The organism is Roseovarius sp. MMSF_3350 (assembly GCF_030733425.1).
Taxonomy (GTDB): domain Bacteria; phylum Pseudomonadota; class Alphaproteobacteria; order Rhodobacterales; family Rhodobacteraceae; genus Roseovarius.
This window is the reverse complement of record NZ_JASHIZ010000021.1, coordinates 1-56830: the sequence shown is the minus strand read 5'-3', so window position 1 is coordinate 56830 and position 56830 is coordinate 1. Positions and strand designations below refer to the sequence as shown.

Below are 56830 nucleotides of genomic sequence, written 5' to 3'. Positions count from 1 at the left end.
GGGGACGACATACCCAAGACGATCTTCTCGATCCTTCTCGGCCTCGTTCTGGCTGCGGTCGGCTTCGACATCATCTCGGGCAGCCCGCGCCTGATCTTCTTCGACATGGTCGACTTCCAGCGTGGCATCGGCTTCCTCGTGCTGGCAATCGGCATCTACGGGGTGGGCGAGATGCTCTGGACGCTGGAATCCACCAGCGGCAAGGTCCAGATGCACAACGTCAAGATCTCGATGTCGCGGATGAAGGAGAACTTCAAGCAAATCCGGCTTTACATCAACTCGACCTGGGTGGGTTCGTTCCTGGGCTTCTTCGTGGGCACGCTGCCCGCGGCGGGGGCCACCCCGGCGGCGCTGATGTCCTACGGTCTCAGCAAGACGTTCTCGAAGGACCCCGACAGCTTCGGCAAGGGCAACGTGGCCGGTGTGGCCGCGCCCGAGTCGGCCAACAACGCGGCCTCCACGGGCTCGATGCTGCCGATGATCACGCTGGGCATTCCCGGCTCGCCCACCACGGCGATCCTGCTCGGCGGCATGATCATCTGGGGCCTGCGCCCCGGGCCGCTTCTGTTCACCGAGAGCCCGGATTTCGTCTGGGGCCTGATCGGCTCCATGTACGTGGCCAACGCGGTGACGGTGATCCTGAACATCGCGCTGATCCCGATCTTCATCCGGGTTCTGGCGATGCCGTTCACCCTGCTGACGCCGATCATCTTCACGCTCTGCGTGCTGGGGGTCTTCGCCACGACCGACCGGATGTTCGACACCTGGATCATGCTGATCATCGGTGTGGTGGGCTATCTGCTCCGCAAGCTGAACTACCCGGTGGCACCGGCGGTTCTGGCCATCGTGCTCGGGCCCTTGGCCGAACGCTCGCTGCGCCAGTCGCTGATCTCGGCCCAGGGTGACGCGACCACGTTCATCACCCGGCCGATCTCGCTGGTCTGCATCTGTCTTGCACTGGCGCTGGTCCTGTTCCCGGTGGTGCAGCGCATCATGCGCAAGCGCAAGAAGGCCGCGGAAAGCCAGGCCTGACCACACAGGCCGCGGATCTCTCCGCCGCGCCACAAGCCTGCCTCCTGATCTCCCGGGGGGCAGGCTTTCTCTTTTGCACGTTCAGCTTTCGTAGCGTGTCGACCCGCGGCGATTTGCATTGATGGGCAGGTTGATGAACAACGGTTGATGCGCACGCTGCGAACAGGCCTGCCGCGGGCAAAGCTGACAGTTGATGCCGATCGGATGATAAACGGTATGATCGTCGATCTTGAAGCTCGCGGCATAGCGGATGCGATGCGCGTGCCGCGCCTCGCAGCCAAGCGTCAGGGTCAGCCGCCGATCCTGCGTGTCGGCGCTGAAAACCGGACGGTGCACCGTCCTGCTGATGGAAAAGAACCGCTGCCCGTCGGGCATCTCCACGAATTGCGGAAAGATGACGCCGGGAACCGAGAACGCCGCATGCACGTTCCACACCGGACAGGCGCCTCCGTACTCGGCAAGGTCGAATGACGAGGCGTTGAACCGCTTGGTGACATTCCCAGCCCTGTCGAGCCGCAACAGGAAGAACGGGATCCCGTGCGCCTTGTCGCGCTGCATCGTCGTCAGGCGGTGACAGGCCTGCTCGAACGTCACGCCGAACGCCAGCGCAATGCGGTCGATGTCGTACCCGGTGCGTTCCGCCGTTGCCAGGAACTCTTCGTAGGGCATCAGGAACGCGGCGGCGAAATAGTTTCCCAGTTCGACCTCCAGCCTGGGCCGGACCCGTTCGGAATCGGCCTGCGCGTCCTTCGCCATTTTCGAGATCATCCTTCCCTCGGTGAGAAAGGCCAGGATATGCGCCATCTGAAAGGCGCGGTTCTCGTTGTTGAGCGCCTGCGACAGCAAGAGCGTGCGGCTGTCCTGGTCGTAGATGCGAAGCGAGTCGCCAAGTTCCTCGATGGGGCGTACCTCCACCGAAACGCCGTGGACGTCACGAAGCCCGGCGCGAAGGTCCACGAAAAGAGACTCCGATGCCACGGGAATGACGCGCCGGGCATTCTCTGCCGCGACCTCGAGAACGGCGAAGTAGTTGTTGTGCTTTCTGAAAAAGTCGTGGATCGCGGTTTCGGGAGAGGCGTGCAGCACCTGTTCGTCGCGCCCATCGGCCTCGCCCCGCATGATGACCCTGAGCGCGGCCCGGTGGGCGCGATGCAGTTGCAGGAAATGATCGACGAACGCCGGCGCCCGCTCGATCGCGCTTCGCAATTCCTGCACGTCCGGCGGGTCCCCCTCCAGCGTCGTGTCGCTGAACGCGTTGCGAAGGTCCGCCAGCACATGCGCGCCGTCGTCCTGGGTCAGTTCCTTGACATCGACATCGAACGCCTCGGAAATCGCCAGCAACATCTTGACCGACAGGCTTCTCTGGTTGTTTTCCAACAGGTTGACGTATGCGGCGCTCACGCCAAGCCGCTGTGCGACGTCGGCCTGCGTCAGTTCGCGGCTGATCCTGAGCTGACGCAGTTTGGGCCCGATAAAGGTCTTTGACATCCCGGCTCTTTACAAAGTTACAAGATATAAACTTGTTAACATTATCAATAACACATTTACACGAATTTTGTAGAAGAATCTCTCTGCGCAATTATGTTGCGTGATGAAAATGCAAGGAGAGATCAACATGGCTCGCAAGGTTCTTATTCTGGGTGCATCCTACGGCTCGCTGCTGGGGACCAAGCTCTTGATGGCGGGGCAGGACGTGACGTTGGTGTGCCGCCAGGCCACGGCCGACATCATCAACGAAAAGGGCACCGAGGTCCGCATCAAACTGCGGGACGAGGATGAGCACCGCGCGTTCAAATCCGGCGACCTTCCCGGCCAGCTCGACGCCAAGGCGCCCGCGAACGTGAAACCCGAAGAATACGACCTCATCGCGCTGGCCATGTCCGAGCCGCAATACGGCAACGCCGAGATCACCGACCTGATGAAGCGGATCGCCGCAGCCGGGCGGCCTTGCATGTCGATCATGAACATGCCCCCCCTGCCGTATCTCAAGCGGATCGAACGCCTGGATGCCGACGCCCTGCGCCCGGCATTCAATAGCATCGAGCCGTGGGAAGATTTCAAGCCGGGCCTCGTTTCGCTGTGCAGCCCCGACCCGCAGGCCTTCCGCCCGCCCGAAGAGGGGCCGAACGTGCTGCATGTGGGCCTGCCCACCAATTTCAAGGCCGCGCCGTTCGAGGATCCGGCCCACACCGCCATCGTGCGCGAGCTCGAGGAAAAGATCGAAGCGGTGCGCGTGGACGGCAAGGATGTGCCCGTCAAGCTGCGCCTCTTCGACTCGCTCTTCGTGCCGTTCGCGAAATGGGCCATGCTGCTGACCGGCAACTACCGTTGCGTTCAGCAAGACGGTATTCGTCCCATCAAGGAAGCCGTGCACGGCGATCTTCTGGAATCGCAGGCGATCTACAAGAAGGTGTGCGACCTCGTCACGGACCTCGGCGCCGACGAAGAGGATCAGGTCCCCTTCGAGAAATACGCCAACGCGGCAAACGGCCTTCTCAAGCCGTCTTCTGCGGCGCGCGCCATCGACGGCGGCGCCGAGGAGATCGAACGCGTGGACTTGCTGGTCAAGCTGATCGCCGACCAGATGGGCACGCCGATGGCCGAGGCGGACGAGACGTCCGACATCATCAACAAGCGCCTGGAGGAAAACCGCCGCAAGGCGGCGGCCTGAGCGGGACGCGCTCGCGCGGGTGGCCCGGCCCACGACATTCCTTCACCAGGACTGCCGTGGCGCCGGATCATCCGGCCACGATTGCGACGTATCGCTTTGACACCCACCCGGCGCCGCACTGCCCGTCATAAGCCGCGCGCTTAGCCTGCGGTGAGGATATCTGGCAATCGGTTTGGCCGTCCGTCGCTTGGACATCGGTCAGTCACTTCTCCGGTCTGGCCGCACCTCCACAGCTCATGATCCGGCCCCGGAGGGGCCGCAAGCATTCTGACCTCCGGTCGATAAATTCCTGTCCGCTCCACACGAAAACGGGCAGCGAAAGGCATGCTGCCAAGCCGGTCCTTGCGGCGCGCTGTCTATTACGGTTGCGTTCCGACCATCCCATCCCCCATCCTGCACCAAAGCAATGCGGTGTTCGGCCCGTCCGTCCCCGCGCCGCAACCAGTTAAAAGGAGTGTCCATTTGGCGTTCGCCCTGTCCGATATCCTGGCCGCAAGACAGACCATCGCCGATGTCGCCGACGGTACCCCTTTCGTGCCGTCCCCGTTCATGACGCAGAAGACAGGCTCGGAATTCCTGCTCAAGCTCGAGAACATGCAGCCCATCGGCGCATTCAAACTGCGCGGAGCGGTCAACGCGGTGATGAATCTGGCGGAGGATGTAAAGGGCGTGACGTGCTGTTCCACCGGCAACCACGGGCGCGGGGTGGCCTATGCCGCCGCGCATCGCGGGCTGCGCGCGGTAATTTGCATGTCGAACCTCGTGCCCCAGGCCAAGGTCGACGGCATCCGGGCCCTGGGTGCCGAGGTCAGAACCTGCGGCCGCAGCCAGGACGATGCCTTGGCCGAAAGCCTGCGGCTGGTCGACTCCGAGGGGCTGGTCGAAATCTCCCCCTTCGACGACCGGCACGTCATCGCTGGGCAGGGAACCATCGGCCTCGAAATGCTGCTGGCGCGCCCCGATCTCGGCACGATCCTCGTCCCCCTGTCCGGCGGCGGTCTGGCCGCGGGCGTCGCGGTCGCGGCAAAGTCGATCAACCCCGGGATCCAGGTCATCGGCATCAGCATGGATCGCGGCGCGGCCATGCACGCCTCGATTGCCAAGGGGCATCCCGTGGAGGTGGAGGAGGTCGCCAGCCTCGCAGACAGTCTCGGCGGCGGGATCGGAATGAACAACAAGCTGTCCTTCGCGCTTTGCCGCGACCACCTGGACGATACGGTGCTGGTGACCGAAGAGGAGATCTATCACGCCATGCAGGTGCTCTTCTACGAGGACCGCATAGTGGCCGAGGGCGCCTGCGTCGTCGGCATCGCCGCGCTGCTGGCGGGCAAGCTGTCCGGCCTCCCGGGCCCCGTGGGCACTATCATCACGGGCCGCAACCTCGATATGGGGATGTTCCACCGGATCATGGCGGGCGAGGACATCCAACTGGGTGATACGCTGGTAAAGGGAAAAACCTATGTCCCATGAGATACAGATCGTGACCGAAGCCGACCTGCGCCAGGCGGTCCGGCTGGACGTGGAGATGGTGGACGTCATCGAACGCGCCTTTGCCGCGCTTGCGGGGGGCGACGTCGTCATGCCGCCCATCCTGTCGATGGACCTTCCCCAGGCCAATGCCGAGGTCGATGTGAAAACCGCCTATATTCCCGGCTTCGAGGGCTTCGCCATCAAGGTCAGTCCCGGGTTCTTCGATAATCCCGCCCTGGGCCTTTCCAGCCTCAACGGCCTGATGATCCTGTTCTCGGCCAAGACCGGCCTGGTCGAAGCCGTCTACCTGGACAACGGGTACCTGACCGACATCCGCACGGCGGCCGCGGGCGCCGTGGCCGCGCGGCACCTCGCCCCGGACACGGTCGAGACCGCGGGCGTCATCGGAACCGGCGTGCAGGCGCGGCTTCAGATGCAGGCGGCCCATCTGGTACGTCCCTTCAAACGCGTGCTCGTGCACGGGCGCAGCCCCGACAAGGCCGCCGCCTGCGCCGAAGACCTTGCCGCCACGCTGGGGATCGAGGCGGATGCCGTGGACGATCCCGCCGCCCTCGTGGCCGACAGCCAGCTTGTCGTCACCACCACGCCCGCGAGAGAGCCCGTGCTGATGGCCGACTGGCTGCATCCGGGGTTGCACATCACCGCCATGGGCTCCGACCAGGAAGGCAAGAACGAGATCGACCCGGCCGCTCTGGCCCGCGCGGACCTTTACGTCTGCGACCGCGTCAGCCAGTGCGAAACCAGCGGCGAGCTGGAAGCGGCCCGCGCGGCGGGCGTGCTCGCGGGGGTGACCCCGCCCGAGCTGGGAGAGATCGTCACCGGCTCCGCCACGGGCCGCCGGTCTGACCGGGATATCACCATCTGCGATCTGACCGGCACCGGCGCGCAGGACACAGCCATCGCCAGTCACGTCCGCGCCGCGCTGCCCGCTGCCGGCTCGCGTATCCGGACATGACCACCCGATGACCCGCCTCGACGCGCGCGACATCGAGATCCTGAAGGTCCTGGCCGAAGACGGCCGGATCACCAAGGCCGCCCTGGCCGAGCGCGTCGGCCTGTCGGCCTCGCCCTGCTGGGAGCGGCTGAAACGCCTGGAAAAGGCGGGGTTCATCACCGGCTATCACGCCGAAATCGCTTTGCGTGAGCTGGGCCCGCACGTCACGGTGTTCGTCGCCGTCGAACTGACAGACCACACCGCCGCGACCTTCCGCATTTTCGAGGACGCGGTCCAGCACCACCCCGAGATTGTCGCCTGCTGGGGGATCGGCGGCGGCTACGACTATCTGATTCAGGTCGTGACCCCCGACATCAACGCGTATCAGCGGCTGGTCGATCAGATGCTGAACGACAGGATCGGTATGGCACGCTATTTCAGCTATGTTGTCACCAAGCCGGTCAAGGGGCCGACCGCGCCACCGATCGAGGTAATTGTCGGACTGCAGTAGATTCTTCTGCAAGCGCGCTGGATGCGCAGAAAATTCCTCTGCCGCGGCGGCCGCATTCAGGCTCGGTCATTGCCCGGACACTGTAGAACTCCTGTAACTTACAGGAGGACACCATGCCCGACTCGTCTCTGCGACTGATCGAAGACCTGCGCCTCGTGCGCAACTTTTCCTACGTGGGCGGCAAATGGGTCGCCGCCGCCGATGGCAGCACCCTTTCCGTGACCGACCCCGCCGATGGTGCCGTGGTCGGCGAGGTTGCCAGCCTTTCCGCCGAAGAAAGCGGTGATGCCGTCACCGTCGCCCAAGAGGCCTTTCCCAAGTGGTCGTCCAAGCTGCCACAGGACCGCTCCGCGATCCTGCGCCGCTGGTTCGACCTGATCATCGAGAACCGCGAGGATCTGGCCAAGCTGATGGTCGCCGAACAGGGCAAACCCCTGTCCGAGGCGCGGGGCGAGATCGACTATGCCGCGTCCTTCGTCGAATTCTATGCCGAGGAGGCCAAGCGCCCCAACATCGAGGGCGTCACCAGCCACTTGAACACCGCCGAGGTCGAGCTGTGGCTCGAACCCGTGGGCGTCGTGGCGCTGATCACGCCGTGGAACTTCCCCTCGGCCATGCTGACCCGCAAGGCCGCCGCGGCGCTTGCCGCCGGCTGCACCATCGTCGCGCATCCCAGCCATGAGACGCCGTTCTCGGCACTGGCGCTGGCCGAACTGGCCGAACGCGCGGGCGTCGAGCCGGGCGTGTTCAACGTGGTCACGGGCCGCGCCTCGACCGTGGTGCCGCCATGGACCGACGACTCGCGGGTGCGGGCGCTGTCCTTCACCGGCTCGACCGAGGTGGGGCGGTTGCTCTACCGCGCGTCGGCGGAAACCGTGAAAAAGCTGGTAATGGAACTGGGCGGTCATGCGCCGGTGATCGTGTTCGACGATTGCGACCTCGACCATGCCGTGGCCGAGACCATCAAGGCCAAGTTCGCCACTTCCGGGCAGGATTGCCTGGGCGCGAACCGCATCTATGTCCAGCGCGGCATCTACGACGAATTCTGCAAGCGTTTCACTAACGCGACCCGGGAACTGACGATCGGCGTCGGGATGGATGACTGCGACCTTGGCCCGCTGATGAACGAAGCCGCCGTGGCCAAGCAGGAGGCGCATGTCGCCGATGCGCTGGAGAAAGGCGCGAAACTGGCTTGCGGCGGCAAACGCAATCCGCTCGGACGCCTGTTCTATGACGCGACCGTGCTGACCGATGTGCCCGACGAGGCCGAGATCATGCGTGAGGAAACCTTTGGCCCCGTCGCGCCGATCACCCCCTTCGACACCGAGGAAGAAGCCATCCGCCGCGCCAACGACACCGAATACGGCCTCGTGGCGTATGTCCACGCGCATGACCCGCGCCGCATCTACCGGCTCAGCCGCGCGCTGCAGTTCGGCATGGTCGCGGTCAACCGCACCAAGGTTACCGGCGCGCCGATCCCGTTCGGCGGGGTCAAGCAATCCGGCCTTGGCCGCGAGGGCGCCCGAAAGGGCATGGAAGAGTTCATGGAAATCAAATACGTCTGCCGCGATTGGGGCTAAGGAGACTACGAATGCTGAAGAACGATCAACTTGACCAGTGGGACCGCGAGAACTTTTTCCATCCCTCGACCCACCTGGCAGAATTCGCCCGGGGTGAGGCGCCGCAGCGCATCGTGACCGGCGGCTCCGGCTGTCATATCGAGGACCGCGACGGCAACCGCCTGCTCGACGCCTTTGCCGGGCTTTACTGCGTGAACGTGGGCTACGGCCGGCCCGAGATTGCAGACGCCATCGCCGCTCAGGCACGCGAACTGGCCTATTACCACGCCTATGTCGGCCACGGCACCGAGGCCGCGATCACGCTCGCCAAGATGGTGCTGGACCGCGCGCCCGACCACATGTCGAAGGTCTATTTCGGCCTGTCGGGCTCGGACGCCAACGAGACCAACATCAAGCTGGTCTGGTACTACAACAACATCCGCGGGCTTCCGCAGAAGAAGAAGATCATCTCGCGCTGGCGCGGGTATCATGGCTCGGGCCTGATGACCGGTTCGCTGACCGGCCTGCACCTCTTCCACCAGAAGTTCGACCTGCCGCTGGCGCAGGTGCTGCACACCGAGGCGCCGTATTACTATCGCCGCGCCGATGTGAACCAGACCGAGGAAGAGTTCGTCGCCCATTGCGTGGCCGAGCTGGAAGCGCTGATCGAACGCGAGGGCGCGGACACCATCGGCGCCTTCATCGGTGAACCCGCGCTGGGCACCGGGGGCCTCGTGCCGCCGCCCGCAGGCTATTGGGCCGCGATCCAGGAAGTGCTTGCCAAGCACGACATCCTGCTGATTGCCGACGAGGTCGTCACCGGCTTTGGCCGCCTGGGCAGCATGATGGGCTCCGACCACTACGGCATCAAGCCGGACATCATCACCATCGCCAAGGGTCTGACCTCGGCCTATGCGCCCCTGTCCGGCTCCATCGTGTCCGACAAGGTCTGGAAAGTGCTGGAACAGGGCACGGATGAGAACGGCCCCATCGGCCACGGCTGGACCTACTCGGCGCATCCCATCGGGGCCGCTGCCGGTGTCGCCAACCTGCAGTTGATCGACGACCTGAACCTGGTGCAAAACGCCGGCGAGGTGGGGGCCTACTTCAAGAAGGCGCTGACCGAGGCCGTGGGCGACCATGCCCATGTCGGCGAAGTGCGCGGCGAGGGGCTGCTCTGCGCCGTGGAATTCGTCAAGGACCGCGACGACCGCGTGTTCTTCGACGCCTCGGAAAAGGTCGGCGCACGGCTGGCCGGCGAATTGGTCAAGGAAGGCGTGATTTCCCGCGCCATGCCGCAGGGCGATATCCTTGGCTTTGCGCCGCCCTTCTGCATGACACGGCAAGAGGCCGACGAAGTGGCCACCAAGCTGGGCAAGGTCGTCAAGACCGTTCTGGGCTAAGCCCACCCCGATGCAGACACAAAGGCCGCGCCATCCCGGCGCGGCCTTTTCGTGTCCACCGCTGCTTTGCTACTCCGCCGGCGCGAACCCGGTGATCAGCTGTCTCAGCCCCAGCGCCGCCCCGGCGAAGATCGCCAGAAACGCCACCGGCGCGGAGAAGGCCAGCACCGAAAAGGCCGACACGCCCTGTCCGATACTGCACCCCACCGCCAGGATCGCACCCGGGCCCATCAGGGCGGCCCCGAAGATCTGGCGCTTCAACTCTCGCGGGTCCTCGCAGGCTTCCCACCGGAAATGCCCTTTGAAGCAGGACCCGGCGAAGGCGCCCACAACCACGCCCAGCACCGAGCCCACGCTGAACGACAGGCTGTTGCCCGAGGCGGTCATCGCGTAATAGATCGTGTCGCCGATGGGCGCGGCAAAGGAATGCGTCTCGACCGGTTCGGCCTCGAACCCCGTCATGGCCACCCAGTAGGTGCCGACCCAGCCAAGGACGATGGCCATGCCCACAACGGCGGCCCAGAACACCATGCCGGGCGAGCGCAGCATCCGGCCGCTGGCGAGGGAAAACATCAGTATGGCCCCGCCCAGAAGCAGGCCGGTCAGCGCGGGGCCAATGCCCAAATGCACCTGTGCCAACTGGCTGAACCCCTGCGGCGAACGCGCGCCGTCCTCGACGGTGAAAAGCCAGACGCGGAAATGGGCCAGCGGGCCGGACATCACCAGGTAGGCCGACAGCCCCATCACGATCACAATGACGAAGGACCGCAGGTCGCCCCCGCCCAGCCGCGCCAGCGCGCCGTAGCCGCAATTGCCCGACAGCGCCATGCCATAGCCGAACATCAGCCCGCCGACGATGGTGCCCAAAGGGTTCCAGACCCTATCGAGATAGGCGGCGGCGGTCCCGTCCATCAAGCCACCGGCCATGGCGAAATGCGTGCCGATGATGGCCACGCCGATGGCGATGCCCCACATGCGGATCCGGCGGTCGTCCGAGGAATAGAGCACGTCCTCGATCGCGCCCAGCGTACAGAAACGCCCCAGCCGCGCGGCCAGCCCCAAGGCCAGGCCGCCCAATAGCCCGATCAGCGCCGCGCTATTCGCTTCGCCCAGAAATTCCAGCATCCTGGTTCCCGTTTAACGACCGGGCGCTCTCCTCAGCCCCGGTCAGTCCTCCCTGCAAAACAGGTCATAGACGACTTCCATGATCTGCCTGGGTCTGTCGTCTGTCAAACTGTAGTAGATGGCCTTGCCCTCCCGCCGCGGTGTGACCAGCCCTTCCAGCCTCAGCCGCGTCAGCTGTTGCGATACCGCTGCCTGACGGGCCGACAGCAGGTCCTCCAGCTCGGTCACCGATTTTTCGCCCGAGGCAAGATGGCACAGGATCATCAGCCGCCCTTCATGGCTGATCGCCTTCAGGAAGTTCGACGCCCGCTGGGCATTCTTCATCATCTTTTCCATGTCCTCGGCGCACATGTTGGCGTCGAGCACCGGCAGCCGCCGCGTTTCAGGCTCGGATGCGTCGGGGGAATCTTGAGGATCGAGGGTCATGGGTATCGTCAGCCTGTTTTGTCGAGGTCGATGCGCGCCTCTTCCAGCATCTCGCCAAGCAGCCCCCAGAAAAAGTCCTCTCCGGGGTATCCTTCGATCCGGCCCAGTTCGGTTCCGTTCCGGACAAGGATGAAGGTCGGGGTGAAGCGCACGCGCCGGGCGAAATCCACGTCCGGCGTTTCGCTGTATAGATCGTAACGGCGCAGAGGCGCGGCCTGTCCTTCGGGGGTTTTCGGATAGGCCGCCGCAACCTCCTCGTTCCATCGGGCACACCAGTAACACCCATCCTCCTCGGCCATGAACAGATAGGTCTCTGCCAGCAGGGGGCCGGGCAGCCAGGTCAGAATAACGAGCACGAACGCTCTGAGTGCAGCCACGTGAAACTCCGATTGACGGCTTGCTAAAACCCATCATAATCTAATATTTGAATATTTCAAGGAAATGCGACGGGTGAAGGCATGTTTGACGTAACGATTTACGGGGCGTTGATCGCGGGACTATTGTCGTTCCTGTCGCCTTGCATCCTGCCTATGGTGCCTTTCTACCTCAGCTACCTCGCCGGCGTCGGCATGAACCAGATCACGGCAGAGGCCGCGATTTCCCGCGGCGTCCGGGTGCGCGCCTTTCTCGCGGCGTGTTTCTTCGCTCTTGGGGTAATCACGGTCTTTGTCGGGCTGGGCGCGTCGGCCACGGCCTTTGGCCAGCTGGTGCAGGAGTATTTCGACATCCTGCGCTGGGTTGCGGCGGCGATCATCATCGCGATGGGCCTGCATTTCCTTGGCGTGATCCGCATCGGCATTCTCTATCGCCAGTTCCGGGCGGATGCCGGCGATACCAGCAATGTCGGGCTCGCCGGTGCCTTCGTGATCGGCCTTGCCTTCGCCTTCGGCTGGACGCCCTGCGTCGGGCCGGTGCTGGCGGCGATCCTGTTCACGGCGGCGGGGCAGGACTCCGCGGCGCAGGGCGCTTTGCTGCTCTTCGTCTACGGTCTCGGCATGACGTTGCCGTTCATCGCGGCGGCGCTTTTCATCGGGCCGTTCATGCGGTTCATGGCGCGGTTCCGCCGTCACCTCGGCCTGGTCGAAAAGATCATGGGCGCGCTGCTGATCCTGTTCGGCGTCCTGATCGCGACCAACTCGGTGAACATCATCGCCCAGTGGATGCTTGAAAATGTCCCCTGGTTCAGCACAATCGGATAAATCAAAGGACACAGTCAGATGACCAGAATTTTCGCTATTCTTCTCACCGCACTTGTGGCGCTGCCGGTTTTCGCCGCCGAACTTGGCGATGATGGCCTGCACAAGGCCCCGTGGATGCGCGACACGTTCAAGGACCTTGGCGACGATCTCGAAGAGGCGACCGCCGAGGGCAAGCGCCTGCTCGTCCTGATCGAACAGCGCGGCTGCATCTACTGCACCAAGATGCACGAGGAAGTGTTCGTTGTCCCCGAGATCGAGCAGTTCATCGAGGACAACTATTTTGTCGTGCAGATCAACATGTTCGGCGATGTGGAAGTCACCGATTTCGACGGCGAGGCGATGGCGGAGAAAAAGGCCGTGCGCCGCTGGAACGCCATGTTCACGCCGACGATGATGTTCTTTCCCGAAGAATCCGAGGGCGAATTGCCTGCCGACAAACTGGCGGTTGTCACCATGCCCGGCGCGTTCGAGAAGGGGACCACCTTGAACCTGCTGCGCTGGGTCGTGGAAAAAGGCTATGAAACCGACGAGCCGTTCCAGAAATACCTTGCGCGGAAACTCGCGGAGTGACCGCAGGAATTGCTGCATACGCAAAGAAAACCAACTGGGTTTTTCTGCAAAGGCGAACAGATTTAAAAATTCGCTTTCTTGAATTTGTTGTTGCGTGAATCGTTTTTGTGTGTGCAAGTTTACCTTAACTGTCATACGGGAGGGCACATGACACGTCTAACTGCTTTTGCATCCGCAACCGCGCTATTTGCGACCGTTGCGGCTGCGGAAACCATCGCACCCCAGGATGTTGACTACGTCGATGGGGCGGTTGAAACGTCGCTGACCGGCCAGCCCGGCGACCCGCAAGCGGGCGCCGAACTGATGAACAAGGGAGCGGGCAACTGCATCGCATGCCACGCGGTCTCGGACCTGTCGCACCTGCAGTTCCACGGCGAGATCGGCCCGCCGCTCGATGGCGTCGCCGACCGCTGGAGCGAGGCGGAGATCCGCGGTATCGTGGCAAATGCCAAGATCATGTTCGAAGGCACGATGATGCCGGGCTTCTACAAGGTCGACGGCTTCACTCGCCTAGGCAACGCCTACACGGGCGAGCCGCATGAAGGTGAGGTCGAGCCGCTGCTGACCGGCCAGCAGATCGAGGACGTCGTCGCCTACCTGATGACGCTCAAGGACGAATAACTCAGATATCTGGAGGACAAGATGGAACTGAATCGCCGAAAGATGCTGGTGCTCGGCACCGCAGGCGCAGCCGTGACGGCCTTCGGCGCGCTGCCGGCCTTCGCGTCGGCCACCGAAGATGCGATCGCGAAATTCACCGGCGGTGCCGATGTGGGCGAGGGCGGTGTCGAACTGACCGCGCCGGAAATCGCCGAGAACGGCAACACCGTCCCGATCGAGGTCAGCGCCCCCGGCGCCGTGGCAATCGCGATCTTCGCTGATGGCAACCCGACGCCGCCCGTCGCGACATTCAAGTTCGGCCCGCTGGCCGCGTCGCAATTCGCGGCGACACGGATTCGCCTTGCCGGCACCCAGGACGTCATCGCCGTCGCCGAGATGGAAGATGGTTCGTTCAAGCAGGCCTCGGCAAACATCAAGGTCACCATCGGCGGCTGCGGCGGCTGAACAGAGGACAAGGAGAACAGAACATGGCCGAAGGTGTAAAACCCCGCGTCAAGGTCCCCAAGACGGCAAGCGCCGGTGACACGATCACCATCAAGACGCTGATCAGCCACCAGATGGAAAGCGGTCAGCGCAAGGACGATGACGGCAACACCATTCCCCGCTCGATCATCAACCGCTTCGTTGTCGACTTCAACGGCGAGAACGTGATCGACGTGAAAATGGAGCCGGCGATCTCGACCAACCCGTTCTTCGAATTCGAGGCCACCGTGCCGGAAACCGGTGACTTCAAATTCACCTGGTACGACGATGACGGCTCCGTCTACGAAGAGACGCAGACGATCACGGTCGGATAAGGCGCCCGGGCGTCAGGGAGGATAACATGAGAAAAACGACTGTAACGGGTGGGCGTCTGATGCTGGCAGCAGCCGCCAGCGTGTTCGCGCTGGCGGCCCATGCCGGGCCGGACGAGGACGAACTGGTTGTCAATGAAGAGATCGAGATGGTCACCAAGACCGACGCGCCGGCGCATTTGGACGGGCTGGACACGATCTATTCCGGTTGGCGCTTCCGCTCGGACGAAACGCAGGCCGTGCAGACCGACGACTTCGACAACCCGGCAATGCTCTGGGTCGAACAGGCCGCCGAGGTCTGGAAGACCGCGGAAGGGTCCGAGGGCAAGTCCTGTGCCTCGTGCCACAACGACGTCAACAGCATGGCCGGTGTCAGGGCCGTCTACCCAAAGTGGAACGAGGACGCGGGCGAGGTGCGCACGATCGAGATGCAGGTCAACGACTGCCGCGAGAACCGGATGGGTGCAGAGCCCTGGAAATACGCCGGCGGCGACATGACCAACATGTCGGCCCTCCTGGCGTCGGTGTCGCGCGGCATGCCCGTGAACGTCGCCATCGACGGCCCGGCCCAGTCCACCTGGGAAAAGGGCAAGGAGATCTACTATACCAGGTTCGGTCAGCTGGAACTCAGCTGCGCCAACTGTCACGAGGACAACTGGGGCAACATGATCCGCGCCGACCATCTCAGCCAGGGTCAGATCAACGGCTTCCCGACCTACCGTCTTAAGAACACCAAGCTGAACGCCGTGCAGTCCCGCTTCAAGGGCTGCATCCGCGATACCCGGGCGCATACCTTCTCGCCCGGCAGCCCGGAGTTCGTGGCGCTCGAGCTTTACGTCGCCTCGCGCGGCAACGGTCTCAGCGTCGAAGGGCCCTCGGTCCGCAACTAAACTCAATTCAAGGCTCCGTCCGTCGGGCGGAGCCTTTTCACCGCGCACAACATTCAAATATGCGCATATGATTTAAGGGGCGACTCACTCATGATTTCGCGCAGGGATTTCCTTCAGGTCGGCATGGCGGCATCAGCGCTCGTCGGGGCTTCGGGCTTTGGCAACTGGGCCAGACTCGCCGCACAGCAATCGCTGACCCAGGATCAGCTCTTGCAGTTCGACACGTTCGGCAACGTCTCCCTGATCCACGTCACCGACATCCACGCGCAGCTGAAGCCGATCTATTTCCGCGAACCCTCGGTCAATATCGGCGTGGGCGAGAACAAGGGCGAGGTGCCGCACGTCACCGGCGCCGATTTCCGCCGCCTTTACGGGATCGAGGATGGCAGCCCCAGCCACTATGCGCTCAGCAGCGGCGACTTCACGTCGCTGGCCCGTGAATACGGCCGCGTCGGCGGGCTGGATCGCGTGGCGACCGTCATCAACGCCATTCGCGCCGACCGTCCCGACGCCATCCTGCTCGATGGCGGCGACACCTGGCACGGCTCCTACACCTGCTATCACACCCAGGGCCAGGACATGGTCAACGTGATGAACGCGCTCAAACCGGATGCGATGACCTTCCACTGGGAATTCACGCTGGGGTCCGATCGCGTAACCGAGCTCGTCGAATCCCTGCCGTTCGCCGCGCTGGGGCAGAACATCTTCGACGCCGAGTGGGACGAACCCACCGATCTCTTCCCGCCCTACACGATGTTCGAACGCGGCGGCACCAAGATCGCGGTGATCGGGCAGGCCTTCCCCTACATGCCCATCGCCAACCCCGGCTGGATGTTCCCCGAATACGCCTTCGGCATCCGGGACGAGAACATGCAGGAAATCGTCGACCAGGTCCGCAGCGAAGGCGCGGAATGCGTCGTCGTGCTCAGCCATAACGGCTTTGACGTGGACAAGAAGATGGCCACCATTGTCAGCGGCATCGACGTGATCCTGTCGGGTCACACGCACGACGCCCTGCCAGAGCCTGTCGTGTCGGGCGAGACGCTCATCATCGCCTCGGGCAGCAACGGCAAGTTCGTCAGCCGCGTCGACCTCGATATCCGCGACGGCCGGATGATGGGCTACCGCCACAAGCTGATCCCGATCTTCTCGGACGTCATCGAACCCGATGCCGAGATGACCGCGCTGATCGACGAACAGCGCGCACCCTACGAGAACGAGCTGTCGGAGGTGATAGGCCAGACCGAGAGCCTGCTCTACCGTCGCGGCAACTTCAACGGCAGCTGGGACGACCTCATTTGCGACGCACTCCTGTCCGAGCGGGACGCCGAGATCGCGCTTAGCCCCGGCGTCCGCTGGGGCCCGTCCCTGATCCCCGGTCAGGACATCACACGCGAGGATATCTGGAACGTCACCTCCATGACCTACGGCGAGGCGTATCGCACGGAAATGACCGGCGAATTCCTAAAGGTCGTGCTGGAAGACGTGGCCGACAACATCTTCAACCCCGACCCCTATTACCAGCAGGGCGGCGACATGGTCCGTACCGGCGGCCTTGGCTACACCATCGACGTCAGCGCGCCGCAGGGCGAGCGGATCAGCAACATGACCCTGCTCAAGTCGGGCGAGCCGATCGACCCCGCGCATAACTACGTCGTCGCCGGCTGGGCCTCGGTCAACGAAGGCACCGAAGGGCCGCAGATCTGGGACGTGGTCGAAAGCCACATCCGCACACTGGGCACCGTCACGGCGCAGCCCAACGACAGCGTCGAAGTTACCGGCATCTGAGCCGTCAATCAGGGAGCGTTCAGCCATGAATGACCTTCTTAAATCCCCGTCCCGCCGCGCCTTCCTGCGTGGCAGCGCGGCAGCGGTCGCAGGTTCGGTCGCAGGCGCAGCCTCGGCACAACAGCCCGATCCGCTTATCACCGAGGTTCAGGATTGGGCCGCCATCACCGGCGAGGGGGTCGATGAAACCCCCTATGGCCTGCCGATCCGGTTCGAGGATGACGTGGTGCGCCGCAACGTGCCATGGCTGACCGCCGACCCGATCAGCTCGATCAACTTCACGCCGATCCACGCGCTCGACGGCACCATCACGCCGCAGGGCTGCGCGTTTGAGCGGCACCATTCCGGCGCGATCGAACTCGCGAAGGAAGATTACCGGCTGATGATCAACGGTCTGGTGGATACGCCACTGGTCTTCCATTACGCCGATCTCGAGCGTTTCCCGCGCGAAAACCACGTCTATTTCTGCGAATGCGCCGCCAATACCGGCATGGAATGGGCTGGCGCACAGCTCAACGGCGTGCAGTTCACGCACGGCATGATCCACAACATGGAGTATTCCGGCGTCCCCCTGCGTACCCTGCTGGAAGAGGCGGGGCTGGATACGGCCGGCGACCTTTCGGACAAGTGGGTCTATGTCGAAGGCGCCGACGCGTCCTCGAACGGGCGGTCCATCCCGATGGAAAAGGCGCTGGACGACTGCCTTGTCGCCTTCAAGGCCAATGGCGAGGCGCTGCGCAAGGAACACGGCTACCCGGTGCGCCTCGTCGTGCCCGGCTGGGAAGGCAACATGTGGGTCAAGTGGCTGCGCCGGATCGAGGTGATGGACGGCCCCGTCGAAAGCCGCGAGGAGACGTCGAAATACACCGACGTTCTGGCCGACGGCACGGCCCGCAAATGGACCTGGGTGATGGATGCCAAATCGGTCATTACCTCGCCCAGCCCGCAAGCGCCCATCTCCCACGGCCCCGGCCCGCTGGTCATCTCGGGCCTTGCCTGGTCCGGCCACGGCAGAATCACCCGTGTCGATGTCTCCCGCGATGGCGGCATGACCTGGGAAACCGCCCGCCTCGGCACGCAAGGCGACAGCAAGGCGCTGACCCGCTTCTACCTCGACACCACCTGGGACGGCGAGGAAATGCTGCTTCAGGCCCGCGCGATGGACGAGACGGGCTATGTCCAGCCCACCAAGGCGCAGCTGCGCGAGGTGCGCGGCGAGAATTCGGTCTACCACAACAATTGCATCCAGACCTGGCATGTCAAAACCAGCGGGGAGGCCGAAAATGTCGAAGTTTCTTAAAATATTCGCCCCCGCCGCCGGTGGCGCCGCGGGCGTCCTGACGATGGCCTACATGCTGGCCGACCAGTTCGTGGTCGACATCCCCTCGTTCGCCCCCGCGCTCGTGTCACAGGCCAACGCCGCCTCGACCGACGCTGCACAAACCGCTTCCACCGCAACACCCCAAGGCGGCTTCGGCCTGGGCCGCGAGGCCCTCGGCGAAGAGATCGCAGCTTGGGACGTCGACGTGCGCCCCGATGGCCAGGGTCTGCCCGAAGGCCGCGGTGACGTGGCCACCGGCGAACAGGTCTTCGCCGAGGTCTGCGCCGTCTGCCACGGTGACTTCGCCGAGGGCGTCGGCAACTGGCCCGTGCTGGCAGGCGGCTTCGACACGCTCGACAACAAGGACCCGGTCAAGACCGTCGGCTCCTACTGGCCGTACCTGTCGACCGTCTGGGACTACGTGCACCGCTCCATGCCCTTCGGCAACGCGCAGTCTTTGTCTCCGGATGAGGTCTACGCCATCACCGCCTACATTCTCTATTCCAACTACCTCGTCGAAGACGATTTCGAGCTTAGCCACGAAAACCTTGCCGCGTTCGAGATGCCCAACGCCGACGGCTTCATCGTCGATGACAGGCCGGAAACCGAGTACACGATCTGGCGCACCGAGCCCTGCATGCAAGGCTGCAAGGACAGCGTCGAGATCACCATGCGCGCCTCGGTCCTGGACGTGACCCCGGAGGTAGAGGGCGCCGATGAGGAAGCCGCCGCAGACCCTGCTCCCGAAGGGGCCGAGATGGCCGCCGCCGATCCCGCGCCCCCCCAGTCGGCCGCGCCCGGCGCCGTCGAGGACGCCGCCCCCGATCCCGAACTGGTCGCAGCCGGCGAAAAAGTCTTCCGCAAATGCAAGGCCTGCCATATGGTCGGTAAGGGCGCCAGGAACCGCGTCGGCCCCATGCTGAACGGCGTCATGGGCGCGACCATCGGCGGGCACGAGGATTTCGCGTATTCCAGCGTCTTCGAAAAAGCCGCGGCCGAGGGCCGGGTCTGGGACGAAGCCTCCATGGCCGAATTCCTGGCCGCGCCCAAAAGCTATATGAAAGGCACAAAGATGAGTTTCGCCGGTCTCAGGAAGCAAGAGGACATCGACGCCATCATCGCCTACCTGTCAAGCTTCGGGGACTGACCCCATGACGGTCGGTCCGCGCGCACTGCCCTTCGCGCTGGCGGCAGGCGTTCTGCCCTGCGTCGTCACCGCCACACTGGCGGAAGAGGCCGACCCGGAGGCCGGCAAAAAGGTTTTCGAGTCGTGCTCCGACTGCCACGAGGTGGGCAAAGGGGCCGAGCATGGCATCGGTCCGCACCTCAACGGCCTTTTCGGGCGTCGGGCGGCCACGCAAGAGGGCTTTGCCTATTCCGAAAGCTTCAAGCGCGCCGGCGCGGGCGGCCTGGAATGGCACGCCGACACCCTCGACGTCTATCTCGAGAAACCCACCGCGCTCGTCTCGGGCACAAGGATGAGCTTTGACGGGCTCAAGGACCCGCAACAGCGCCTGGACCTGATCGCCTACCTGCGGGGCTTTTCGGACAATCCCCGCGACATCCCCGAGGCGGATCCGACGAGTCAGGGCACGGATCACGACCTCGACCCAGAGATTCTGGCGCTGAAGGGAGACCCCGAGTATGGTGAATATCTCAGCGGCGAATGCGTGGCCTGCCATCAGACAGGTGGCGCAAACGATGGCATTCCGTCTATCGTGCAATGGCCGGAGGAAGATTTCGTGGTCGCAATGCACGCCTACAAGAACAAGCAGCGCAACCATCCGGTGATGCAAATGGTCGCCGGACGCCTGAGCGACGAGGAGATCGCCGCGCTGGCCGCCTATTTTGGCCAACTGACCAAAGAATAAAAAGAAATTTACCCTAGGGAGGACCAAACATGACACTCGACAGACGGACGTTCCTCGGAACGACGGCAGCCATGGCGACAACGCTTGCGGCACCCATGGTTCTGGCGCAGGGCGCGGGCAAGCCGCGTGTCGTCGTGATCGGCGGCGGGGCCGGCGGCGCTACCGCGGCACGCTACATCGCCAAGGACAGCGACGGCGCCATCGACGTGACGCTCGTGGAGCCGACACGCACCTATTTCACCTGCTTCTTCTCCAACCTCTACCTCGGCGGTTTCAAGGAGATCAGCGACATCGGCCACACCTACGGCAACCTCGCCGCGGCCGGTATCAACGTCCTTCACGACTGGGCCGTGGACGTCGACCGGGACGCCAAGACCGTGACGCTCGCCAGCGGGACCACTCTGCCCTATGACAAGCTGATCCTCAGCCCCGGCATCGACTTTGTCGATGGCGCCGTCGAAGGCTGGAGCGTCGAGGCCCAGAACGCCATGCCCCATGCCTACAAGGCCGGCTCTCAGTCCGAACTGCTGCGCGCCCAACTGGAGGCAATGCCCGAGGGCGGCACCTTTGCCATGGTCGCCCCCCCGAACCCTTACCGCTGCCCCCCGGGCCCCTACGAGCGGGTCTCGATGGTCGCGCATTTCATGAAGGAAAATAACCCCACCGCCAAGATCATCGTGGCCGACCCCAAGCCGCAATTCTCGAAGATGGCGCTGTTCCAGGAAGGCTGGAACAAGCATTACCCGGGCGTGATCGACTGGATCGGCGAGGAATTCGGCGGCGGCAACGTCTCGGTCGACCCGGCGAACATGACCGTCACCATCGACGGAGAGGAAACCCAGGTCGATGTCTGCAACGTCATCCCCGCACAAAAGGCGGGCCGTATCGCGGAAATGGCGGGCGTGACCGATGGCAACTGGGCACCGGTGAACCCTGCCGACATGTCCGCCCGGTCCGACGCTGATGTCTACGTGCTGGGCGACGCCGCCGAACAGGGCGACATGCCCAAATCGGGCTTTTCTGCCAACAGCCAGGCCAAGGTCTGCGCCAACGCCGTGCGCGGTGCGCTGACCGGATCCAAGGTGTTCCCGGCGAAATACTCGAACACCTGCTGGTCGCTCATCGCCACCGATGACGGCGTCAAGGTCGGCGCCACCTACGAGCCCACCGAGGAAAAGATCGCCTCGGTCGACAGCTTCATCAGTGAAACCGGCGAGGATTCCGCCCTGCGCAAGGCGACCTACGAAGAATCCGAAGGCTGGTACACCGGCATCACGACCGACATGTTCGGCTAGCCCGCGCAATTGCCCCGGCTTTGATCTCGCTCAAAGACCGGGGCATCGCCCGCGTGCGATTTACACACGACATCTGGAAGGACCCACCATGAAACCCGTGATTCTGACGGCGGCCCTGGCCTTTGCCACAACGGCCCATGCCGAAGCCCCGATCACCACGCCCTTTGAGGGCTCGTTCGACGACGCGGCCTTCGCCGTGGAAACCGCGATCGTGGGGCAGGGGCTCGTGGTCGACTATGTCAGCCACGTGGGCGAAATGCTCAACCGCACGGGCGAGGACGTGGGCAGCGACGTGATGCTGTTCAAGGAGGCGGACATCTTCATCTTCTGCTCGGCCGTCCTGTCTCGCGAGGTGATGGAGGCCGACCCGATGAACATCGCGCACTGCCCCTACGGCATCTTCGTGGCCGAGGATGACGAAGGCGCCGTGACGATAGGCTACCGCGATTACCCCGATGGTCCGATGGAAAAGGTCGAGGCGCTCCTGGCCGAGATCGTGAAAGAGGCGACAGAGAACTGATGAACTACCAGGAATTTTTCCGCTCCGAACTCGATGCGCTACGGGCCGAAGGCAACTATCGCGAATTTGCCGAACTCGAGCGGCGGCGCGGGCAGTTTCCGCAGGCGAATTGTTATAACGGCCCCGAGAATGTGACGGTCTGGTGTTCGAACGATTACCTCGGCATGGGCCAGCACCCGGTCGTGCTCGATGCCATGCACGACGCCCTCGACACCACCGGCGCGGGTGCGGGCGGCACGCGCAACATTTCCGGCACCACCCACGCCCATGTGCAGCTCGAGGCCGAACTGGCCGACCTGCACGGCAAGGAAAGCGCGCTGCTCTTCACCTCTGGCTATGTCTCGAACTGGGCCGCGCTGGGCACGCTGGCCTCGCGAATTCCGGGGCTGGTGGTGCTGTCCGATGCGCTCAACCACGCCTCAATGATCGAAGGCATCCGCCACTCCCGTGCGCAAAAGGTGATCTGGCAACACAACGACCTCGCCGATCTCGAGGCCAAGCTGGCGGCGCTTCCCGCCAACGCCCCCAAACTGATCGCCTTCGAGAGCGTCTATTCCATGGACGGCGACATCGCCCCGATCAGGGAGATCTGCGATCTGGCGGATAAATACGGCGCCATGACCTATCTCGACGAGGTGCACGCGGTCGGCCTTTACGGCCCGCGCGGCGGCGGCATTGCCGAGCGTGAGGGGCTGATGGACCGCCTGACCGTGATCGAAGGCACGCTGGGTAAGGCGTTCGGCGTCATGGGCGGTTACATCGCCGCCTCGACCGAGCTGTGCGACTTCGTCCGCTCCTTTGCCTCTGGCTTCATTTTCACAACCGCCCTGCCGCCCTGCGTCGCCGCCGGTGCCGCGGCCGCCGTGCGCCATCTCAAGCACAGCAGCGAGAAACGCAGCCAGCAACAGGCCCGCGTTTCCGAGGTCCGCGCCCGGCTCGACGCGATAGGCCTGCCGCATATCGAGAACCCCAGCCACATCATTCCGGTGATGGTGGGCGACCCGGTCAAGTGCAAATACATCTCGGACGTGCTGATGCGCGATCACGGCATCTACATCCAGCCGATAAACTATCCCACCGTGCCCAAGGGCACCGAACGGCTGCGCATTACCCCGTCGCCGGTTCACTCCGCCGAGGATGTGGATCGGCTGATCGGCGCCCTCGAAAATCTCTGGGCACAGTGCCAGCTTGCCCGGCTGCCCATCGCGGCGCAGTAAGCGGAAAAATATTCTGCCAACGCAGAAAATAGGAAAATTCGTTTCGCCGGTCCGCTTCCTGACGGTACCGCGTCGCAACGCTGTCCGCGTTGCGGAACGTTGTTTCAAATCTGCCCTGCAACGCGGAACAATACTCTCACCTCGGGGTTTTGACTCGCGCGGAAACGCACCAGATAAGGACGGATTACCTGAATCAGGACGTGACCGATGCTGCTTGACTCCCTGCCATTCGATCTGCCCGCGCAAACCCTGCATCTTCTGCTGGGCGCGCTTCTGGGCCTCGTTTTCGGCGTTGCCGCCCAGATTTCGCGCTTCTGCCTGCGGCGTGCCGTGGCAGGCGATGACGGCATGGACCACTCTGCCCTCTCGGTCTGGCTGGTCGCGCTTGCCGTGGCGATCGGCGGGGCGGCCGTGGCCGGTGGCATTGGCCTCGTCGAGCTTGGCGACCATCGTTACCTCTCCAGCAGCGTGCCGGTCGCCGCGATTGCGCTGGGCGGGCTGGCCTTCGGCATCGGCATGGTGCTGACGCGGGGCTGCATGTCGCGCCTTACGGTTCTGGCCGGTACGGGCAACCTGCGGGCGGTCAGCGTCATCGCGCTCTTTGCCATCGTCGCGCACGCAACGCTCAAGGGTGTTCTGGCCCCTGTCCGCACGTCGCTCGGCGCGGTCCAGTATGATTTCGGCATCGGCAGCCTTGCCGGCATTCCCGGCATGGCGCCGGCGATTGCACTGGCACTTCTCGCTTTCGCCGTGTGGCTTGCGCACCGCTCCGGCGCGCGCGTGCTGCATCTTGCCATGGGCGCGGTGATCGGTCTTGTCGTCGTCGCGGGATGGGCCGGAACCTCCGTCCTTCTGCTCGATGAATTCGATCCGCTGCCGGCACAGTCGATGGCCTTCACCCTGCCCTGGACCGACACGCTCTTTTACGCCATCGCCTCCACCGCCGTGCCCGCGGGGTTCGGCGTCGGTGTGATCGGCGGGGTCATCGTCGGCAGCTTCCTCAGCGCCGCCTCGCGCGGCGAGCTTGCCCTGCAAAGCTTTTCGTCCCCCGTGCAGACGCTGCGCTACAGCGCCGGCGCGGTACTCATGGGCTTCGGCGGCGTGCTGGCCGGGGGCTGCACCATCGGCGCGGGCCTCAGCGGCGGGGCGAACCTCAGCATCGCCGCCCTGCTGGCGCTTGGCTTCATCGTGCTGGGCGCGGTCGCGGCGCGCGCTGTCCTCTTGCCGCGCGGGGCCGCCGTTCCCGCCGAGTAAAGCCGGTCTCGACGCCGCCGGGGTGTCTCATACGTCCATTCCGACGAACCGATACCCGGATTCGGTCGCCTCGGCCCGGCCGACGCCGCCCTCCGGCAGGTGAAACCCTATCAGGGTCATGTCATCGGCAACCAGCCGATCCAGCAGGGCCTTGCGGGTCGCCACCGCCTGCTGCGGGTTCTGGTCCGATCCGCTGGGCCATTCGGGCCGGGCGAAGGCCACGTGATGATTGACGATCGCATCGCCAACGACCATCGCCGCCTCAGACCCGCGGCGCAGCTCGAAACTCATGTGGCCGGGCGTGTGGCCGGGCGTCGAAACGGCGGCGATACCCGGCAGCACCTCCTCGCCATCATCGAAAAGCTCGACCAGATCCTCGATCGCCTCCATCCGGTTCTTCGCGCCCACGGCGAACGCGGCGCGCGCCTTGCCGATCGTGTTCACGGTTTCGGGGTCCCACCAGTAATCCCACTCCGCACGGCCCATCATGTGCACCGCTTGCGGGAAAAGAAGGTCTCCGAAATCATCCAGGACCCCCCAGATGTGATCGGGATGCGCATGGGTGAATACCACGTGCGTGATGTCCTCGGGCGCAAGTCCGGCGGCATCGAGGCTGGCCGGCAACTCGCCCGCGCTTGGCATGAAGTTCGGCCCTGCGCCGGCATCGAACAACACTGTATTGGTACCATCGCGGTAAAGCGTCAGGTTGCATTCGGGGCGCAGTTCGTCGCGGCTCTGGCCGGTGGCCTCGAGGATCGGCAGCAGCTTGTCCTGCGGCATCGGCTCGAAGACGAAGTCGCCCGGCAGCACCAGGTTGCCGTCGCTGACGGTCGTGACTGTCGCATCGCCCAGCGACATCTCCGCAAGGCTCCAGCGCGGCAAGGCTGCGGCAAGCGGTAGGGCCGCAGCGGTCGCCATCAGGCGGCGTCGGGTCAATCGCATGGTATCCCTCCCGAAAATTCTCTTATAGGAATATGTGAGAATGTTTCGAGCCGCGCAAGCGTCGTCCCTTACGCCGCCGGTTTCCATTTGATCGAGCACCCGACCGAGGCGACCTGATCGCGCGGTCCTTCGCCGGTTTCCGCCACCTGCTTCATCGCGTCAAAAAGTTCGCGCGGCGCGTCCTTGGGCGCGGGTTTCATGCGCGATGCGTCCAGCCGCCCGCGATATTGCAGCCCGCCGTCCGCGTCGAAGCCAAAGAAATCCGGCGTGCAGGCGGCGTGATAGGCCCGTGCCACCGACTGATCCTCGTCATGCAGATAGGGAAACGGCAGGCCGGCCTTCTCGGCCAACTTGATCATGTTCTCGAAACTGTCGTCAGGATAGGTCTTGGCGTCGTTGGAGCAGATTGCCGCGACCCCGATGCCAAGGTCCTGCAAGTCCTTCGCGTCGCGCACGATCCTGTCCAGCACCGCCAGAACGTAGGGACAGTGATTGCAGATGAACATGATCAGAGTGCCGCGCGGACCCGCAATCTCGTCCCAGGTGTAGGTCCGTCCGTCGGTGGCCGGCAGCCGGAAATCCGGGGCGGGCCAATTGAAATCACACACCGGTGGTTCGTTTGCAGCCATGATCTTCCTCCGTCGCGATTACCGGGGGACAGTCTTGCCGACCAAGGGCAGCTTGGCAACGGGTGTCTGCCCGCGACAGATCTAGCGAAACGCGAAGGGCGGGTCCGGGTCCAGGACACCCTCGGCATCCCAACGGTCCGCCAGGGTCAGCCCGCGTGCCGCCAGCATGTCCAGGATGCGCTTGTCGATCGTGTCGATCAAACGCCCGAACTCCATCTCGTCGCGTACAAGCTTGGCGACATCCTGCGCGATCAGCGTCCGCTGCTGCGCCAGAAGTTCGCCGATCCAGTGCCGGGAGGTTTCCGCCAGCACCTTGACCGACGCCATCATCAGTTCGCGCAGCTTGTCGGTGTTCAACTCGCCCTTGTCGAGACAATCCAGCGACCCCTGCTTGATCGACTCGATCGCCACGTCGGTGCGCATCCGGTTCGACATCATCACCACCGCGGCGGCAAAGTTCGTCGGGTGGCTCTGCACCATTTTCTGCGCCGTCAGACCATCGCTGTCCGGCAGCATATAGTCGATCAGGACGACATCGAAACTGCCGGCGTCAAGGGCCGCGCCGAATTCGCCGATCGTTGCGGCGCTGACCGCGCTCACGGGCATTCCGGTGGCGTCCAGCGTGCGCGCCAGCCTCTTTTGATCGAACGGATCGTCGTCGAGGATAAGCACGTCAAAGCAGTCGCCGCGCCGACCGCCGTTCAGGCAGGTTGCGGGAAGCGCCTGAGCGACCATCGGTTCCTTGGGGATGGGGGAAATAGACGCCATGTCATAACCTTTCTCACGAAAACACCCGGAAATCGTAAGCTGATGCTAGAGGCGCGAGCCTTACCAATATGTTACCGGCGCTGCCTCCGTTGCCGCGGATTTTAAACGATTGTTCCGCTTGCCCGGCAGCGGTGTTCACCGGTTGGAAACCCGCCTCTGCGAGGCTTGCGGTTGCGCGAACAACCAAGGAAAGAGAGGAGATACGTGTCACGTCCGTTCACCTCTGACAGCCAGGGCCCGGTGCAGGAGGCCGAGGAATTCCTCTATATCATGACGCATGACCTCAAGGCATTCGCCCGGGCCATGCGCACCATCCCCGACTGGATCGGGGAGGATCTCGCGGCGCAGAGGGTCGTCCTGTCCGCCGACGCCGCGGACAACCTCGCCATGCTGCGCGACTACGCGCATCGGCTGGACGACACGCTCACTGCCCTGACAGAGCTGTCCCGTGTGGCCCGCCTGGCCGATCCGCCCGCCGCGCACGACCTTGAGGCGCTGGTGACCGGCGCCTGCACCCGCCTGCCGGCCACCCCCAGGCTGACCTGTGAAACCCAATGCGGCGGTCTGCACGTGACGGGGCCGCTGAACGATCTGAACAGACTTTTCGATGCAGTTCTCGGCAACGCCGCCGCGCATCACGATCGTGACTTCGGCAACCTGCGGATCGTGGCCCGCACGTGGCACGATCGCGTGCAGGTCACCGTCTCCGACGATGGGCCCGGCATTGCTCCGGCTCACTGGACCGCCGTGTTCAAACCGCTCGCGACCCTGCGGCCCAAAAGCGAGACGGGCCATTCCGGCGTCGGCCTCGCCATCGCGCGCAAGGTCGTGCGCAGCCTGGGGGGCGAGATCGCGATCATCCCAACGGAAGCGCCGCGCGGCCTGAGCGTGCGGTTCGACCTGCCCGGGGCGGATGGCGGCGCCTGACCCTTCCGCCCGTTATCCTTTATCTGGTCAAGCGGGGGACAGGCTTGCTATCTATCTGCCATGTTGTCGCTTCTTCGCGCCCGGTGGGTTGTCATCGCCCTGTTCCTGCTTGCGGTCACCGCGGCAGCGGCGACCGTCTGGCGATATGGCTACGGTCAGGGTCTGACCCAGCTGTCCAAACAGGGCCGCGCCGATCTGGCGCTTGCGGCCGACCGTTTTACCGGAGAGATGCGCCGTTTCCGCGAACTGGCCGTGCTCATGTCGGACCACCCCGACCTCGCGGCGCTGACAACGGACACCCCCGATACTCCCGCGGCCACGCAATTGTTGCAGGAGGCCGTCGACAAAAGCGGCGCCGCGGCGCTGATCTTCGCCGATGCCACGGGCACGGTGCTGGCAGAGGCCGGCGAGGTCACGCTCGACCCCTCGGGCAGCAGCTATTTCGGCCGCGCCATGCACGGCGCGCTGGGCTCCTTCTTCGGCAGGCTCGGGCCCGACGGGCGCCGCGTCTATGCCTATGCCGCGCCATCCTTCGCGGAAAACGGCACGATCCGAGGCAGCCTCATCGCCGTCGTCGACATCGATGAAATCGAGTGGGGCTGGATCGGCGGCCAGCCCGTCGTGTTCTTTACCGACCACGAGGGCCGCGTCTTTCTTTCAAATCGTGCGGAAATTCTGGGCTGGCGCCTCCGCTCGGGCGCGGCCGGGCTGGCCGCACCCGACGCCGATGCACCTGCGCCCCACACGACGCGCGGCGATCGGGATATCTGGACGCTCGATCATGGCAGCTACCTGCCCCAGCAGGCCTTGCACCTTGCCAGCCCCAAGCCGGTGATCGGAATGACCGGACATGCCCTGATGGACGCCGCGCCCGTGTCCCGCATGGCCGGCCTGCAAGCGGCCTTCTTCGCGGCAACCTGTCTTGCCTTCGGTGCTGTGCTGCTGCTTCTGGCCGAGCGTCGCCGCGCGCTCGCCATCTCCAACGCCCAGCTCGAGGCGCGCGTGGCCGACCGCACGGCGGAACTGTCGCAGACCAATCTCGCCCTGCGCCGCGAGGTGGCCGAGCGGATGGAGGCCGAGGCGGCCCTGACCCGCGCCCAGGAGGATCTGGTCCAGGCCGGCAAGCTTGGTGCGCTGGGCCAGATGTCGGCGGGCATCAGCCACGAGCTCAACCAGCCCCTGATGGCGATCCAGCAATTCGCGGATAACGGCGCGTCGTTTCTCGACGCCGGGCAGGCGCGGCCCGCGCGGGACAACTTCAGCCGTATTTCCGACCTTGCCGGACGCGCCGCGCGGATCATCCGGAACCTGCGCGCCTTTGCCCGGAACGAGGCCGAACCTGCCGGCAAGGTCGATCTGGGAAGCGTGATCGACACCGCTGTCGAGCTGACCGAACAGCGCCTCGACCACGAAGGCGTCGCGCTGTCGTGGCACCGGCCGGAGTTTCCCGTCCATGTCCGCGCCGGCGAGGTGCGGCTGGGTCAGGTCTTTGTCAACCTGATCAACAACGCGATCGACGCCATGGCCGGACAATCGGACAAACATATCGAGGTCTCGCTCGTGCCCGGCATTCGCCCCACCGTGACGGTACGCGACACCGGGCCGGGCATCTCCGACCCCGCCAAGATATTCGAGCCGTTCTACACCACCAAGGAAGTCGGCGGCGAGGATGGCCTTGGTCTCGGTCTTTCCATCTCCTACGGCCTGGTCGAAAGCTTCGGCGGCCGCATCAGCGGCAGCAACGCGGCGGATGGCGGCGCGATCTTTCGCATCGAACTGGATCCCTGGCAGGACGAGGTCGCGGCATGAAAACCGATATACTCATCGTGGATGACGATGCGGCCGTCCGCGAGGCGCTGGCCCAGACGCTGGAGCTCAACCGCCTTTCTCCGCGCGTCGCCGGCTCTTTCATCGAGGCCAAGGATCACATCACCCCCGACTTTCCCGGCGTCATCCTGTCGGACATCCGGATGCCGGGCCGCGATGGCTTCTATCTTCTGGATTACACCCGCAAGACCGACGCCGAACTGCCGGTCATCCTGCTGACCGGCGAGGGCGACATTCCCATGGCGGTCCGCGCAATGGGACAGGGCGCGTTCGATTTTCTCGAAAAGCCCTGCGCGCCCGATGCCCTGCTGCCCGTGCTGACCCGCGCCCTGCAGACCCGGTCGCTGGTGCTGGAAAACCGGCGCCTGAAGCGCCAGCTCGAGACGGGCGATGCGGCGGCGCGCATGCTTTTCGGCACCTCCGAACTGGCCGACAACCTGCGCGAACGCGTGCGCCGCGTGGCGGCCATGGGGGCCGACGTGCTGGTCACCGGCCCTCCCGGAGCCGGGATCTCCAAGGTGGCGGAGGTGGTGCACCTGATGACGCCCGCGGGCCGCGGGCCTTACATCAAACACCCCGCGGCGGCGCTCGATGTCGCCGCCCTCGACGATGCTCTGGCGTCGGCCCGCGGTGGCAGCCTTTTCATCGAAGAGATCACCGGGCTGCCCCCGCACGCGCAGCACGCCCTGCTGGACCGGCTGGAGGAAGGCGCGGAGGCCCGCCTCATCGCAGGCACCACGACGGACCTAGCCGTGGCCGCCGAGGAGGGGCGCTTTTACCCCGAGCTTTACTACCGGCTGGACGTGGCACCGGTGCGCATCCCGGCCCTGTCCGAACGACCCGAGGACATTCCCGTTCTTTTCCGGCACTACGTGGCCCAGGCGGCCGAGCAGTCTGGCATCGCCGCGCCGGATATCGCGCCCGATCACCTCGCCCGCCTGATGGCCCAGGACTGGCCCGGCAACGCCCGCTCGCTGATGAGTGCCGCCATGCGCTTTGTCCTCGGGATGCCGGATGAGGTCACCCGCGCCGCCGATCTTGGCCTGTCCGAGCAGATGGCCCAGGTCGAGCGCTCGCTGCTGATCGCCGCACTCGGTCGCCAGAACGGCCGCGCATCCGAGGCCGCGAAGGCGCTGAAGCTGCCGCGCAAGACGTTCTATGACAAGCTTGCCCGCTACGGCATCAAACCCGAGGACTATCGGCGCGGCAACGGCTGAGCGTTGCCACCGCAATCACCTGATCACCGCGCTGGCCGGGCAAGACGATCGGGACACCGCAGACCCGGTTTGTGCGGAAATCCGCACAGGTTGCGCAAAGCGCGTGCGGGATTCCGCACAGACGTTTGGCAGAGTTTCTCGACGCAGGTGATTCGAGGAATTCAAGTATCTGAAACCAATAGTGATATCCTGATTCGCCACATCCGCCCTAGATTCAGCTTGAGGCATTCCAACCAATCGCCATTCTGGCCTCGCAATACCGTTACGGTATCCAAACCTGTCTCTAATTTGGGAGGAGAGACCATGAAATTTCTGTCTGCCGCAACCGCGGCACTCGCACTGACCGTGTCTGCCGGCGCCGTGAGCGCGGCCTGCGACGATGGCGAAATCGTCGTAAAGTTCAGCCACGTCACCAACACCGACAAGCACCCCAAGGGCATCGCCGCCTCGCTGCTGCAAGAGCGCATCAACGAGGAAATGGACGGCAAGATGTGCATGGAGGTGTTCCCCAACTCCACGCTCTACAACGATGACCAGGTGCTCGAGGCGATGCTTCAGGGCGACGTCCAGCTGGCCGCGCCGTCGCTGTCGAAGTTCGAGAACTTCACAAAGGTGTTCCGCATCTTCGACCTGCCTTTCATGTTCAAGAACATCGACGCCGTGGACAGTTTCCAGGCCTCCGACGCGGGCCAGGACATGCTCGATTCCATGCAGCGCCGAGGCCTGCAGGGTCTGGCCTTCTGGCACAACGGCATGAAACAGTTCTCGGCCAACGTGCCGCTGATCGAGCCGTCGGATGCCGAGGGCCTGAAGTTCCGCGTGCAGACCTCCGACGTTCTGGTCGCACAGATGGAAGCCCTGGGTGCCTCGCCGCAGCCGATGGCCTTCTCCGAAGTCTACGGTGCGCTGCAAACCGGCGTTGTCGACGGTCAGGAAAACACCTGGTCCAACATCTACGGTCAGAAGTTCTTCGAGGTGCAGGACGGCATTACCGAGACCAACCACGGCATCATCGACTACCTGCTGGTGACCTCGAGCGACTGGCTCGACTCGCTGGAACCCGATGTGCGCGACCAGTTCATGACCATCGTGGGTGAAGTGACCGAGACCCGGAACGCCGAAAGCTACAGCGTGAACCAGGAAAACCGCCAAGCGATCATCGACGCCGGCGGCGAGGTGCGCGAATTGTCGGCCGACCAGCGTCAGGCTTGGGTCGACGCGATGCGCCCGGTCTGGGACCAGTTCGTCGAGGATGTGGGCCAGGACAACATCGACGCGGCCCAGTCCCACAACAGCGGCAGCTGATGCAGGGCCAAGCGGGCGCGCGCCTGCGGCTTCTCTGAGGCCCGACCGCGCCCGCCGCGCCGGATACCGGCGGCACCCCGCGTGCCGCCGGAACCTGCACCGGCCTTACCCAACATGATCCGGAGGAAAACGCCATGAGCGTGAGCGGATACACACCATCGGGCCCGGTCGGACGCTTCGTTCACCGCGCCGAGGAAATCTTCATCGCTCTGATCCTGGGCGCGATGACCCTGATCACCTTCGCCAACGTCGTGTTGCGCTACGGCTTCGCCGAAAGCCTGCTCTGGGGGCAGGAAGTGGTGGAAATCCTCTTTGCCTGGCTGGTTCTCTTCGGCATTTCCTACGGGTTCAAGGTCACCGCACACCTGGGCGTGGACGCCATCGTCAACATGGTTAGCGGCGGTCTCAAGCGCGGTATGGCGATCATCGCCTGCGTCGTCTGCGTCGCCTATGCCTTTCTTCTGCTCAAGGGCGCCTACGATTTCTGGGCGCCATTCTCGAACCTCGATCCCACATCGGGCCGCTGGTTCCCCACCGGTTTCGAGGAAGCGCGCGACCAGGGATATGCCGTGGTGCGCCCTGTGCCGATCCCCTTCGGCAAGGAGTTTCTTGAAAATACCTTCAACTGGTACATGGACGGCGACACCCGCGTGGTCGAGGAATACGACTACCTGCCGCGTGTGATCCCCTACCTGATCCTGCCCATTGGCGCGGCGCTGCTTCTCTTTCGTGTGGTTCAGGCCACCTTGGGCGTCCTTCGCGGCACGCGCCAGCGGATCATCACCAGTCACGAGGCCGAGGACGCGGTGGAAACCGCCGCCGACAAGCTTGCCCGTGGCGAAAACGTGAACAGGGGCTGAGACCATGGAAGTCGCATTTCTCTTCATCATGATCATCGGCCTGCTGCTGATCGGCGTGCCGATCGCGGTCTCGCTCGGGTTCTCCTCGATCGTGTTCCAGCTGATGTTCTCGAACACCTCCATCGGCGCCGTTGCCAAGTCGCTCTATGACGCCATGGCCGAACACTACACACTGCTGGCCATCCCGTTCTTCATCCTCGCCTCCAGCTTCATGTCCACGGGCGGCGTGGCCAAGCGGATCATCCGCTTCTCCATCGCCTGCGTGGGCCACCTCAAGGGCGGTCTCGCCATCGCGGGGGTCCTGGCCTGCATGATTTTCGCCGCCCTTTCCGGCTCGTCGCCCGCCACCGTGGTCGCCATCGGCACGATCGTGATCGCCGCCATGCGGCAGGTCGGCTATACCAAGGACTTCGCCGCCGGGGTGATCTGCAACGCCGGCACGCTCGGCATCCTCATCCCGCCCTCCATCGTGATGGTCGTCTATGCCTCGGCCACCGACGTCTCCGTGGGCCGCATGTTCCTCGCCGGCGTCATCCCCGGCCTGCTGGCCGGCACGATGCTGATGATCACGATCTACGTCATGGCCCGCATCCGCAATATGCCGGCGGGCGAGTGGAAAGGCTGGGTCGAGATCTGGGACAGCTTCCGCGACGCCTTCTGGGGCCTCCTGCTGATCGGGATCATCATGGGCGGCATCTATGGCCACCCATGGGTCAACCTTACTGGCGAAGGCAGCCTGATCTACTGGCAGCCCGGCGCCTTCACCCCGACCGAGGCCGCCGCCGTCGCCGCCGTCTATGCCTTCCTGGTGGCCTGCTTCATCTACCGCGACATGGGCCCCCTCGCGGCACCGTCCGAAGAAGAAACATACACCGGCGCCATGGGCGAACGCAGTGTCAACGCCGCCGAGGCTCCGCGCCCCGCGACCCTGCTGCAAAAGCCCTGGGCGCTGGTCACGGCCTTCTGGCACCGCGACACGGTGAACACCGTCTTCGAGGGCGCGAAGCTGACGATCACGCTGATGTTCATCATCGCCAACGCGCTTCTGCTGAAGCACGTGCTGACCGACGAACAGATCCCCCAGGCCATCGCCGAAAGCATGCTGGCCGCGGGCCTCGGCCCGGTGATGTTCCTGGTGATGGTCAACGTGATCCTGCTCATCGGCGGCCAGTTCATGGAGCCGTCGGGCCTGCTGGTCATCGTGGCACCGCTCGTGTTCCCCATCGCCATCGAGCTTGGCATCGATCCCATTCACCTCGGGATCATCATGGTGGTGAACATGGAAATCGGGATGATCACGCCGCCCGTGGGCCTGAACCTCTTCGTCACCTCGGGCGTGGCGGGAATGCCCATGATGAACGTGGTGCGCGCGGCCCTGCCGTTTTTGGCCGTGCTTTTCGTATTCCTCATCATGGTGACCTACATTCCCTGGATCTCGACCTTCCTGCCCAACACCTTCATGGGCCCCGAGATCATCACCAACTGACGAAGCCGGCGCGCGGCCCGAACTCCGCGCGCCAGAAAATCCTCCGAATTTTCAGGTGCCCGCTGCCGCGCTCAGCGCCCCTTCCACACCGGGTCGCGCTTTTCGGCAAAGGCCTTGGCCCCTTCCAGCTGATCCTCGGACTCGTAAAGCACATCGACAGTCTCGAACTGCCGCCGCGTGATCCGGTTCATCGCGTCCTGGAACGTCATCGCCTCGGCCTCGCGCACGATCTCCTTGATCGCCGCATAGACCAGCGGCGGCCCGCTCGCCAAAAGGTCGGCCATCTCCCGCGCCTTAGCCATCAGCTGATCGCCGGGATGGATCTGGTTGATCAGACCCCACCGCGCGGCCTCCTCGGCGTCGATCCAGCGCCCGGTCAGCAGCATTTCCATCGCGATGTGATAGGGGATGCGCTTGGGCAGCTTCACACTGGCCGCGTCAGCGACCGTGCCCGAGCGGATCTCGGGCAGGGCGAACTGCGCATGATCGGCGGCCAGGATGATGTCCGCGCTCAGCGCCCATTCCAGACCACCGCCGCAGCAGATGCCGTTCACGGCGGCGATGATCGGTTTGTTCATCGCGCGCATCTCCTGCAAGCCCCCGAACCCGCCGACCCCGTAATCGTCATCCACGGCATCACCCTCGGCGGCCGACTTGAGATCCCACCCAGGGCAGAAGAACTTCTCGCCCGCCCCGGTAATCAGCGCCACGCGCAGCTCCGGATCGTCGCGGAACTCCTTGAACACGTCGCCCATGATCCGGCTGGTCGCCAGGTCGATCGCGTTGGCCTTGGGCCTGTCCAGGGTCACCTCCAGAACATGGCCGCGTCTTTCTGTCCTTACCGGATTATCCGTCATCTCGTTCTCCTTGCCGTATCAAGGCATCCGCCACGACCGCGCGCGTCTGCGTGCAGATCAGCGGATTGACCTCGATTTCCTCCAACGTTTCTCGATGCGCCGCAACATGGTCCTGCAGACCCATCGCCGCCCGAATGACCGCTGCCTCGTCCACGCCGGGCTGGCCCCGATACCCTTGCAGGACCGGCGCGATCTTCAACCCTGCCAGCGCCTCGGCGATCTCGGCCTCCGAAACCGGCAACAACATCGAGACCGTGTCCCGCAGTATCTCCGTCAGCGTGCCCCCGGCCCCCAATGTCATCACGAACCCATGTGCCGGGTCCCGTACCACACCCAGCAACAGTTCGGCCACGCCACCACCGATCATCTCTTCCACGAGGTAACCCTTGCAGGCCATCCGTCGCGCCGCCGCCTCGACCTCACAGGCACTCTTCAGGCCAAGCGCGACAAGCCCCGCCTCGGTCTTGTGGGCCGCGCCTGTGCCTTTCAGCACGATGGGAAACCCAACCTCCCCGGCCGCCGCCACGGCGTCGTCCACCGTATCGGCGGAACACGAGCGCGGCACGTCCAGCCCGGCCTCGGCCAATTGCCGCTTGGCCTCGACCTCATCCAGAATCACGGTGGCCCCGACCGGCGTCACCTGCAAGGCCGGCGGCGGCGGCGGGCCGGCGTTCCCGACGAATCCCGCGGCTTCCAGCGCGGTCAGGAAATCGTCGAGGCCCTGCATCGGGATCATGCCCCCGGCCACGGCCCGCGCCGCCATGTCCTCGGGCAGCAGTTCCGGCAGGGTCGAAACCAGCACGAGCGGTTTTCCGGTTTCCGCCACTGCCGCCGCACCGGCCGCGAACACGCAGTCCCATGCGGCCGGGTTGCAACGATCCGTGCGCGGGAAGTCGATGATCACGCAGGTCAGATCGGCCGCGCCGCGCTGCATCGTGGCAAAGACCTGCGCCATGCGTTCCGCATCGTTCCAGATAAAGGTGTGGTAATCCAATGGGTTGGCCAGCGCCACCATGGGTCCCAGAATCTCGCGCAAACGGGTGACTTGCGCAGCCGTCAGATCCGGGAACTGCACGCCTCTTTCCTCTGCGCTGTCGGCCATCAGGCTGGCCTCGCCGCCCGAGCAGGAGAGGGAGGCAAGCGACGTGCCCGGCAACGGACCGGCGAAATGCAAGAGCTTCGCCGTCTCCAGAAGGGCCGGCAGGCTGTCGACCTGCGCGATCCCCAGGCGTTTAAGCAGCGCCCGCGCCCCGGCATCGCTGCCTGCCAGCGACGCTGTGTGCGACACCGCCGCCGCCCGCGCCCGTGCCGATTTCCCGGCCTTCAATACCACGATCGGCTTGCCCAGTTGTCGTGCTGTCCGCGCCAATGCCTCGAACGCCGCCACGTCACCCACGCCTTCGACATGAAGCGCCAGAACGGTAACCCGGTCGTCGTTGAGCAGCGCCATCCCAAGCTCGGCCAGTCCGGTCTGCGCCTGGTTGCCTGCGGTGGTCACATAGGCCAGCGGCAGGCCGCGCGACTGCATCGAGATGTTGATGGCCATGTTGGAACTTTGGGTTAGCACGGCCACGCCGGTCTCGACACGCGCGCCGCCATGCTGATCCGGCCAGAGCAGGGCGCCGTCGAGGTAGTTGATGAAGCCATAGCAGTTCGGCCCGAGGATCGGCATGGCGCCTGCCGCCTCCAGCAAGGCAGCCTGGAGGTCGGCCCCGTCGCCGGTTTCGGCCTGCGCCTCGCTGAAGCCACTTGCAAAACAGACCGCCCCGCCTGCACCCATCGCACGCAACTGCCGCACGACGTCCACCGTGGCGTGCCGGTTCACCCCGATGAAAACCGCATCTGGCGGTTCGGGCAGATCCTCCAGCCGCGCCCGGGCAGGCTGTCCCGCGATCTCGGCCCTGGTCGGATGGACCGGCCAGACCGGCCCGGCAAAGCCCATCTTGAGGCATTGTTCCACCACGCTCTTGCACCACGCACCACCGCCAATGACGGCAATCGACCTGGGCTGGAAAAGGCGGCTCAGGTCGCGCATGGGGCTGGTCGCTGTGTCAAAGAGTTTCTTGCCTCCGGCGGGGATATTTTTCGCCAGAGGAAGTTACGGACTATTAACCGAGGTTTGCCACACTGCATGTGCGGTACAGGCGGGGACGCCGATGACCGTGCCGGGGGAAGAGGCGACGCCTTTTCCCGGGGGAAGCTTTGCAGGCTCCCCCCTTTTCCTCTGGCCGTAAATATCGTCGCCGAAGGCATTAATCTCTTACGCCCCCAGCGGCCGCAAAAGCTCGCGGCTGATGATATGGCGCTGGATTTCCGAGGTCCCGTCCCAGATCCGCTCGACCCGCGCGTCACGCCAGAACCGCTCGATGGGGAAGTCGTCCATCAGCCCCATGCCGCCGAAGATCTGCAACGTAGCGTCCGTCACCCGCGCCAGCATCTCGCTGGCATAAAGCTTGGCCGAGGCGATCTCGCGGTTCGCCGGCAGGCCCTGGTCCAGCCGCCAGGCCGAGGCGAGGGTCAGCCAGTCGGCGGCGTCGATCTCGGTGATCATGTCGGCGACCTGGAAACTCACACCCTGGAATTTGCCGATCCGCTGGCCGAACTGGCGGCGCTCGGCGGCGTAGTTCAGGGCATAGTCGAAGACCCGCCGCGCGCGACCGACGCTCATCGTCGCCACCGTGATCCGAGTGGCGTAAAGCCATTCGTTCATCACCGCGAACCCGCCATCGACCTCGCCCAGCACCTGGGCATCGGGCAGGCGGCAGTCGTCGAACTCCAGGATCATGTTCTTGTAGCCCCGGTGGCTGACCGACTTGTAGCCGTCGCGGATGGTAAAGCCCGGCGTGCCGCGATCCACCAGGAAGGCGGTGATGCGTTTCTTGGGGCCTTTCGGGGTGTCGTCCTCGCCCGTGGCGATGAAGACGATGATGAAATCTGCATGATCCGCGCCCGAGATGAAATGCTTGGTGCCGTTCACCACCCAGTCGCCACCGTCGCGCCTGGCAAAGCACTTCATCCCCCGCACGTCCGACCCGGCATCGGGCTCGGTCATCGCCAGCGCATCCATCCGCTCGCCCCGTACCGCAGGCAGCAGATAGCGTTCGCGCTGTTCCCCCTCGCAGGCCATCAGGATGTTCTGCGGCCGGCCGAAGAAATGCGTCAGCGCCATGGATCCGCGCCCCAGTTCCCGCTCGACCAGCGCGAAATCCACATGGCCAAGGCCCGCGCCGCCCACCTCCTCGGGAAAGTTGCAGGCGTAAAAGCCAAGATCCATGCACTTGCGCTTGATCTCGCGGGCCACTTCCGGCGCAACCTCTCCGGTGCGCTCGACCAGTTCCTCGTGGGGATAGATTTCGTTTTCGACGAAGCTGCGCACCGTCGACACGATCATTTCCTGCTCGTCCGTCAATCCGAAATGCATGGTCTCACTCCTTTGCGTGCAGGGCGACCAGCGCCGCCACCTTGTCCGCCACATCCTCGGGTGGCTCACAGGTGCGCCGGGTCTCCAGGCTCACATGCAGCATCAGCTGGTCGCAGCTGGCCATCACCGCACCGTCGCTCTTGCGCTTCATCTCGTGATGGCAGCGCAGCTTCTTGCCGCCGCCCTCGGTCACCCGGCTTTCCACGATGATCTCTTCCCCGGCCCGCGTTTCGGCCAGGTACTTGATCGTGGTCTCCACCGTGAAATAGCTCAGCTGCCGCTCGGACACATAGGTCTCGTCCGCGCCCACATAGGCCATCACGCCCTCGGCCGCATCGCTGAAGACCTGGCCGTAGCGGCCCTCGTTCATGTGACCGTTCATGTCGGTCCAGTCGACCGGCACCATCCGGTCCTGCGTGATCATCGGCGAAGCCTCCGCAGGGACCTTCAGAAGCGCCCGCTGATGCTCGGCAACAAGCCGGCCGGTCGCGTTCCCCTGCTGTTTCAGCGCCCGCATCATCGCGATCAGGTTGCGGTCGCGCTTGCGCTCCAGCTCGCGGATCGAAAGGTGCCCCGACTGCGCGTCGGACTGGTCCGCGATCAGGTCCACCAGTTCCGGCGTGAACTCCGGCACATCCATCAGCTTGGTCCAGGGCCAGCTCAGCGCCGGGCCGAACTGCGCCATGAAATGTCGCATCCCGGCCTCGCCGCCGGCCACGCGGTAGGTCTCGAACAGGCCCATCTGCCCCCAACGCAAGCCAAAGCCATAGCGGATGGCATTGTCGATCTCCTCAGTGGTGGCGATCCCGTCCTTCACCAGCCACAGCGCCTCGCGCCACACGGCCTCGAGGAAGCGGTCGGCGATATGCGCGTCGATCTCCTTGCGCACATGCAGGGGGTAAAGGCCCACCTCGGTCAGCACCGCCTTGGCCGCCTCGACCATCGCAGGCGCCGTGGCCTCGGACGGCACCACCTCGATCAGCGGCAGCAGGTAAACCGGATTGAACGGGTGCGTGACCATTATCGTGGACGGGTCGGCAGCACCTTGCTGCAACTCGGACGGCTTGAACCCGCTGGTCGACGAGCCGATCGGCACGCCCGGCGCGGCGCCCTGGATCTCGGCAAAGACCTTGTGCTTCAGGTCCAGCCGCTCACTCACGCTTTCCTGGATCCAGTCCGCGCCCTCGACCGCCTCGGCAATCGAGCCGTGAAAGCTCAGCTTTCCCTCGGCGGGCAGGGCGCAGTCATACAGCATCGGCAAAGCGCCACGCGCGTTGGTCAGCACTTCGCCCACCTTGCGCTCGGCTTGCGGGTCGGGGTCGAACACCCGCACATCCCAGCCGTTCAGCAGGAACCGCGCGGCCCAGCCGCCGCCGATCACGCCGCCACCGATGATTGCCGCCCTTTTCGTCATCGTCGTTCCCTTCGTCATCTCACCTTGATCCGCGAGGTGTCATAGCCGTTGAAATTCAGGATCTCCGCCGCCGCCCGCAGCCGGTCGGCCCCGCCTTCGGGGCGGCGGTCGAGGATCCAGCCATAGCTGCCATCGGGTGTCCCGATCGCCGCCGTGCGGAAATCGTCATCCACCCACACGACCCACATCTGCCGCGGAGCGTCGCCCTCGCGGTTCAGCTGCCAGCGGTTCTGACCCAGCGGCCTGGCCATCCATATCTCGGTATCGGTCTCGCAATCGCCGGACAGAAGGCAGGCCTCGGTGCGGAACTCCACCGCCTGCTGGCCGTGAAGGTCCGGCAGAAGGGTCACCATGGCCAGACCGCCATCGCCGGGGAAATACCCGCGCACGAACCACGGCCCGCCCATGTCCTGCATCCCGTTGCCGCGCGTCGTCACCGACAGTGGCTGACCCGTGTCGCGGAATGATCGGTCTGGCGCCATCGGCCCGCTGGCGCAGCCCGCCAGCGCCAGGGCCGCAACGAAGTATGTGATCCGGTTCGTCCAGTTTCGCATGGTGTGCCTCATGTCGTGATGCTTCACGCGCATCATGGCACCAGCGTTTCGGTGTGGCCATCCACCGCCATAACCTGGCCCGAGATCTTCGCGGCCCCCGGCGAAGCGAGAAACAGCACCATGTCGGCAAGGTCATCGGCGGTGACCCAACTGCGCAGGCTGACGCCCTTGACGTATTGGGCGCGCACTTCGTCCTCGGTCTTGCCGCTGGCGGCGGCCTCCATTGCCACGACGCGATCCATTCGGTCGCCTTCCACCGCGCCGGGGGCGATGGCGTTCACCCGCACGCCCGCCGGGCCCAACTCCATCGCCAGTGTCTTGGTCAGCCCCACCAACGCCCATTTGGCCGAGGAATAGGGCGAGCGATAGGGATAGCCCCATTGCCCCGCTGTCGAGGTCGTCAGCACAATCAGCCCCGCGCCCTGCGCCCGCATCACCCGCGCGGCCCAGCGGCAGGTCAGGAAAGACCCGTGCAGGTTGACCGCGATACATTGCTGCCAGGCGGCATAATCGAGGTCTTCGATCAGCCCGGCCTGTCCGCCGGTCCCGGCATTGGCGCAGACCACGTCAGCCCCGCCCCATTCGCCTTCGACCTGGCCGAGGAAAGCGTCCATCTCGGCCTCGTCGGTGACATCGGCCTCATGCGCGATCAGCGACGGGTTGGCCTCGGCCATCGCGGCCACCGCCACCGGGTCGGCGTCACAGATCGCCACGCGGTCGCCCTCGGCCAGGAACCGCTCGGCCAGCCGCTTGCCGATGCCCGACGCGCCAGCGGTGATGACCACGCGGCGGCTCATGGCCGGGTTGTCCGGCAGGCGCAAACGACACCGACGCGATGCCACCCAAATACCGACGCGATACCGACAGCCATTTTCAGACCGGCGCCCGCCTTGTCAGCCCCAGCTTCTTGCGCACGTCCTCGGGCCCGATCACCCGGGCGCCCAGCCGTTCGATGATCTCTTTCGCCCGCGCGACAAGCTGTTCGTTCGTGGCCAGCACACCCTTGTCCAACATCAGGTTGTCCTCCAGCCCGACGCGCACATTGCCCCCCGCCAGCACCGAGGCGGCGACGTAAGGCATCTGGTTGCGCCCCAGCCCGAAGGCGCTGAAGGTCCAGTCCTGAGGCACGTTGTTGACCATCGCCATGAAGGTGTTCAGGTCATCCGGCGCGCCCCACGGCACGCCCATGCACAGCTGCACCAGCGCGGGGCTGTCCAGCACGCCATCGCTAACAAGTTGTTTTGCATACCACAAATGGCCCGTGTCGAAGGCCTCGATCTCGGGCTTCACGCTTAGTTCCGTCATCATCCGGCCCATCGCCATCAACATGCCCGGCGTGTTGGTCATGACGTAGTCGGCCTCGGCAAAGTTCATCGTGCCGCAATCCAGCGTGCAGATCTCCGGGCGGCATTCGGCCACATGCGCCACCCGCTCGGTCGCGCCGATCATGTCGGTTCCGGCCTCATTCAGCGGCAGCGGGCTTTCGACATCGCCGAACACCATGTCCCCGCCCATTCCGGCGGTCAGGTTCAGCACAACGTCGACCTCGGAATCGCGGATCCGCTCGGTCACCTCGCGGAACATCTTCACGTCCCGCGATGGCACACCGGTCTCGGGATCCCGAACGTGACAATGCACCACCGCCGCCCCGGCCCTGGCCGCGGCGATGGCACTTTCGGCAATCGCTTTCGGGCTGCGCGGTACATGCGGACTCTTGTCTTGGGTTCCGCCCGAGCCCGTTACGGCACAGGTGATGAACACCTCTCGGTTCATGGCAAGTGGCATTGCAGGCTCCTCTTTCGGTGCCGACAGCATAGCGCGCTGGATACCTCGAAAATATTGCGGTAATAGTCAAAAATCATGCCGGAATGGACAAAATCTTCTGCGCCGCGTACACGGATAGGCTTTCTGCTTTTCGATCGTTTTTCCAACTTGTGCCTGGCCAACTGCATCGAACCCTTGCGCGCGGCCAATTCGCTTGGGGCAAGTACCGTGTTCGAGTGGACGGTGCTGAGCCTCGACGGCGCCCCGACGCGATCTTCCAGCGACATCGAGATGATTGCCAAAAGCGCGGTGTCGCAGATGGCGAAGGTCGATTACCTCTTCGTGCTCGCCAGTTATGGTCACGAGGCACATGACACCCCGCGGACCCGCCGGCAACTCCGCGATGCCGTGCGGCACACCAACCGGGTCGTGGGACTGGATACAGGTCCCTGGCTGTTGGCGTCGGCCGGTCTGCTCGATGGAAAGCGCGCGACGGTACATTGGGACGTGCTGGATGCGTTTACCGAACGGTTTCTGGCGGTCGAGGCGGAGCGCGCGCACGTTCTGACCGACGGCAACGTGATCACATGCGCAGGGGCCATGTCGGCACTGGGCCTGACGCTGGATCTGATCGCCCAGCATCTTGGAATGTCGGCCCGTTTGGATGTCGAGGCGCTGTTCCTGCAAGGCGACCCGCCCGTGGGTGGAGGCCGCGCGACCCAAGTCACGGATCCGCTGGTCCGCAAGGGGTTGCAGCTCATGCGGGATACGATCGAGAACCCCATTTCCGTGCAACAGCTTGCACAGCGCCTGTCCTGTCAGCCGCGAACGCTCGACCGGCGGTTCCGGGCCCGGTTGGGCGCGCCGCCAGGTAAGGTCTATCGGCATCTTCGGCTCGCCGCGGCACGCAAGTTCATCGAGGACAGCACCCTGGGGGTCGCCGAGATCGCAGTGCGCTGCGGCTATGATTCTCCGGCCGCCATGACCCGCGCCATCCGGCGGCAATACGGGACGACACCGCGCGAACTGCGGCGCCATTGACAGCCTTGCGAGCGCCGCTAAAGCTGCGCCCATGACAAGCATTCCGCGCAATGTGGCCGTTATCGGCGCCGGCATCGTCGGCGTGTCAACCGCGCTATGGCTGGCGCGGGAAGGGCAGCAGGTCACGCTGGTCGACAGGGTCGGACCGGGAGAGGCGACAAGCTTTGGAAACGCGGGGCTGCTGGCCTCCGCCGCCACGTTGCCCGTGCCGGGGCCGGGGCTGCTGCGCAAGGCGCCGCGCATGGCGCTGGATCCGCGCGAACCATTGTATTTGAGGATGCGACACCTTCCGGCTCTGGCCCCATGGCTGTTTCGGTATTTGCGCCATGCGTCAGCGGAAGCGGCACGAAAACGTGCCGACGCGATCCTGCCACTGATCGGCGACAGCCTTGCCGACCATCAGGCACTGGCCTCTGGAACGCCCGCCGAGAAATACGTGCTGCCCTGTGATTATGTCTACGGCTATGCGGATCGGTCTGGGTTCGAGGCCGACCGTTTTTCGTGGGACCTGCGCACGGCACAAGGCTTCGATTTCTCGGTGATGGATCGCACCGCGTTCAGAAGCTACGACCCGATCTTTGGCAACGCGATCGGGTGCGCCGTCAGGATGCCGAACCACGGACGTATTTCCGATCCCGGCGCCTATGTCAAAGCGCTTGCGGCTGTGGCCGAACGCCTTGGCGCCAAATTCGTCCGGAGCGAGGCAAAAGGGATCGTCTGCGAGGATGGACAGGTTCGGGGACTGCGCCTCGATGGCGACACCCTGCCTTGCGACACGGTGGTTGTCGCGGCCGGGGCATGGTCCAAGGAACTGACCCGATCCTTGGGGCTCGTCGTTCCCCTTCACCCCGAAAGCGGTTTTCATATCGAGTTGTGGGACCCGTCACAGACCCCGCGTGCGCCGTTGATGTTCGCGGCGGGCAAGTTCGTCATCACACCGATGGAGGGGCGCATCCGACTGGCCGGGATGGTGGGCTACGGCGGTTTCGATGCGCCACCGCCCGAGGCACCGTACCGGATGTTCCTGCGCCATCTGAAGAAGGCTTTGCCGGGACTGGAATGGAAGGAAACGACCCGATGGATGGGTCACAGGCCGGCGATGGCGGATTCTCTTCCCATGATCGGGTCCGTGCCGGGGATTACCGGCGCCTATACCGGGTTCGGCCACGACCACATCGGCCTGACCGCGGGCCCCAAGACGGGCCGTATCCTGGCGCAGATGATCTCGGGCAGGCGGCCCAATATCGACGTCGGCCCCTTCGCGCCCGAGCGTTTCAGCCGCTGAAGCCCAAAAGCTGTGCGGATATGAACGCGCGCCTGTGCAGAAACGGCCGGCTTATCGGCTTTTGCCGCTCCATCCTAACTTCTAGACTGCGGCAATCACGGCGCGGTCCTCACGCCCGTTTGACGTTCCAGCGACTGCCAACAGGGATAGGAGCCAGACATGATTTCATTCACACTCAACGGTAAAGAAACGGAAGTCGACGCAAGTCCGGATATGCCCCTGCTTTGGGCGCTGCGCGATGAACTCAAGATGACAGGCACGAAATTCGGCTGCGGCGTGGCCGCTTGCGGGGCGTGCACTGTGCATATCGACGGCGTGCCGACGCGGTCCTGCCAGACCTACCTGGGCGATCTGGACGGGGCGGCCATTACCACGATCGAAGGCGTCGAAAGCAAGGCCGCCAAGGCTATCCAGAAAGCCTGGGTCGAGCTTCAGGTGCCGCAATGCGGTTATTGCCAATCGGGGCAGATCATGTCGGCCTCGGCGCTGCTGGCCGAAACGCCCAAACCCACTGACGACGATATCGACACGGCGATGGACGGCAACCTCTGCCGCTGTGCGTCCTATGCCCGTATCCGCAAGGCCATTCACCGGGCCGCAGAAATCATGGAGGCGTAAGATGAGACTGATCGACAAACGCGACCTGATGCCGGCAACCAAAACGCTGGAGACAACGCGGCGCGGATTCCTGACACTGTCGGCCGGTGCGGCCGGTGGTCTGCTGCTTGGGGCTGCCGTGCCGGCGCGTGGTCTGGCCCAGTCCGGTGCCGAGGGCGACGTGTTGGTGACGCCGTTCGTCCACGTTATGCCCGACAACACCGTTCTGGTACTCAGCAAACACCTCGATATGGGGCAGGGCACGGCGTCGGGTCTTGCCACGCTGGTGGCCGAGGAACTGGATGCCTCGAGGGACCAGGTGACCACCGATTTCGCGCCGTCCAACCCCGAGCTTTACGCCAACACCGCGTTTGGCGTGCAGGGTACCGGCGGGTCTACCGCAATGCCCAATTCGTGGGAGCAATATCGCAAGGCCGGTGCGACCGTCCGGGCGATGCTGGTCAATGCGGCTGCAAGCGAGTGGGGCGTCGATGCCTCCGAAATCGCCGTTTCCGAGGGCAAATTGTCGGCTGGCGAGAACACTGTCACTTTCGGCGAGATGGCGAGCCTCGCGGCCGGCCAGAAACCGCCCGAGGATGTTGCGCTGAAGGCACCCGAGGATTGGGTCTATATCGGCAAGTCGTTCGCCCGCGTGGAGGTGCCGCAAAAGACGCAAGGCAGCGTCGGCATGTTCGGGATCGACCAGCAGCCCGAGGGTGGGCTGGTTGCCGTAACGGCCCGGCCGCCGCGGTTCGGCGCAACCCTGGCCTCGGTGGACGCGGCCGACGCGAAAGCGATGGACGGCGTGCATGACGTGCTGGAAATCCCGCAAGGCGTCGTCGTGGTGGCCGACACCACATGGAAGGCGATGCAGGCGCGGGACGCGCTGACGCTCGAATGGACCGAAGGCTCGGGCGAGACCCGTGGCACCGATGCGCTGATGGAAGAGTTTCGCGCGCTTCTGGACAAGCCCGGAAACCCGGCGGAGCCAAAGGGCGACGCCGCGGCCAAGCTGGAGCAGGCCGAGAAAGTCATCGAGGCGGATTACGTCTTTCCCTACCTTGCCCACGCTCCGATGGAGCCGCTGGACATGACCGTGCTTTATGACGGCAGTTCGGCGCAGTTCTGGGGCGGCTCGCAATTGCAGACCGTGGATCATGGTACTGCGGCCTCGGTTCTCGGGCTCGAGATGGGGCAGGTGCAGGTGTACACAAAGTGGGGCGGCGGCTCTTTCGGGCGGCGTGCCACCGGTGATGCGCATCTGGTTGCCGAGGCCGCCACCATCGGCCGGGCCTGGCGGGACGCCGGGCATGAGGCGCGGCCCATCAAGCTGGTCTATACCCGCGAGGACGACATCAAGGGCGGCTACTATCGCCCCCTGACGATGCACCGGGTGCGTGCTGGCCTCGATGCCGACGGCAACATCTCGGGGTGGGAGCACCGCATCGTCAGCCAGAGCATCGCAAAGGGCACGCCGTTCGAGAAGTACATGGTCAAGGAAGGGGTCGACGACACCACGATCGAGGGCATTCACCCGACGCCCTATGCCATCCCGGACCTCACGGTCGATGTGCATCACCCCGATGTCGGCGTGCCGGTCCTGTGGTGGCGCTCGGTCGGGCACACGCATACGGCCTATGTCATGGAAACCATGATGGACGAACTGGCGGAGGCCGCAGAGCGTGACCCGGTGGAGTTCCGCCTGTCCTATCTGGGCGAGGACGCGCGGCTGGCCGGCGCGCTTCAGCTGGCGGTCGAGAGAGCCGGAGAGGCCGGGCCGGAGGGCACGCATCGCGGGATCGCCGTGCACAAGAGTTTTGGCAGCTACGTGGCCGAAGTGGCCGACGTGCGACTGCGCGAAGACGGCACGATCAAGGTCGAGAAAGTGACATGCGGCGTGGATTGCGGTGTTCCGATCAACCCCGACAATATCGTGGCGCAGGTCGAGGGCGCCTTGGGGTACGGCCTGTCGTCAATCCTGCGCGAGCAGATCACCCTCACGGATGGCGAGGTGGATCAGTTCAACTTCCCCGACTACACGCCGCTGCGCATCTCGGACATGCCGGAGGTGGAGGTGCATATCGTGCCCTCGACCGAAGCGCCCACCGGCATCGGCGAACCGGGTACGCCGCCCATAGGCCCTGCCGTGGCCAATGCGGTGTACAAGGCAACGGGCGAGCGGGTGCGCAGCCTGCCGATGTCGCAGCACGGCCTGGCCTGAGGCCAGTTGCTAGACACCTGGAAGAAGGGGCGGCAACGGCCCTTTTTTCGGTCCGGCAGCTGCGATGGAGCTTCTGGCGATCCCGCGAGGACTCGAACCCCGAACCTGCTGATTAGAAGTCAGCTGCTCTATCCAGTTGAGCTACGGGACCGCTGGGCAAAGCCTTACCCAAGCGCGATTGCGAATTCAAAGGCGAAATCACGCGAAGGGGTCGTCGGGATAGCCAACGCCGGCAAGGTACAGCCCCTGCGGCGGGCAGACCGGGCCGCAAGCGGCTCGGTCGCGTGCGTCGAGCGCGGTCTTCACGTCGTCGGGCGTCCATGCTCCGGCCCCGACGCGTTCCAGCGTGCCGACGATGCTGCGCACCTGATTGTGCAGGAAAGACCGGGCGCGCAGGCGGAACTGGATTTCTGGACCGGATAGCCCCTCGACCTGCGCGATGGTGATTTCGTCCAGCGTTTTCACCGGGCTTTTCGCCTGGCAGATGGTCGAGCGGAACGTCGTGAAATCGTGATGCCCCACGAGATGCGCCGCGCCTTCGCGCATGGCCTCGACATCCAGTGGGTTCAGCACCCGCCAGACCAGCCCCTTGTCATGGGTGGCCGGGGCGCGGCGGACCAGCAGGCGAAAGAGATAGCGGCGCTCGATCGCCGAGAACCGGGCATGCCAGGCGTCGGTGACCTGCGCGCAGTCGAGGATCGCGACGGGCAGGGGTTTCAGGTGATAATTCAACGCCTCGGACAGGCGAAAGGGGTCCCACGCCTTGGTCATGTCGCATTGTGCCACCTGTGCCAGCCCGTGGACGCCCGCGTCTGTGCGCCCTGCTGCCGCAATCGTGTGCGGACCCGGCTCCAGCCGGGCCAGCGCGTCCTCGATCGCACCTTGCACCGAAGGCTGATCGGCCTGTCGCTGCCAGCCGGCGAAGGGCGCGCCGTGATATTCGACTTTCAATGCGTAACGGGGCATGAAATGGCCTTAGCGCGGGTCGGGACGGGGAACAATCCCCCAACGCTCCCCTCTGGCACATGGCGGGCGTGCGGCCTATCTTGAGGGCAAAGAGAAGGGGCAGCTTGGTGCTTTCGGATATCGCAGATGGGCTGACGCGCGGGGTGGAACGCGTGGGCGACACGCTGTCGGGCGCGTTCATGGAGCCCGTGATCCGGCTGGGTGTCACGGGGCTGAGCCGCGCGGGCAAGACGGTGTTCATCACGTCACTGGTGGCCAACCTGATGGATCGCGGCCGGATGCCGGGGCTGGTGGCCGCCGCTGAGGGGCGCATTTCGGCGGCCTATTTGCAGCCGCAGCCCGACGATACGCTACCCCGGTTCGAGTATGAGAAACACCTGGGGGCGCTGACCGCCGAGGTGCCGCATTGGCCCGACAGCACGCGCTCGGTGTCGGAATTGCGCCTTTCGCTGCGGGTGCGCCCCTCGGGGTTGCTGGCCGGGTTGCAGGGGCCGCGCACGGTGCATCTGGACATCGTGGATTACCCCGGCGAATGGTTGCTTGATCTGGGCCTGATGGACAAGAGCTATGCGGACTGGTCCGCCGAAACGCTGGACCGGTTGGGACGTCGCGAGCAGGCACAGGGCTTTCTTGCCTTGGCCCGCGAGGTGGATGCCACGGCCAAGCTGGAAGAGCCTGTGGCGCAGTCGTTGGCCGAAGCGTTCACCGCCTACCTGAACGCGGCACGCGAGGCGGGGCTGTCGGATTGCACGCCGGGGCGGTTCCTGCTGCCGGGGGATCTTGCCGGCTCTCCGGTGCTGACCTTTGCGCCGCTGCCTGCGCCCGACAGCCCGCCGCGCCGGTCGCTGTGGCGCGAGATGGAGCGGCGGTTCGAGGCGTATAAATCCAAGGTCGTCAAACCTTTCTTTCGCGATCATTTTTCCCGGATCGACCGCCAGATCGTGCTGGTCGACGCGCTGGGTGCCATTCACAACGGCCCGCAGGCGGTCGAGGACCTGCGCCGCGCGATGGCCGATATCCTTGGGGCGTTCCGGCCGGGACGTAACGCCTTTCTGTCCCGGCTGCTGATCGGGCAGCGGGTGGAGAAGATCCTGTTCGCGGCCACCAAGGCCGATCACCTGCACCACACGCAGCATGGCCGTCTGACCGGCATCATCGAGGCGCTGATGCGGGATGCGCGCAACCGGGCGGATTTCGCCGGGGCCGAGACGGCGGGGATGGCGATTGCCGCGCTCAGGGCCACGACCGAGGAAACGCGGGAGCATAGTGGGCAAACCTTGGATTGCGTGCGTGGCACGCTGATGACGCCCGAGGGTGGGCGCGGCAAACAGGCAGCGTTCTATCCCGGTGCCTTGCCGGAGGACCCGGCGCACCTCCTGGGGCCGGCGCGGGAGGGGGCCGAGGCGTGGCTGGAGGCCGAGTACGAGGTGATGAATTTCGCCCCCGCACGACTGACGCTGAAGCGCGGGGAAGGCCCGCCGCATATAAGGCTGGACCGGGCGGCGCAGTTCCTGATCGGGGACCGGTTATGACCCCGTTCCGGGCAAGGCTGCGCCATGTGCCCGCGCTGCTGGCGATCCTGTGGCAGCACCGGGCGGCGCACCGCTGGGACGACCTGAGGATCATGCTGCGCCTGACGCGGCAGGGCTGTGTTCGGGCGGTTTCGGACGGGGCCGGGCTTGCCGGGTTCAGCCTGTGCCGACGTGGAGACCTGCATGCGCTCTATGTCCATCGGCGGGCGCAGGGGCGCGGCGTGGGGCGGGTTCTGCTGCAGGATGCGCAAGCGGCGTTCGATCGGCTAAACCTTTGGGTGGCTGAGGAAAATACCAGTGGTTTGCGGTTCTATCGCCGCCACGGATTTGCCGAGAAGGCCCGCGCGGACGGTGAGCGAAACGACGAAGGGCGGCCCGAGATCCTGATGGTCTGGCCGCCGGAACGCAGGGTAGAGACATGAGCAAGCGGCCGGTGCTGATCGACATTGAAGAGGACGATGACAGCCCCCGCCCGGACATGGCGCCGCCGGTGCCTGACCCGGTGGTGGAAGGTCATCCCGAGGGCCGCGCGATGCAGACCGTGGCGACGTTGGCGGCGAAGAAACCGTCGCGCCTGGCGCGGTGGTTCTGGGGGTTGTTGCTGGCGATCCTGGGGGCGGTGATTTCCTTTGCCGCGTGGGATTTCGTGATGGCCCTGCTGGCCCGGAACGTGGTGCTGGGCTACGCCGTCACGGCTCTGATCGCGGCGTTTGCCCTTGTCTGCCTGATCATCGCGACCCGCGAACTGGCGGCCTTTTCAAGGCTGGCGCGGATCGACACGCTGCACCGCGAGGCCGATGCGGCGCTGGCGGGGGCGGACCTGAAGCAGGCGCGGGGCGTGGTGCGGGACCTGACGCAGCTTTACGCGGGCCGCGACGATACCAGCTGGGGCCGCGATCGGCTGCGCGACTATGGCCCCGAGCAGATGGATGCCGCCAGCCTGCTGGGACTGGCCGAGACGGAACTGCTGGCGCCGCTGGACCGGGCCGCGGCGCGCGAGATCGAGGCCGCCGCACGGCAGGTGGCGACGGTGACGGCGGTGGTGCCGCTGGCCTTTGCCGACGTGATCGCCGCGCTGACGTCGAACCTGCGGATGATCCGGCGGATCGCCGAGATCTATGGCGGGCGGTCGGGCACGCTGGGAAGCTGGCGGCTGGCCCGTGCGGTGATGACGCATCTTGTGGCCACGGGCGCCGTGGCGGTTGGCGACGACCTGATTGGCTCGGTCGCCGGAGGAAGCCTTTTGTCCAAGGTGTCGCGCCGGTTCGGCGAGGGGATCGTGAACGGCGCGCTGACCGCGCGGGTGGGCGTGGCGGCCATGGAAGTGTGCCGCCCCTTGCCGTTCCGGGCGGGCAAGCGCCCCTCGGTGACGCGGATGGTGCAACGGGCGCTGACCGGGCTCTTCAGCGGGGTTAACAAAGGGTAAACGACCGGCATTTTTCGCTCGGTGCGTCGGTATTTTCGCCCCAAGGCAGGTGGAGCCTCACGACTTTTCCCAAATTAGCGGGAAATCGTTAACGTCCGGTCGCGGGGCCGTGCGTCAGAACGGGTTGCCCAGCTTCGGGATGCCACCGGGCAGGGTCTCGCGGTTCACGACGCCCGCGCGCAGGGTCTGGCCGATGCGGTGCGCGAGCGCCGACCAGGCGGCGGCCTTGGTCGGGGAAAGCTCTGACTGCAGCGTGGTGTCGAAGAGATCGAGCCATGTCGAGAACATGCCCGGCTTGACGTTGCCCGCCTGCACATGGGCCTGCATGGCATTGCCCACGTAGCACCGCTCGTGCAGGATCGTGTTGGCCCAGAAATCGCTGACGCGGGCCTCGTGCGCGGGCCAGTCGGTGACATGGGCGGCAAAGACCGGTGCCAGCCCGGGATGGGCGCGGCACGCGGCGTAGAAGGCCGCCACGACGCGCTCGATCTCGGCGCGGGTGATCTCGAAACGGGGGGGCAGGGCCGGTGTCATGGCCTCGAATCTGGCCGCTGGATGGGCCGGATGCAATGGCAAACACGATTCGGAAAACATGGTTAATGCCGCCGGTTTGCCGGAAATCGGCACGTCGGTATCGCGCCGGTATTTGGGTGGTGTGCCGACGGTGTGGATTTTGCTGATCCGGCGGGTTAACGGGGCGGGCGTTGCAAAAGCCTTGAGAAGGCTTTTGCCAAGACTTTTCTGAAAAGTCTTGGCGCGGGTGGTGAGCCCGGGTTCTACGGCTTGCTCCTTGGAACGCGCGCACCTATAACGCCCCCCATCATGACCCGCTTTGCGATCATCATTCGAATTACATGCCCGGCGCTCTGAGAGACACGAGCCGCCGGGACAAGGCGTATGGACGCACCGCGCCGCCCCCACCCAGAGATTGAAATGCCAGTGACAAAGGACGTCACAGATGTGTTCTGACACACCCGATTACAAAGACACGCTCAACCTGCCGCAGACCGAGTTCCCGATGCGCGCGGGCCTGCCGAAACGCGAGCCCGAGTGGCTGGAACGGTGGAACGGCCTGAAGGTCTATGACCGCCTGCGCGAGAAGGCGGACGCCGAGCCGCGCCAGCCGTTCACCCTGCATGACGGCCCTCCTTACGCCAACGGGCACCTGCATATCGGCCATGCGCTGAACAAGATCCTGAAGGACATGGTGGTGCGGTCCCAGCAGATGATGGGGCGCGATGCGCGCTATATCCCGGGCTGGGATTGCCACGGCCTGCCGATCGAATGGAAAATCGAGGAAGAGTACCGCAAGAAAGGCCAGAACAAGGACGCGGTGGATATCGTCGATTTCCGCGCCGAGTGCCGCAAGTTTGCCGAAGGCTGGATCGACATCCAGCGCGACGAGTTCAAGCGGCTGGGCGTGACCGGGAAATGGGAAAAGCCTTACCTGACGATGGATTTCCGCGCCGAGCGGATCATCGCGGAGGAGTTCCAGACATTCCTGATGAACGGGACTTTGTACCAGGGCTCGAAGCCGGTGATGTGGTCGCCGGTGGAGAAGACCGCGCTGGCCGAGGCGGAGGTGGAGTACCACGACAAGGAGAGCTTTACGGTTTGGGTGAAGTTCGCCGTGGCCGAGGGCCACGGCGACCCCGGCCCCCGAACCGGGGTCTCGAAGAGCGAAGAGGTCCCGGGTCAGGCCCGGGACGGGTTGGCGGGTGCCTACGTCGTCATCTGGACCACCACGCCCTGGACCATGCCGTCGAACAAGGCGGTCGTTTATGGCGAGGACATCGCCTATGGCCTTTACGAGGTCACGGGCACGCCGGAAGAGTGCTGGGCCAATGTGGGCGACAGGTTCATCCTGGCGGACAAGCTGGCTGCCGACGTGATGGGTCGCGCTTGGCTGAACGATGACCAGTGGAGCCGTGTGCGGGACGTGAGTGCCGATGAGTTGAAAGGTCTGAGCCTGAAGCACCCGCTGCATGGCGCCGAAGGCTCGAACGGAGAGTGGGACGATCTGCGTGATTTCCGGGCGGCCGATTTCGTGACCGACGAGGAAGGCACCGGGTTCGTGCATTGCGCGCCCAGCCACGGGATGGAGGAATACGAGCTCTATCGTGGCCTCGGGATGCTGGATCAGGTCATCACCTATAACGTGATGGACGATGGCGGTTTCCGCGCCGATCTGCCGTTCTTTGGCGGGACCTATATCCTTGACCGCAAGGGCAAGGAGGGCAACGCCAACAAGGCGATCATCGACAAGCTGGTCGAGGTGGGTGGCCTCTTGGCGCGGGGCAAGATCAAGCACAGCTATCCGCATTCGTGGCGGTCGAAGGCGCCGGTGATCTATCGCAACACGCCGCAATGGTTTGCCGCGATCGATCGCGAGGTGGGCGACGGGCAGGACGAGAGCGGCACCACGATCCGGCAGCGTGCGCTGACGGAGATCGGCAAGGTGCAGTGGACTCCGAAGACAGGGCGTAACCGTCTGTATTCCATGATGGAATCGCGGCCGGACTGGGTTCTGTCGCGGCAACGGGCCTGGGGCGTGCCGCTGACCTGCTTCGTCAGGAAGGGCGCGATGCCCACCGACGAGGGCTTTCTGCTGCGGGATAAGAAGGTCAATGCCCGCATCCTGGAGGCGTTCGAGGCCGAGGGTGCGGATGCGTGGTACAAGGACGGGGCCAAGGAGCGGTTCCTGGGCAATGACTATGACCCGAACGAGTGGGAGAAGGTCGACGACATTCTCGACGTCTGGTTCGACTCTGGCTCGACCCATGCGTTCGTGTTGCGCGACCGCGAGGACGGGTCCGAGGACGGGATGGCGGATCTGTATCTTGAAGGCACGGACCAGCACCGGGGGTGGTTCCATTCGTCCATGCTGCAAAGCTGCGGCACGACGGGGCATGCGCCGTACCGCGGCGTGCTGACCCACGGGTTCACGCTGGACGAGAAGGGCAACAAGATGTCCAAGTCGCTCGGCAACACGATCGTGCCCGAGGAAGTGGTCAAGCAGTATGGCGCGGATATCCTGCGGTTGTGGGTGGCGCAGACCGACTATACCAACGATCAGCGGATCGGGCCGGAGATCCTGAAAGGGACCGCCGACAGCTATCGCCGGCTGCGCAACACGATGCGGTTCCTGCTGGGGGCGCTGAGCCATTTCAGCGAGGATGACCGGGTTGAGCCGGAGGACATGCCGGAGCTGGAGCGCTGGGTGCTGCACCGGCTGGCGGAGCTGGATCACAAGGTGCGCACGGGCTATGCCGCCTATGATTTCCAGGGGGTGTTTCAGGCGCTCTTCAACTTCGCCACGGTGGAGCTCTCTGCCTTCTACTTCGATATCCGCAAGGATGCGCTTTACTGCGACGGGGACACGGCCCGGCGGCGGGCGGCGCGGACGGTGATGGATATCCTGTTCCACCGCCTGACCACGTGGCTGGCGCCAGTGCTGGTCTTCACCATGGAAGAGGTCTGGCTGGAGCGGTTCCCGGGCGACGAGAGCTCGGTCCACCTGGTGGATATCCCCGAGACGCCGAAGGAATGGCTGAACGAGCCGCTGGCGGCGAAATGGGCCACGGTGCGGCAGGCGCGGCGCGTGGTGACGGCAGCGCTGGAGGTGCAGAGGACCGACAAGGTGATCGGGGCGAGCCTGGAGGCCGCGCCGGTGGTGCATGTGCGGGATGCCGAGGCGCTGGAGGTGCTGAAATCGGTCAATTTCGACGATATCTGCATCACCTCCGATATCCGGCTGACGGACGATCCAAGCCCGGCGGAGGCGTATCGGCTGCCGGAAGTGGATGGCGTGACCGTGGTGTTCGAGCGAGCGGAGGGCGAGAAGTGCCAGCGGTGCTGGAAGATCCTGCCGGATGTGGGGACGCACAAGCATCCGGGGACCTGTGCGCGGTGTGATGCGGCGTTGGGATGACGGTGGGGTGAAACCCCACCCTACGACATGACGGATGACGAGATTGCCGAAGTGTTGATGCGGCTGGCGCGGGCGCGTGGGACGGGCAGGACATTCTGCCCGTCCGAGGCGGCGCGGGCGTTGTCGGGTGACTGGCGGAAATTGATGCCGCGGGTGCGTGAGGTGGCGGCAGGGCTGCCGCTGGTGGCGACGCAGAAGGGCCAGGCCGTAGATCCGGTGGCGGCCAAGGGGCCGATCCGGTTGGGATTGGCCGAAGGAGAGACGTGATGCCACCCATCCAGACGATTTCGACCGGGTTCGTGGTGGCCATGGTCGGGTTCTTCAGTTCCTTTCCCATCGTGCTGCAGGGATTGGCCGCCGTGGGCGCCTCGCCCGCTCAGGCGGCGTCGGGGCTGATGGCGGCGGCGCTGGCGATGGCGCTGGCGGGGATCGTGCTGAGCCTGTGGACGAAGATGCCCGCCTCGGTCGCTTGGTCGACGCCTGGGGCGGCGCTGCTGGCGGTGACGGCCCCTGTGGAGGCGGGGTTTGCCGGCGCGGTGGCGGGGTTCCTGGTGGCGGGAGCTTTGACGGTGATCTCGGGGCTTTGGCGGCCTTTGGGGCGGCTGGCGGCTGCGATACCGGCGCCGCTGGCACAGGCGATGCTGGGGGGCGTGCTGATGCCGCTGGTGGTGGTGCCGGTGCTGGCGGTGGCCGAGACGCCGGCTGTGATCGGGCCGATCCTGGCGGCGTGGTTCCTGCTGGGGCGGATCAACAAGTCGTTGGCGGTGCCGGGAGCCGTGGCAGCGGCGGGGATCACGGTGCTGGTCTACGGTGACTTGGCCGCGTTCGATGCCGGGGGGTGGATGACGGTGCCGGTGTTCGTGATGCCGGAGTTTTCGCTGGCCGCAGTCCTGGGGATCGGCCTGCCGCTCTACGTGGTCACGATGGCGACCCAGAACGTGCCCGGGCTGGCGGTCTTGCGGGCGCATGGCTATGCGCCGGAGCCGGGGCCCCTGTTGAGCGTGGTGGGCGGGTTCAGCGTGCTGTCGGCGCCCGGCGGCGCGCCGCAGACCTGCCTTGCGGCGATCACGGCGGCGATGTGCGCGGACGAGGACAGCCATCCGGACCCTGCGCAGCGCTATTGGTCGGCGGTGATGGCGGGGGTCTTCTATTGCGTGCTGGGGGTGTTCGCCGGCGTGATCACGGCCTTTGCGGGCCTTGCGCCCCCGATGGTGATGGCCAGCGTGGCGGGGGTTGCCTTGCTGGGCGTGTTCGCCAATTCGACCGCGGCCGCGTTGGAGGATGCGGGGTATCGCGAGGCGGCGGTGATCACCTTTGTCGTCACGGCCTCGGGCGTGACGGTGTTCGGACTGGGCGGGGCCGTCTGGG

Annotated in this window: 54 protein-coding genes and 1 tRNA gene (1 of these 55 cut by a window edge); 38 read left to right on the top strand and 17 right to left on the bottom strand. The window is 64.9% G+C overall.

What is annotated here, in order from left to right; genetic code table 11:
- Positions 1-1032: the 3' portion of a tripartite tricarboxylate transporter permease gene (locus tag RBB31_RS17330; RefSeq protein WP_306130535.1), read on the top strand. 426 nt of this gene lie to the left of the window's left edge; only the last 1032 of its 1458 coding nucleotides appear in the window; its start codon lies off the left edge, out of view; the stop codon is at positions 1030-1032.
- A gap of 81 nt (positions 1033-1113) precedes the next feature.
- Here the strand turns inward: RBB31_RS17330 and RBB31_RS17325 are convergent, their stop codons facing one another.
- The gene (locus RBB31_RS17325; RefSeq protein ID WP_306130511.1) at positions 1114-2520 is read right to left on the bottom strand and encodes a short-chain fatty acyl-CoA regulator family protein; all 1407 of its coding nucleotides are present in this window, start codon (positions 2518-2520) and stop codon (positions 1114-1116) included.
- Positions 2521-2647: 127 nt separating this feature from the next.
- Here RBB31_RS17325 and RBB31_RS17320 point away from each other — a divergent pair, with 127 nt between their 5' ends.
- From RBB31_RS17320 to RBB31_RS17295, 6 genes are all read left to right on the top strand, one after another.
- Positions 2648-3703 carry a ketopantoate reductase family protein gene (locus tag RBB31_RS17320; protein ID WP_306130510.1) on the top strand — a complete coding sequence of 352 codons (1056 nt, stop codon included), beginning with the start codon at positions 2648-2650 and terminating at the stop codon, positions 3701-3703.
- Positions 3704-4165: 462 nt separating this feature from the next.
- A complete protein-coding gene (gene eutB, locus RBB31_RS17315; RefSeq protein WP_306130509.1) occupies positions 4166-5173 on the top strand; it encodes a hydroxyectoine utilization dehydratase EutB in 1008 nt (335 codons plus the stop codon).
- Positions 5163-6149, top strand: a complete 987-nt coding sequence (locus RBB31_RS17310; protein ID WP_306130508.1) for a cyclodeaminase — start codon at positions 5163-5165, stop codon at positions 6147-6149. The genes eutB and RBB31_RS17310 overlap by 11 nt, the downstream gene beginning before the upstream one ends.
- Before the next feature lie 7 nt (positions 6150-6156).
- Positions 6157-6639, top strand: coding sequence for an Lrp/AsnC family transcriptional regulator (locus RBB31_RS17305; protein ID WP_306130507.1), 483 nt, complete (start codon positions 6157-6159; stop codon positions 6637-6639).
- A 113-nt stretch (positions 6640-6752) separates the two neighbouring features.
- Complete coding sequence (locus RBB31_RS17300) at positions 6753-8219, top strand: NAD-dependent succinate-semialdehyde dehydrogenase (protein ID WP_306130506.1); 1467 nt, start codon at positions 6753-6755, stop codon at positions 8217-8219.
- 11 nt (positions 8220-8230) lie between these two features.
- Complete coding sequence (locus RBB31_RS17295; protein WP_306130505.1) at positions 8231-9601, top strand: aspartate aminotransferase family protein; 1371 nt, start codon at positions 8231-8233, stop codon at positions 9599-9601.
- Positions 9602-9670: 69 nt separating this feature from the next.
- Here RBB31_RS17295 and RBB31_RS17290 read toward each other — a convergent pair whose 3' ends face one another.
- From RBB31_RS17290 to RBB31_RS17280, 3 genes are all read right to left on the bottom strand, one after another.
- A complete protein-coding gene (locus tag RBB31_RS17290) occupies positions 9671-10726 on the bottom strand; it encodes a YeeE/YedE family protein (RefSeq protein ID WP_306130504.1) in 1056 nt (351 codons plus the stop codon).
- A gap of 42 nt (positions 10727-10768) precedes the next feature.
- Positions 10769-11077, bottom strand: a complete 309-nt coding sequence (locus tag RBB31_RS17285; protein ID WP_254701854.1) for a helix-turn-helix transcriptional regulator — start codon at positions 11075-11077, stop codon at positions 10769-10771.
- An 83-nt stretch (positions 11078-11160) separates the two neighbouring features.
- The gene (locus RBB31_RS17280; protein ID WP_371931343.1) at positions 11161-11529 is read right to left on the bottom strand and encodes a hypothetical protein; all 369 of its coding nucleotides are present in this window, start codon (positions 11527-11529) and stop codon (positions 11161-11163) included.
- An 81-nt stretch (positions 11530-11610) separates the two neighbouring features.
- On the opposite strand from RBB31_RS17280, the gene RBB31_RS17275 reads away from it, so the two are divergent.
- The 14 genes from RBB31_RS17275 to RBB31_RS17210 all read left to right on the top strand — a co-directional run bounded on the left by RBB31_RS17275 (position 11611) and on the right by RBB31_RS17210 (position 24492).
- Positions 11611-12351 carry a cytochrome c biogenesis CcdA family protein gene (locus RBB31_RS17275; RefSeq protein ID WP_306130503.1) on the top strand — a complete coding sequence of 247 codons (741 nt, stop codon included), beginning with the start codon at positions 11611-11613 and terminating at the stop codon, positions 12349-12351.
- An 18-nt stretch (positions 12352-12369) separates the two neighbouring features.
- Positions 12370-12921 carry a thioredoxin family protein gene (locus RBB31_RS17270; RefSeq protein ID WP_306130502.1) on the top strand — a complete coding sequence of 184 codons (552 nt, stop codon included), beginning with the start codon at positions 12370-12372 and terminating at the stop codon, positions 12919-12921.
- 147 nt (positions 12922-13068) lie between these two features.
- Positions 13069-13542, top strand: coding sequence for a sulfur oxidation c-type cytochrome SoxX (soxX, locus tag RBB31_RS17265; protein ID WP_306130501.1), 474 nt, complete (start codon positions 13069-13071; stop codon positions 13540-13542).
- 21 nt (positions 13543-13563) lie between these two features.
- Positions 13564-13986, top strand: coding sequence for a thiosulfate oxidation carrier protein SoxY (soxY, locus tag RBB31_RS17260; protein WP_306130500.1), 423 nt, complete (start codon positions 13564-13566; stop codon positions 13984-13986).
- 23 nt (positions 13987-14009) lie between these two features.
- A complete protein-coding gene (soxZ, locus tag RBB31_RS17255; RefSeq protein ID WP_306130499.1) occupies positions 14010-14339 on the top strand; it encodes a thiosulfate oxidation carrier complex protein SoxZ in 330 nt (109 codons plus the stop codon).
- A gap of 59 nt (positions 14340-14398) precedes the next feature.
- The gene (soxA, locus tag RBB31_RS17250) at positions 14399-15226 is read left to right on the top strand and encodes a sulfur oxidation c-type cytochrome SoxA (protein ID WP_306130533.1); all 828 of its coding nucleotides are present in this window, start codon (positions 14399-14401) and stop codon (positions 15224-15226) included.
- A gap of 90 nt (positions 15227-15316) precedes the next feature.
- Positions 15317-17014 (top strand): thiosulfohydrolase SoxB, encoded by a 1698-nt coding sequence (gene soxB / locus RBB31_RS17245; RefSeq protein WP_306130498.1) that lies wholly within the window; start codon positions 15317-15319, stop codon positions 17012-17014.
- Positions 17015-17039: 25 nt separating this feature from the next.
- A complete protein-coding gene (gene soxC / locus RBB31_RS17240; protein ID WP_306130497.1) occupies positions 17040-18314 on the top strand; it encodes a sulfite dehydrogenase in 1275 nt (424 codons plus the stop codon).
- Complete coding sequence (locus RBB31_RS17235; protein WP_306130496.1) at positions 18298-19482, top strand: c-type cytochrome; 1185 nt, start codon at positions 18298-18300, stop codon at positions 19480-19482. Before soxC ends, RBB31_RS17235 begins: the two co-directional genes overlap by 17 nt.
- Before the next feature lie 4 nt (positions 19483-19486).
- A complete protein-coding gene (locus RBB31_RS17230; protein WP_306130495.1) occupies positions 19487-20206 on the top strand; it encodes a c-type cytochrome in 720 nt (239 codons plus the stop codon).
- A 29-nt stretch (positions 20207-20235) separates the two neighbouring features.
- Positions 20236-21501: an NAD(P)/FAD-dependent oxidoreductase gene (locus RBB31_RS17225; protein WP_306130494.1), complete on the top strand. Its 1266-nt coding sequence runs from the start codon at positions 20236-20238 to the stop codon at positions 21499-21501.
- Between the two features lie 88 nt (positions 21502-21589).
- Positions 21590-22021 carry a DUF302 domain-containing protein gene (locus RBB31_RS17220; RefSeq protein ID WP_306130493.1) on the top strand — a complete coding sequence of 144 codons (432 nt, stop codon included), beginning with the start codon at positions 21590-21592 and terminating at the stop codon, positions 22019-22021.
- On the top strand, positions 22021-23238 hold the full coding sequence (gene hemA / locus RBB31_RS17215; RefSeq protein WP_306130492.1) for a 5-aminolevulinate synthase: 1218 nt from the start codon (positions 22021-22023) through the stop codon (positions 23236-23238). The genes RBB31_RS17220 and hemA overlap by 1 nt, the downstream gene beginning before the upstream one ends.
- A 207-nt stretch (positions 23239-23445) precedes the next feature.
- Positions 23446-24492 (top strand): YeeE/YedE family protein, encoded by a 1047-nt coding sequence (locus RBB31_RS17210; protein WP_306130491.1) that lies wholly within the window; start codon positions 23446-23448, stop codon positions 24490-24492.
- A 27-nt stretch (positions 24493-24519) separates the two neighbouring features.
- On the opposite strand, the gene RBB31_RS17205 is transcribed toward RBB31_RS17210, so the two are convergent.
- The 3 genes from RBB31_RS17205 to RBB31_RS17195 all read right to left on the bottom strand — a co-directional run bounded on the left by RBB31_RS17205 (position 24520) and on the right by RBB31_RS17195 (position 26831).
- A complete protein-coding gene (locus RBB31_RS17205) occupies positions 24520-25434 on the bottom strand; it encodes an MBL fold metallo-hydrolase (protein ID WP_306130490.1) in 915 nt (304 codons plus the stop codon).
- Positions 25435-25502: 68 nt separating this feature from the next.
- Positions 25503-26063, bottom strand: a complete 561-nt coding sequence (locus RBB31_RS17200) for a thioredoxin family protein (protein WP_306130489.1) — start codon at positions 26061-26063, stop codon at positions 25503-25505.
- A gap of 81 nt (positions 26064-26144) precedes the next feature.
- The gene (locus RBB31_RS17195) at positions 26145-26831 is read right to left on the bottom strand and encodes a response regulator (protein WP_306130488.1); all 687 of its coding nucleotides are present in this window, start codon (positions 26829-26831) and stop codon (positions 26145-26147) included.
- 204 nt (positions 26832-27035) lie between these two features.
- Here RBB31_RS17195 and RBB31_RS17190 point away from each other — a divergent pair, with 204 nt between their 5' ends.
- From RBB31_RS17190 to RBB31_RS17165, 6 genes are all read left to right on the top strand, one after another.
- Positions 27036-27758 (top strand): ATP-binding protein, encoded by a 723-nt coding sequence (locus RBB31_RS17190; protein WP_306130487.1) that lies wholly within the window; start codon positions 27036-27038, stop codon positions 27756-27758.
- A 60-nt stretch (positions 27759-27818) separates the two neighbouring features.
- Entirely contained in the window at positions 27819-29567 is a 1749-nt protein-coding gene (locus RBB31_RS17185) for an ATP-binding protein (protein WP_306130486.1), read from the top strand.
- A complete protein-coding gene (locus tag RBB31_RS17180; protein ID WP_306130485.1) occupies positions 29564-30802 on the top strand; it encodes a sigma-54 dependent transcriptional regulator in 1239 nt (412 codons plus the stop codon). Before RBB31_RS17185 ends, RBB31_RS17180 begins: the two co-directional genes overlap by 4 nt.
- A gap of 303 nt (positions 30803-31105) precedes the next feature.
- Positions 31106-32107: a DctP family TRAP transporter solute-binding subunit gene (locus tag RBB31_RS17175; RefSeq protein WP_306130484.1), complete on the top strand. Its 1002-nt coding sequence runs from the start codon at positions 31106-31108 to the stop codon at positions 32105-32107.
- A 134-nt stretch (positions 32108-32241) separates the two neighbouring features.
- The gene (locus RBB31_RS17170) at positions 32242-32967 is read left to right on the top strand and encodes a TRAP transporter small permease (protein ID WP_306130483.1); all 726 of its coding nucleotides are present in this window, start codon (positions 32242-32244) and stop codon (positions 32965-32967) included.
- Between the two features lie 4 nt (positions 32968-32971).
- Positions 32972-34453, top strand: coding sequence for a TRAP transporter large permease (locus tag RBB31_RS17165; protein WP_306130482.1), 1482 nt, complete (start codon positions 32972-32974; stop codon positions 34451-34453).
- A 71-nt stretch (positions 34454-34524) separates the two neighbouring features.
- Here the strand turns inward: RBB31_RS17165 and RBB31_RS17160 are convergent, their stop codons facing one another.
- The 7 genes from RBB31_RS17160 to RBB31_RS17130 all read right to left on the bottom strand — a co-directional run bounded on the left by RBB31_RS17160 (position 34525) and on the right by RBB31_RS17130 (position 42484).
- Entirely contained in the window at positions 34525-35310 is a 786-nt protein-coding gene (locus RBB31_RS17160) for a carnitinyl-CoA dehydratase (protein ID WP_306130481.1), read from the bottom strand.
- Positions 35300-37345 carry an acetate--CoA ligase family protein gene (locus RBB31_RS17155; RefSeq protein WP_306130480.1) on the bottom strand — a complete coding sequence of 682 codons (2046 nt, stop codon included), beginning with the start codon at positions 37343-37345 and terminating at the stop codon, positions 35300-35302. The genes RBB31_RS17160 and RBB31_RS17155 overlap by 11 nt, the downstream gene beginning before the upstream one ends.
- A 225-nt stretch (positions 37346-37570) precedes the next feature.
- Complete coding sequence (locus RBB31_RS17150) at positions 37571-38731, bottom strand: acyl-CoA dehydrogenase family protein (protein ID WP_306130479.1); 1161 nt, start codon at positions 38729-38731, stop codon at positions 37571-37573.
- Positions 38732-38735: 4 nt separating this feature from the next.
- Positions 38736-40145 carry a carnitine 3-dehydrogenase gene (locus tag RBB31_RS17145; protein ID WP_306130532.1) on the bottom strand — a complete coding sequence of 470 codons (1410 nt, stop codon included), beginning with the start codon at positions 40143-40145 and terminating at the stop codon, positions 38736-38738.
- Between the two features lie 14 nt (positions 40146-40159).
- Positions 40160-40699, bottom strand: a complete 540-nt coding sequence (locus tag RBB31_RS17140; protein WP_306130478.1) for a lipocalin family protein — start codon at positions 40697-40699, stop codon at positions 40160-40162.
- A 32-nt stretch (positions 40700-40731) separates the two neighbouring features.
- Entirely contained in the window at positions 40732-41496 is a 765-nt protein-coding gene (locus tag RBB31_RS17135) for an SDR family oxidoreductase (protein ID WP_306130477.1), read from the bottom strand.
- 76 nt (positions 41497-41572) lie between these two features.
- Positions 41573-42484 (bottom strand): 3-keto-5-aminohexanoate cleavage protein, encoded by a 912-nt coding sequence (locus RBB31_RS17130; RefSeq protein WP_306130476.1) that lies wholly within the window; start codon positions 42482-42484, stop codon positions 41573-41575.
- Positions 42485-42559: 75 nt separating this feature from the next.
- On the opposite strand from RBB31_RS17130, the gene RBB31_RS17125 reads away from it, so the two are divergent.
- The 4 genes from RBB31_RS17125 to RBB31_RS17110 all read left to right on the top strand — a co-directional run bounded on the left by RBB31_RS17125 (position 42560) and on the right by RBB31_RS17110 (position 47607).
- Complete coding sequence (locus RBB31_RS17125; RefSeq protein ID WP_306130475.1) at positions 42560-43504, top strand: GlxA family transcriptional regulator; 945 nt, start codon at positions 42560-42562, stop codon at positions 43502-43504.
- Positions 43505-43535: 31 nt separating this feature from the next.
- Complete coding sequence (locus RBB31_RS17120; RefSeq protein ID WP_306130474.1) at positions 43536-44789, top strand: FAD-binding oxidoreductase; 1254 nt, start codon at positions 43536-43538, stop codon at positions 44787-44789.
- Positions 44790-44948: 159 nt separating this feature from the next.
- Positions 44949-45407 carry a (2Fe-2S)-binding protein gene (locus tag RBB31_RS17115; protein ID WP_306130473.1) on the top strand — a complete coding sequence of 153 codons (459 nt, stop codon included), beginning with the start codon at positions 44949-44951 and terminating at the stop codon, positions 45405-45407.
- A gap of 1 nt (position 45408) precedes the next feature.
- Positions 45409-47607, top strand: a complete 2199-nt coding sequence (locus RBB31_RS17110) for a xanthine dehydrogenase family protein molybdopterin-binding subunit (protein WP_306130472.1) — start codon at positions 45409-45411, stop codon at positions 47605-47607.
- A 74-nt stretch (positions 47608-47681) separates the two neighbouring features.
- Here the strand turns inward: RBB31_RS17110 and RBB31_RS17105 are convergent.
- Both RBB31_RS17105 and truA read right to left on the bottom strand, forming a co-directional pair.
- Positions 47682-47758: transfer RNA gene (locus RBB31_RS17105), tRNA-Arg, on the bottom strand.
- A gap of 47 nt (positions 47759-47805) precedes the next feature.
- On the bottom strand, positions 47806-48573 hold the full coding sequence (gene truA / locus RBB31_RS17100) for a tRNA pseudouridine(38-40) synthase TruA (protein ID WP_306130471.1): 768 nt from the start codon (positions 48571-48573) through the stop codon (positions 47806-47808).
- Positions 48574-48677: 104 nt separating this feature from the next.
- Here truA and RBB31_RS17095 point away from each other — a divergent pair, with 104 nt between their 5' ends.
- Genes RBB31_RS17095 through RBB31_RS17085 form a run of 3 tightly spaced genes read left to right on the top strand, consistent with a single transcriptional unit; the run spans position 48678 to position 51531 of the window.
- Positions 48678-50105 carry a YcjX family protein gene (locus RBB31_RS17095; protein ID WP_306130470.1) on the top strand — a complete coding sequence of 476 codons (1428 nt, stop codon included), beginning with the start codon at positions 48678-48680 and terminating at the stop codon, positions 50103-50105.
- Positions 50102-50527, top strand: coding sequence for an N-acetyltransferase (locus RBB31_RS17090; protein WP_306130469.1), 426 nt, complete (start codon positions 50102-50104; stop codon positions 50525-50527). The genes RBB31_RS17095 and RBB31_RS17090 overlap by 4 nt, the downstream gene beginning before the upstream one ends.
- Positions 50524-51531, top strand: coding sequence for a YcjF family protein (locus RBB31_RS17085; protein ID WP_306130468.1), 1008 nt, complete (start codon positions 50524-50526; stop codon positions 51529-51531). Before RBB31_RS17090 ends, RBB31_RS17085 begins: the two co-directional genes overlap by 4 nt.
- A 114-nt stretch (positions 51532-51645) precedes the next feature.
- Here RBB31_RS17085 and RBB31_RS17080 read toward each other — a convergent pair whose 3' ends face one another.
- Positions 51646-52065, bottom strand: coding sequence for a group III truncated hemoglobin (locus RBB31_RS17080; RefSeq protein WP_306130467.1), 420 nt, complete (start codon positions 52063-52065; stop codon positions 51646-51648).
- On the opposite strand from RBB31_RS17080, the gene RBB31_RS17075 reads away from it, so the two are divergent.
- From RBB31_RS17075 to RBB31_RS17060, 4 genes are all read left to right on the top strand, one after another.
- Positions 52064-52276 carry a hypothetical protein gene (locus RBB31_RS17075; protein WP_306130466.1) on the top strand — a complete coding sequence of 71 codons (213 nt, stop codon included), beginning with the start codon at positions 52064-52066 and terminating at the stop codon, positions 52274-52276. The two genes, RBB31_RS17080 and RBB31_RS17075, sit on opposite strands and share 2 nt — an antisense overlap.
- A gap of 213 nt (positions 52277-52489) precedes the next feature.
- A complete protein-coding gene (gene ileS / locus RBB31_RS17070) occupies positions 52490-55462 on the top strand; it encodes an isoleucine--tRNA ligase (protein ID WP_306130465.1) in 2973 nt (990 codons plus the stop codon).
- 27 nt (positions 55463-55489) lie between these two features.
- Positions 55490-55729, top strand: a complete 240-nt coding sequence (locus RBB31_RS17065) for a DUF3253 domain-containing protein (RefSeq protein WP_306130464.1) — start codon at positions 55490-55492, stop codon at positions 55727-55729.
- The coding region (locus tag RBB31_RS17060; RefSeq protein WP_306130463.1) for a benzoate/H(+) symporter BenE family transporter at positions 55729-56830 on the top strand (1102 nt) is incomplete at its 3' end. The genes RBB31_RS17065 and RBB31_RS17060, both read left to right, overlap by 1 nt.

Bases quoted from the DNA above. Each gene is read 5' to 3' on its own strand.
- RBB31_RS17325 (WP_306130511.1), bottom strand. From the start codon at position 2,520: ATGTCAAAGACCTTTATCGGGCCCAAACTGCGTCAGCTCAGGATCAGC.
- RBB31_RS17320 (WP_306130510.1), top strand. From the start codon at position 2,648: ATGGCTCGCAAGGTTCTTATTCTGGGTGCATCCTACGGCTCGCTGCTG.
- RBB31_RS17310 (WP_306130508.1), top strand. From the start codon at position 5,163: ATGTCCCATGAGATACAGATCGTGACCGAAGCCGACCTGCGCCAGGCG.
- RBB31_RS17305 (WP_306130507.1), top strand. From the start codon at position 6,157: ATGACCCGCCTCGACGCGCGCGACATCGAGATCCTGAAGGTCCTGGCC.
- RBB31_RS17300 (WP_306130506.1), top strand. From the start codon at position 6,753: ATGCCCGACTCGTCTCTGCGACTGATCGAAGACCTGCGCCTCGTGCGC.
- RBB31_RS17295 (WP_306130505.1), top strand. From the start codon at position 8,231: ATGCTGAAGAACGATCAACTTGACCAGTGGGACCGCGAGAACTTTTTC.
- RBB31_RS17290 (WP_306130504.1), bottom strand. From the start codon at position 10,726: ATGCTGGAATTTCTGGGCGAAGCGAATAGCGCGGCGCTGATCGGGCTA.
- RBB31_RS17285 (WP_254701854.1), bottom strand. From the start codon at position 11,077: ATGTGCGCCGAGGACATGGAAAAGATGATGAAGAATGCCCAGCGGGCG.
- RBB31_RS17275 (WP_306130503.1), top strand. From the start codon at position 11,611: ATGTTTGACGTAACGATTTACGGGGCGTTGATCGCGGGACTATTGTCG.
- RBB31_RS17270 (WP_306130502.1), top strand. From the start codon at position 12,370: ATGACCAGAATTTTCGCTATTCTTCTCACCGCACTTGTGGCGCTGCCG.
- soxX (WP_306130501.1), top strand. From the start codon at position 13,069: ATGACACGTCTAACTGCTTTTGCATCCGCAACCGCGCTATTTGCGACC.
- soxY (WP_306130500.1), top strand. From the start codon at position 13,564: ATGGAACTGAATCGCCGAAAGATGCTGGTGCTCGGCACCGCAGGCGCA.
- soxZ (WP_306130499.1), top strand. From the start codon at position 14,010: ATGGCCGAAGGTGTAAAACCCCGCGTCAAGGTCCCCAAGACGGCAAGC.
- soxA (WP_306130533.1), top strand. From the start codon at position 14,399: ATGCTGGCAGCAGCCGCCAGCGTGTTCGCGCTGGCGGCCCATGCCGGG.
- soxB (WP_306130498.1), top strand. From the start codon at position 15,317: ATGATTTCGCGCAGGGATTTCCTTCAGGTCGGCATGGCGGCATCAGCG.
- soxC (WP_306130497.1), top strand. From the start codon at position 17,040: ATGAATGACCTTCTTAAATCCCCGTCCCGCCGCGCCTTCCTGCGTGGC.
- RBB31_RS17235 (WP_306130496.1), top strand. From the start codon at position 18,298: ATGTCGAAGTTTCTTAAAATATTCGCCCCCGCCGCCGGTGGCGCCGCG.
- RBB31_RS17230 (WP_306130495.1), top strand. From the start codon at position 19,487: ATGACGGTCGGTCCGCGCGCACTGCCCTTCGCGCTGGCGGCAGGCGTT.
- RBB31_RS17225 (WP_306130494.1), top strand. From the start codon at position 20,236: ATGACACTCGACAGACGGACGTTCCTCGGAACGACGGCAGCCATGGCG.
- RBB31_RS17220 (WP_306130493.1), top strand. From the start codon at position 21,590: ATGAAACCCGTGATTCTGACGGCGGCCCTGGCCTTTGCCACAACGGCC.
- hemA (WP_306130492.1), top strand. From the start codon at position 22,021: ATGAACTACCAGGAATTTTTCCGCTCCGAACTCGATGCGCTACGGGCC.
- RBB31_RS17210 (WP_306130491.1), top strand. From the start codon at position 23,446: ATGCTGCTTGACTCCCTGCCATTCGATCTGCCCGCGCAAACCCTGCAT.
- RBB31_RS17205 (WP_306130490.1), bottom strand. From the start codon at position 25,434: ATGCGATTGACCCGACGCCGCCTGATGGCGACCGCTGCGGCCCTACCG.
- RBB31_RS17200 (WP_306130489.1), bottom strand. From the start codon at position 26,063: ATGGCTGCAAACGAACCACCGGTGTGTGATTTCAATTGGCCCGCCCCG.
- RBB31_RS17195 (WP_306130488.1), bottom strand. From the start codon at position 26,831: ATGGCGTCTATTTCCCCCATCCCCAAGGAACCGATGGTCGCTCAGGCG.
- RBB31_RS17185 (WP_306130486.1), top strand. From the start codon at position 27,819: ATGTTGTCGCTTCTTCGCGCCCGGTGGGTTGTCATCGCCCTGTTCCTG.
- RBB31_RS17180 (WP_306130485.1), top strand. From the start codon at position 29,564: ATGAAAACCGATATACTCATCGTGGATGACGATGCGGCCGTCCGCGAG.
- RBB31_RS17175 (WP_306130484.1), top strand. From the start codon at position 31,106: ATGAAATTTCTGTCTGCCGCAACCGCGGCACTCGCACTGACCGTGTCT.
- RBB31_RS17170 (WP_306130483.1), top strand. From the start codon at position 32,242: ATGAGCGTGAGCGGATACACACCATCGGGCCCGGTCGGACGCTTCGTT.
- RBB31_RS17165 (WP_306130482.1), top strand. From the start codon at position 32,972: ATGGAAGTCGCATTTCTCTTCATCATGATCATCGGCCTGCTGCTGATC.
- RBB31_RS17160 (WP_306130481.1), bottom strand. From the start codon at position 35,310: ATGACGGATAATCCGGTAAGGACAGAAAGACGCGGCCATGTTCTGGAG.
- RBB31_RS17155 (WP_306130480.1), bottom strand. From the start codon at position 37,345: ATGCGCGACCTGAGCCGCCTTTTCCAGCCCAGGTCGATTGCCGTCATT.
- RBB31_RS17150 (WP_306130479.1), bottom strand. From the start codon at position 38,731: ATGCATTTCGGATTGACGGACGAGCAGGAAATGATCGTGTCGACGGTG.
- RBB31_RS17145 (WP_306130532.1), bottom strand. From the start codon at position 40,145: ATGACGAAAAGGGCGGCAATCATCGGTGGCGGCGTGATCGGCGGCGGC.
- RBB31_RS17140 (WP_306130478.1), bottom strand. From the start codon at position 40,699: ATGCGAAACTGGACGAACCGGATCACATACTTCGTTGCGGCCCTGGCG.
- RBB31_RS17135 (WP_306130477.1), bottom strand. From the start codon at position 41,496: ATGAGCCGCCGCGTGGTCATCACCGCTGGCGCGTCGGGCATCGGCAAG.
- RBB31_RS17130 (WP_306130476.1), bottom strand. From the start codon at position 42,484: ATGCCACTTGCCATGAACCGAGAGGTGTTCATCACCTGTGCCGTAACG.
- RBB31_RS17125 (WP_306130475.1), top strand. From the start codon at position 42,560: ATGCCGGAATGGACAAAATCTTCTGCGCCGCGTACACGGATAGGCTTT.
- RBB31_RS17120 (WP_306130474.1), top strand. From the start codon at position 43,536: ATGACAAGCATTCCGCGCAATGTGGCCGTTATCGGCGCCGGCATCGTC.
- RBB31_RS17115 (WP_306130473.1), top strand. From the start codon at position 44,949: ATGATTTCATTCACACTCAACGGTAAAGAAACGGAAGTCGACGCAAGT.
- RBB31_RS17110 (WP_306130472.1), top strand. From the start codon at position 45,409: ATGAGACTGATCGACAAACGCGACCTGATGCCGGCAACCAAAACGCTG.
- truA (WP_306130471.1), bottom strand. From the start codon at position 48,573: ATGCCCCGTTACGCATTGAAAGTCGAATATCACGGCGCGCCCTTCGCC.
- RBB31_RS17090 (WP_306130469.1), top strand. From the start codon at position 50,102: ATGACCCCGTTCCGGGCAAGGCTGCGCCATGTGCCCGCGCTGCTGGCG.
- RBB31_RS17085 (WP_306130468.1), top strand. From the start codon at position 50,524: ATGAGCAAGCGGCCGGTGCTGATCGACATTGAAGAGGACGATGACAGC.
- RBB31_RS17075 (WP_306130466.1), top strand. From the start codon at position 52,064: ATGGCCTCGAATCTGGCCGCTGGATGGGCCGGATGCAATGGCAAACAC.
- RBB31_RS17080 (WP_306130467.1), bottom strand. From the start codon at position 52,065: ATGACACCGGCCCTGCCCCCCCGTTTCGAGATCACCCGCGCCGAGATC.
- ileS (WP_306130465.1), top strand. From the start codon at position 52,490: ATGTGTTCTGACACACCCGATTACAAAGACACGCTCAACCTGCCGCAG.
- RBB31_RS17065 (WP_306130464.1), top strand. From the start codon at position 55,490: ATGACGGATGACGAGATTGCCGAAGTGTTGATGCGGCTGGCGCGGGCG.